The sequence below is a fragment of the Alsobacter soli genome, assembly GCF_003004785.1.
Classification (GTDB): domain Bacteria; phylum Pseudomonadota; class Alphaproteobacteria; order Rhizobiales; family Beijerinckiaceae; genus Alsobacter; species Alsobacter soli.
In genome coordinates, this window is record NZ_PVZS01000035.1 from 1 (window position 1) to 51,241 (window position 51,241).

A 51,241-nucleotide genomic window follows, 5' to 3' on the forward strand; every position below is an offset into this window, starting at 1 on the left:
GCCTGCGCGAGCATGGCCGCGATCGCGTCCTGCGCGGCCCGCCCGAGCCCGCGCGCGCCGGCGATGCGCCCGTCCTGCGCGGCCCTGCGCAGCTGCTCGCGCGTGCGCACGCCCAGGTCCCGCCACAGCGCCATCGCGCGCCTGGGCCCGATGCCGGGAATCTCCAGCAACTCAACCACGAAGTGGGGGACCCTGTGGCGGAGGTCGCGCAGCAGGGCGTGGCTGCCTGTGAGGGCGCATTCGGAGATCTTGCCGGCGAGGTCCTCGCCGATCCCGGGAAGGTCCGTGAGCGGCGGGCCCTTGGACATCATCTCGGCGACGGACACGCCGTGCCTGCGGATGGTGCGGGCGGCGTTGCGGTAGGCGCGGACCCGGAACGGGTTGGCGTCCTGCAAGTCCAGCAGGTCGGCCGTTTCATCCAGCCTGTCCGCCACATAGATGTTGTCCCGCGCCCGCTCCTGCGGCGGCACGGTCGCGGCGCCCGGCCCGACAGTGCTCGCAACGGGTGTTTGCATGACCCACCATGGAGGTTGGAACGGGAGCGTGTAGGCCGGCGGTCAGGCCCGCAGCCCACGCCTTCGCCCGACCCGTCCGGAAGTCCCGCATTCGGTTCAGATGCGCCACACTAGGCCGCAGCGCGCGAACGGGGTTGCTGAGGATCAGTTCTGGCCTGCGGCGCGGTCCAGACAAGGGCGGCGGATCCGGCTGTCACCCTTTCACGCAAGCGAAGGGGGAGAGCCGCGCCACGCGCCGGGCCAGGCCCGCCATCTCGGCGGCGAGCACGACCGCGTCGAGGTTCTTGTAGGCGTCGGGCGCTTCCTCGGCGATGCCGCGGGTGGAGGGGCTCTTCACCACGATTCCCTCGCTGGCGAGGTGGTCCTGGATCTGGCGTCCGCCGAAGCGCCGGAGCGCCTCGTGCCGGCTCATGGCGCGGCCTGCGCCGTGGCAGGCGGAGGCGAACGCCGCCCGCTCCGCCTCGGGCGTCCCCACGAGCACATAGGAGCCCACCGCCATGCTGCCTCCGATCAGCACGGGCTGGCCATAGGGCCGGAGGTCCTCGGGCAGATCCGGATGGCCGCCGGCCAGCGCCCGCGTGGCTCCCTTGCGGTGCACATGCAACCGCCTGCGCTCCCCCGCGACCACATGACTCTCGACCTTGCAGGTGTTGTGCGACACGTCGAACAGCAGTGACAGTCGTCCCCGCTCGAACATCCGGGCGAAGACCTGGCGCGTCAGGTGGGCCACGATCTCGCGGTTGGCCAAGGCGCAGTTCACGGCGGCGCGCATGGCTCCCAGGTAGCGCGTCCCGAGCTCGGACCTGATCGGGGCGCAGGCCAGCTCGCGGTCGGGAAGATGAAGGCCGAACCCAGGCGCCGCCAGCAGCATCTCCCGCATGAACTCTGTCCCGATCTGATGGCCGAGCCCGCGCGAGCCGCAGTGAATGCTGACGACGACGCGTCCGCGCTCCAGGCCGTAGCCGGCCGCGACGGCCTCGTCGAAGATCTCGGTCACTTCCTGGACCTCCAGGTAGTGGTTGCCTGAGCCAAGCGTGCCCATTTCCCGGCGCTGGCGTCGCCGGGCCTGCTCGGAGACGGCCTCCGGCATTGCGCCGCCCATGGCGCCGCCTTCCTCGATGCGGGGGAGGTCCTCCGGGCGACCCCAGCCCCGCTCCACGGCCCAGCGCGCCCCGCCGTTGAGCATGGCGGTCATGTCGATGTCGTCCAGCGTGATCGCACCTTCGCTGCCCAGGCCAGCCGGGACGCCGCGGAACAGGGCCTCCGCGAGTTCTCCCCGGCGCGGACGCGCGTGGGCGGCCGAGAGCTCGCTGACGAGAAGGCGGACACCGCAAGAGATGTCGAACCCCACGCCGCCGGCGCAGATCACCCCGCCGGCGTCCGCATCGAATGCGGCCACGCCGCCAATGGGGAAGCCGTAACCCCAGTGGGCGTCCGGCATCGCGACCGCGTCGCCGACGATGCCCGGCAGGCTCGCGACGTTCGACAACTGGACGCGGACCTTGTCGTCCATCCCCAGGATGAGGTCTCGATCGGCGTAGATCACGCCCCGGACGCGCATGGCGCCCGTTGGCGGGATCACCCAGCGGCAGCGATCTTCGCGCTTGAGCAGGGACGGATCCATCTCACACGTCCACCACGCATTGGGCGACCCAGCGGCCCTCCGGCTCGCGCGCGACCCGGGCCTCCGTGAAGGTGGCGCCCTTGGGCTCGGCGGCCGGGTGGTGCCGGACGATGTCGATGGGCTCGCCCCAGGCCTCGCCGTCGAGGCGACCATCCTGGATGGCGACCCGGAACCGCCCGAAGATCAGGCGACCGGCGCTGATCTCGACGATGATGGCGTTCAGCCAGTCCACCAGGAGGACGACGGGGTCGTCCGCCTGGCAGGCGATCTTGCGACCCTCTAGGCAGCGCACGCCCTCGGGATCCACGGCGACGCTCACGAGCGCCAAGGCCGCCATCGCGAAAGCTTCAGCGCAGGTGGCCCCATAGCCCCTCACGCCGATGTCGGCGTCGTGCGGAAAGGTCTCCCATCCGCTCTGGCCGACGGCGGGTTGAGACGCGTGCTGGGGCGAACATGGAAGCATGCTTCGGCCCCTTCCAATTCACAGCCGCCTAGGGCACGGCGATCGTCGGCCAGAGGCTTCGAACCTCCGAGGGCATGGACTGGATGACCTTGGCGGTCTCGCCCGGGTCCAACTCTTCCCAAAGCAGCTTCAGGACCGCTTCGGCTGTCGCTTCGGCCGAATAAGGAAACTGCGGCGGGAATTCGGAGGCGATCCGCGCCAGGAATTCCGGCAGGTGACGATCCGGGGCGGGCGAACGCGACGGTTTCCAGCCTTCGTAGTAGATGCCCCGAACCAGCATGGGAAATTGCGCGCCCAGGTGGATCGCCTGCTCCGGCGTGAGCCTGTCTCGGAGGGCGTGGAGCACGGCCCTGAGCCCGGAATAGGCCTGGTGGCGGTCCGCGAATGCGCCGGCCTCCAGCTTCTTCAGCCAGGCGTTGGTCTGTTCGATGGTGTGGTCCAGGGCGGAGACATGGGTGGTGTTCATGGCCGCGATTGCGGGCGAGCGCCCGCCTCCGTTCATGACAGGGGTTTCGCCGCGGGGCGCCGTTGCCGGGCTCCAGGGCCGGGACGCGCGGGCCGGGCGCCCGCGCGAGAGGGGCGGTCAGGCCGCCTTGACGGTGATCCTGGTCTCTTTCTAGGCCTCGGCCGTCTTCGGCAGCATGACCTTGAGCATGCCCTCGGACTGGACGGGAAGCTTCGTGAACTCGGACATGATGCTCTCCTGCCGGTGCGTGGGTCGCGAGCACCCTACGCGGTCACGCGGAAGCCGCCCTGTTCGGGATCAGTTCCGGGCCGAGGGCCGACGTGACTGCCTGGAATTGCGCGCCTCGCCTTGGCCGGTCGCCGCAAGGGCCAAGGATTGTGGCCTGTTCTGATTCACGGTTCAGGGGAAAGATGTTCTTCGAACCAATCGGCCGCGGCGAGAGACACGGCTTCAAGGGCCCCTGGTTCTTCGAACAGATGCGTCGCGCCTGGGATGATATGCAGTCGCGCTTCGCAGGACATCTGCGACATGGCGCTCCGATTGAGCGCGAGAACTTGGCTATCGTGACCGCCGACGATGAGGAGCGTCGGCGCCCGCACGCGCGCCAGATCCTGGCCCGCGAGATCGGGCCGTCCGCCGCGCGAGACGACCGCGAAGACCCTCTCGGGCCGTCTCGCCGCCGCGACGAGGGCCGCGGCTGCGCCCGTGCTCGCGCCGAACAGGCCCAGGGGCTGCTTCGCCATCCCGGTCAGCTTCGTCAGGTGAGTCATTGCGTCCTCGAGCCGCGACGCGAGGAGGGCGATATCGAAGACGTTTCCGCGGTCGCAAGCCTCGCTCTCGGTGAGCAGATCGAACAGCAAGGTCCCGAACCCGCGTTCCACGAGGATCTGCGCGACAGCCGCATTGCGCGGGCTGAGGCGACTCGATCCGCTGCCATGGGCGAAGAGGATGAGGCCGCGAGCCTGATCCGGGCCCGCCAAGGTCCCGTTTCGATCTCCGGACAAAGGAATCAAGCGATGCATCGCCCTGTCCTTCCCTCGGGACAGAGAATGGCCCGCCTCCAGCATCGCCCACGGCGCGGATTCGATACTGAGCGAACGCAGTCCACGCCAGATCAGGCCTCCTAGACTGACGCCCCTCGACACCGAGCCGCGAGAACCGGCGGTCGGACCGCGAGAGGTCGAAATGTCCCCATCAGCTTCGCAACCTCGGGCGCTCGAAGAGGCGCTGGCCGTAAGCGCCCGGTGGATCGAGGACCTTGGGGATCGCCTGGGATGGCGTGAGCGTCGCAACGTCCTGCCAGCCATGATCGCCGCCCTCCATGGGCTGCGGGACGCAATCGATCGCGAGGAGGCGATCGCGCTCGGCGCATGCCTGCCGACGCTGCTGCGTGGGTTCTACTACGAGGGTTGGCGCCCTTCGGCGCGGTTGTCGCCAACGCGGGCCCACCTCCTCGAACGGATCCATGAAGCCGTCCACAGGGAGCCGGGGATCGATCCGGAACAGGTCGCCCGCGCCGTCTTCGCCCTCCTGGCTGAGCGCCTGCCCGGCCCCGAACTGGAAGAAGCCAAGGCGTTCACGCCGGATGAACTGCGCTCGTTGTGGCCCGATTGATGGACGCCGTGGCTGCTCCTGCCGTCGATATCAAACCCCTGCGCCTGGCCCTGGCGGGAGACGTGATGCTCGGGCGAGGGATCGACCAGATCCTGGGCCATCCGTCCTCGCCCGCGCTGAAGGAGGGCTACCTCCATTCCGCGCTGCAGTATGTGGAACTCGCGGAAAGGCGGCTCGGGACGGGCATTCCGCGCAACGCCCCTCCTGAATACCCCTGGGGTTCGGCGCTTGCGACGCTCGGCAGCGCGGATGTGGACGCCAGGATCATCAATCTGGAAACGAGCGTCACAGAGCACGACGCGTTTGAGCCCAAGGGCATCAACTACCGCATGCACCCGCTCAATATCGGCGTGCTGGAAGCCGCCCGCATCGACTGCTGCGCGCTGGCGAACAACCACATCGGGGACTTCGGCATGGAGGGGCTTCTCGACACCCTCGACTGCCTCCGAAAAGCGGGGATCGCCTTTGCGGGCGCCGGCCGAAACTGGTCGGAAGCCACGGCGCCGGCCCCCATTCCAGTTCGGGGCGGGCGCGTTCTCGTTTTTTCCTGCGCGACGAGGTCGAGCGGGGTTCCTTCCCGATGGGCGGCCGGGGGCGCTGCGCCTGGCGTGTGGCTTCTGCCCGATCTGGGCGATGAAGCGGTGGCGGAGATAGGAGCCGTCCTTTCGGCCGCGCGCAGGCCGAATGACCTGGTGATCCTGTCCATTCACTGGGGTCCGAATTGGGGCTATGCGATCGAGCCATCGCAGCGGGCGTTCGCCCATGCGGTCATCGAGAGGGCTGGGGTCCAGATCGTCCACGGCCACTCATCGCACCACCCCAAGGCAGTGGAGCTTCATCAGGGCGGGCTCATCCTCTACGGGTGCGGAGACCTGATCAACGACTACGAGGGCATCGAAGGTTACGAAGACTTTCGTCCCGATCTGAGTCTGATTTACATGCCGGTCATGGACGTGCAGCGACGCAAACTGCTGCATCTGGAGGTTGCCCCATTCAAAATGCAGGGCTTCCGACTCATCGACGTCAACGGCGAGGAACGCGCCTGGCTTGAGCAAAGGCTGGCTACTCAGGCGCGAGGCTGCAGCGTGTCGCATGGGCGCAGTGGCGCTGTCCTTGAGGTGGCTGAGAGCGGGGGGCGACGCCGTGGCTCGTGACAACGAGGCCATGCCGACCAGAGGGAGGTCGACACGGGGGACGCCAAGCGGGAAAACCCTAGACCCAAGACCTCCGCTCCGAGGGGGAGCCATGAAAGCCGGCGGCCAGCCGCCGCCCCTGCCGGAGGTGTACAACTGCCCGATCTGCGGCGGTCCCGTCCGCCCGGAGCACGGCTCTTATCGCTGCGGGCGCTGCGGGCTCGTTGAGGCCTGCTGCGAGGGCGCCCCATCGAGCTGACCTTCCCTGCCTTCTCGGGATCGCAGGCCGGCCCCGAGGCTCAAGGCTCTGCGGCCCGGATGCTTTCACCGCCGGACAGTGGCGCTAGAAGCGACCATCAATATGAAGTCGCGTCCGAACTGATTCAGATCACGGCCACGGGGCGCGCCGGGGCGCACCCTTCGACTGGAAAAAGTCACCGGGGCAGACCGCCGTGACCTGGCCCACAATCCACAAAAGTGACGAAGAGCGCGCTGGAGCCAACCTGCCCGACTACGAAGCCGGGGCTCGAGCCTTCTCCTGGCGGCAGGCCCGCGCCATGCTCGACGGCCTGCCCGGGGGTGGGCTCAACATCGCCTACGAGGCGGTCGAGCGCCATGTCCGAGCGGGGCGGGGCGAGGCGCTCGCCTTGCGCTGGCTCGGACGGGACGGCTCCGTCAGGGACTTCAGCTATGCGGATCTCAACGCCCTAGTGAACCGCTTCGCCAACCTCCTGGCCTCAAGGGGAGTCGGCAAAGGCGATCGAGTCTTCTCCCTGCTCGGGCGCGTCCCTGAGCTTTATTTCACCGCGCTGGGGACGTTGAACAACGGCAGCGTCTTCTCGCCCCTCTTCTCCGCCTTCGGACCAGAGCCTGTGCGGGCGCGCATGACGATTGGCGGGGCGCGAGTCCTCGTCACGTCGGAAACCTTGTACCGCAGGAAGGTGGAGCCCTGGCGCGCGGATCTGCCCAGCCTCGAAACGGTGTTTCTCACCGACTGCTCCGCCACTCCTCCGACCGGAACGATCCCACTCGCGGGAGCCCTCGAAGAGATGCCGGTCACCTTCGAGACGGTTCGCACCGATCCCCAAGACATGGCCCTTTTGCATTTCACAAGCGGGACAACAGGCCGGCCAAAGGGCGCAGTCCACGTGCATGAGGCGGTTGTGGCGCATCATGTGACGGGACGCTTCGCCCTCGACCTACGGGAAGGGGACATCTTCTGGTGCACGGCCGATCCAGGATGGGTGACGGGCACGTCCTACGGACTGATCTCACCGCTGACCAATGGCGTGACGCTCGTCGTCGACCAGGCTGAGTTCGATGCCGCGCGTTGGTACGCCATCCTGCAGGATCAAAAAGTCAACGTCTGGTATACCGCGCCAACCGCCATCCGCATGCTGATGAAAGTCGGCGCCAGTGTCGCGAAGCGCTTCGATCTCTCGGCGCTCCGGCTGATGGCGAGCGTCGGCGAGCCGCTGAACCCCGAGGCAGTGGCCTGGGGACTCGAGGCATTCGGCAAGCCGTTCCACGACAATTGGTGGCAGACCGAGACCGGCGGCATCACGATCTCCAACTTCCTGTCCATGGACGTAAAGCCGGGCTCGATGGGCCGTCCGATCCCGGGCGTGGAGGCGGGCATTGTCGAGCGCCTCCCGGACGGCGGCGTCCGCGAGGTGGGGCGGTCCATGACGAGCGGAGAATTGGCGCTGCGACCGGGCTGGCCCTCCATGATGCGAGGCTACCTCAACGAGGAGGAGCGCTACCGCAAATGCTTCGCCGGCGGCTGGTATCTCACCGGCGACCTCGCGATGCGCGACGCCGAAGGATACTACTGGTTCATCGGCCGCGCCGATGACGTCATCAAGAGCGCCGGACACCTCATCGGTCCCTTCGAGGTCGAGAGCGCGCTCATGGAGCACCCTGCCATCGCCGAAGCCGGGGTGATCGGAATTCCGGATCCGACGGCAGGAGAGGCCATCAAGGCCTTCGTCGCGCTCAAGCCGGGTTTCGCGGCGGGGGAGGAACTCCGGAAGGAGCTGCTCGGCCATGCCCGCAAGCTTCTGGGGCCCGCGGTCGCGCCGAAGGACATCGCCTTCCGCGACAGCCTCCCGAGGACGCGCAGCGGGAAGATCATGCGCCGGCTGCTGAAGGCGCGCGAACTTGGACTTCCGGAGGGGGACACGTCGACGCTCGAAGGCGAGGAGCATTGACATGCTGCGTACCGACAAGCCCCACCTGACCCGCGACCATCTGCTCTGGCTGCTGCGCCAGATGGTCCGCATCCGCCGCTTCGAGGACAAGTGCGCGGAGCTCTACACGCAGGAGAAGATTCGCGGATTCCTGCATCTCTACGATGGCGAGGAAGCCATTGCGGTAGGGGTCATTCCTGTACTGGAGGAGCGGGACCGGGTCGTCGCGACCTATCGCGAGCACGGGCACGCCTTGGTGCGCGGCGTGCCGATGAACGCAGTCATGGCGGAGATGTACGGCAAGGTGGAGGGCTGCAGCCGGGGCCGGGGCGGCTCCATGCACCTCTTCGACCGCACGACGAATTTCTACGGCGGCAACGCCATCGTGGGCGGCGGACTGCCGCTTTCCGTCGGGCTCGCCCTTGCCGACCACATGCGGGGCGAACCGCACGTGACCGCCTGCTTCTTCGGGGAAGGCGCAGTCGCGGAGGGCGAGTTCCACGAGAGCCTCAACCTCGCGGCGCTGTGGCGCCTGCCGGTCCTGTTCGTGTGCGAGAACAATCTCTACGCGATGGGGACGGCGCTGGCGCTCTCTGAGTCCGAGACCGACATCCAGCGCAAGGCCGCCTGCTACAGGATCTCGTCCGAGGCTGTGGACGGCATGGACGTCGTCGCCGTCGAGGCCGCGGCGCGGCGGGCCGTCGCCGCCATCCGGGGCGGCGGAGGCCCGCGCTTTCTCGAGTGCCGGACCTACCGGCTTAGGGCTCATTCGATGTTCGACGCCCAGCTCTACCGGGAGAGGAAGGAGGTGGAGGAGTGGCGCAGCCGCGAGCCGATCGTCCGCTTTCAGGGCTGGCTGAAGGAGAACGACATCGTCCACGAGGCGGATCTTGCGTCGATCGAGGCGGAGGTGGCGGCCGAAATCGCGGAAGCGGTCGCCTTCGCCGAAGCTGGCGCGTGGGAGCGCGTCGAGGAGCTCACCCGCTTCACCTATGCGGAGAAGCCGGGCGAAGGGGCCGCCCACCATGCCGCCTGAGCCCATCCCACAGACCCTAGAGACGACCTACCGCGAAGCTGTCCGCGAGGCGATCCGCGACGCCATGCGGCGCGACCCGTCCGTCTTCCTGATGGGAGAGGACGTCGGTCGCTACGGCGGCTGCTATGCAGTGAGCAAGGGCCTTATCGCCGAGTTCGGACCCGAGCGCATCCGCGACGCCCCGCTCTCAGAATCCGGGTTCACCGGCGCGGGAATCGGCGCCGCCATGGCAGGGATGCGCCCGATCGTCGAACTCATGACGGTCAATTTCAGCCTCCTCGCGCTCGACCAGATCCTCAACACGGCCGCCACCGTCCGGCATATGTCCGGCAACCAGTTCGGCGCGCCTCTCGTGATCCGCATGGCGACAGGGGCCGGCAGACAGCTTGCGGCACAGCATTCGCACAGTCTCGAAGGCTGGTACGCGCACATTCCGGGCATCAGGGTCCTCGCCCCCGCCACCCTGGAGGATGCGCGGGGCATGCTCTGGACGGCGCTGCAGGAGCCGGACCCGGTGCTCATCTTCGAGAACGTGATGCTCTACAACATGGCCGGCCAACTGGCGGCAGGGGCCGGAGCCGTCGACATCGAGCGTGCGGCAGTTCGGCGGCAGGGCCGCGACCTGACACTGATCACGTATGGCGGCTCGCTCTGGAAGGCGCTGGACGCAGCGCAGGCGCTTGCCGCCGACGGCATCGAGGCGGACGTCATCGACCTGCGCACGCTCCGCCCCCTGGACGATGCGACGATCATGGCCTCCGTCCGGCGGACAAGGCGCGCGGTGATCGTCGACGAAGGCTGGCGCAGCGGCAGCATCTCCGCCGAGATCGGAATGCGCATCGTCGAGCAGGCCTTCTGGGAGCTCGATGCGCCTGTCGGGCGGGTCTGCAGCGCAGAGGCGCCGATCCCCTATGCCCGCCACCTCGAAATGGCGGCGCTGCCGCAGGTTCCGGCCATCGTACGGGCGGCGAAGGCCACGCTGGGGCCCACATAGGAGGCGTCGTTGGCCGAGTTCCGAATGCCCTCTCTAGGCGCCGACATGGAGGCCGGCACGCTCGTCGAATGGCTCGTGAAGCCGGGGGACCAGGTTCATCGGGGCGACGTTGTCGCCGTTGTCGAGACGCAGAAGGGCGCCATCGAGATCGAGATCTTCGAATCCGGAACCGTTGAGGAGATTCTCGTTCCTCTCGACGAGAGGGTGCCGGTCGGGACTCCCCTGGCGAGACTTCGGCTGGAAGGCGAGGGGGCCGAGCCTGCCCCTCGCCCTCCGCCGTCCTCGCCGGAAGCCACGGCGGCGCTTGGGGCGGCCCCGGAGGGCGGCGAGCCGAAGCCTTTCCTGCCCCTCGCGCGTCCCGGGCCGGCCGCGCCGGCCGAAGCGGAGCTTCGCCCTGCGGCCGAGCGCATTCTTGCCTCGCCGGCCGCGCGCAGGATCGCCAGCGAGCGCGGTCTCGACCTCGCGGCCTTGACCGGCAGCGGCCCTGGGGGCGCTGTTATCAGCCCGGACCTCGACCGAGCGCCCGCGGAAGAGCCCCGGGTGGCTGGCCCACGGGCAAGGCCCGGCCTCGATCTCGACGCCATGCGTTCCGCCATTGCGGGGGCCATGGCGCGGTCCAAGCGGGAAATACCCCACTACTACCTCCAGCACACCGTCGACATGGCCACGGCCCTGGATTGGCTCGCGGAGGCGAACGCCGGGCGAACACCGGAGCGCCGGCTGCTCGCGGGGGCCCTGTTCATCAAGGCCGTCGCGCTGGCCGCCCGGCGCTTTCCGGCCCTCAACGGATTTTTCGGCACGAAGAATTTCGAGCCTTCGCGTGCGGTCCATGTCGGAGTGGCCATCGCCATCCGTGGCGGCGGCCTAGCGGCGCCCGCCCTGCATGACGCCGATCGTCTGTCCCTCGGCGAGCTGATGGACGGGATGCGCGACCTCGTGCAGCGGACCCGCGCAGGGCGCATGCGCAGCTCGGAAATCGCCGACGCCACGATTACGGTGTCGAGCCTCGGCGAGCGCGGCGTGGAGGCCCTCTACGGCGTTATCTACCCGCCCCAGGTCGCCATCGTCGGTTTCGGCAAAATTGTCCAGCGGCCCTGGGTCATCGACGGCGCAGTCGGCCCCCGGCCGGTCGTGACGGCGACGCTGGGGGCCGATCACCGGGTCAGCGACGGCCACGCAGGCGCGCTCTTTCTCGCCCATATCGACAAGCTTCTCCAGGAGCCAGAACGCCTATGAGCACGCCGCCCATCGAGACGACCATTCTCGAGGAACTCGGAAACATTGCGCCGGAGGCCGACCTGTCCTCCCTAGACAGGCGGGCCGACCTGCGTGAGGCGCTCGACATCGACTCCATGGACTTCCTCAACCTCGTCGCCGCCCTGCACAAGCGCCTCGGCATCGACATTCCTGAACTCGACTATCCACAGATGTTTACGCTCGACGGGGCCCTCGCTTACTTGGGCAGGCGGATCGGGCGGCAGCTTGAGCCAGATCCTCGAGCGTGATGCAGGATCAGCGCTCAATAGCACATCTTCTGTAGCGCTATTTACAGCGTTCTCTTGGGTCAACGAATTCGAGGCCGAGTTTCCACGACTTCGCGCACGTCTGGCCTGCGCCGCAGCATTGACTGGGCGCTCTGGTCCTCTCGAGCCGGAGTGGTCGCCTGGGTTCGTTGTATGTCCCTCACGAGACCTGCAGCGTCGCCTTTTCCGCCTCGTCACTCCCATGCAGGCCTCGCTTGAGCGCCGGATCAGGGTTTGCCTTGGTCAAAGGCTCGCCGGTTGCCTCCAGCTTCGCGCCTGCAGCGGCCTCACGAGGCGGATCGGCAGGACGGCCGCTCCCGACCCAGCGCAGGTATTCTGGATCGACGAAGGGGGACGGCCAGGACTGCCCTTCGAAGCGGGCGCCTGCGCGCGTCACCGCAGGGCGTCTGTTAGGTGGACGCCCGTGGTTCACCGGTTCGAGGGCGTGTAATCTCACGGGGACGGACGGGCTTCGCTCCCGTTAGATGCGGAGACATGAAGACTGGAGCTAGGCCATGAACCTAGAGGATCTATATCGTCTTCTCCGGAGCAGCCATGTTCAGGCGCAGGGGATTGTCGATACCATCGACGAGCCCCTCGTCGTCCTGGACGAACACGGCTGCGTGCTCGACGCCAACCGAGCTTTCTTCAGCACCTTCCTGGTCGAACGAGACGACACCATCGGTGGCCGCCTGCGTGACCTCGGCAATGGTCAGTGGGACATTCCCGAGCTTACGACGCTGATCTCGGAGGTGATCCCGAAGGCTACAGCCGTGATCGACTACGAGGTCACGCACACGTTTCCTCATATCGGCATGCGCACATTCCTCGTGACGGCACGACGGTTGTGGAAGCCTGACGACAACAGCACCAACGTCCTGGTCGTGTTCAGCGATGTGACGGAGAGCCAGGAGAAAGAGCGAGAAAGCTCGCTCCTTTTCTCCGAACTGCGCCATAGGATGTCGAACCTGCTCGGAGTGGTGCGCGCCATCGCGAACCAGACGGAAACGAAGGGCAAGACGGCAGACGAGTACAAGGCCGCCTTCCTGGGCCGTTTCGAGACTTTGTTGATAGCCCAATCGCTCATGGAGGGCGGCGGCCATCCTGTTCAGCTTGCCGACCTGATCACCAAGGTGGTCGCCGGTCTCGGCGGGGACAGGCTCCATCTCTCGGGAGGACCAGGCGTCCTCATTGCTGAGAAGCAGATCGTACCACTGACCATGATTGTCCATGAACTGGGAACGAATGCGCTCAAATACGGCGCGTTCTCGGAGAACACCGGCGCCGTGGACATAAGCTGGGAGATTGTCTCCGAAAACACATCGCGCTCTCTCCGTCTGGTTTGGCGCGAGAGGTGCGCGGCTCCCGTATCTCGTCCTGAACGAACGGGCGTTGGAACGGGTGTGATCCAGAACAGCGCCAAAATCGGCCTACACGGATCAGCGGAGCTAAAGTTCGAGAGGGAAGGTTTGGTCGCAACCCTCCTCGTGCCGCTGATCGAACCGGATTGATGAAGACACGCGCGAGCGCCTAGCCCACGAAGCCGCCGATCTGGGCGCGCTCGGCCGGCTGGACACGATTGCTGGCGGCCCAACAGTGGCAGTTCCCCATGGATGAACGATATGTCTTCGGCTGGCGTCACAACGTGCTTGGGGACAACGCCAATGCGGCGACCCTTCGTGTCCTCGTCTACATCGCGGTTGCCGACCTCGCTCTGGTGCTGATCTCGTACCTGCTTTGGTGACGCTGCTAAGAGGCTCAACCGCTTTGCAGGTTGAGGCGTTGCCCCAGGCCAGCCGGAACATGTGTAATGGGAGCGCGCCTATGCCTGCAGCAATCTCCTCGGACCTGCTTGCCCGGCTCCTCGCCAATGGACGGAAACGTGGCCGCCTGACCGTGGACGATCTGGCGCAGGTCCTGCCCATCGACTCGATGGCGCCCGACGAAATCGCGCTCGTGGTCGCCCATCTGGAAGAAGCAGGAGTCCCCGTGGAGGTGGATGAGGCATTGCTTCGAGGGCGGCCCGCGTCAGGGGCAGCGCGTCCGGCCCCGGGTGGCTTCACCTTGCCCGAGGAACCAAGGCGGGATGGACCACGGGCTACATCACCACAGCAGCTGGGAGGCGCACCGACCGGGCCCTCCGTGTCTCGAGCGGAATCAAGGGCTGTCGGCTGGTCGCAGTGGAGAATGCCGGTCCTCCTTGCAGCCGTCGTGTTCGCGATTGTGCTGGTGTGGACTCTCATCCGCTGGGTCGGGGTAGCTGGATGAGGATCGGACCCAGCTTGCGACCCAGAGCCGAGATCTTCCCGTAGAAGGCGTCCAGTGGCGCGGAGAGGGCGGGCCAGTCTGAATGCGTGACGGTCTTCGAGCCCTCAACGAGAACCGGACCTCCCGCAATGCTTGAATCGGTTGGCCGGGAACTCCCGAAGGCGTGACCCATTATGCATAGCTCACGGTTCGTACGTGCGTGACGCTTGGGAGATCGGCCTCGAGAGAACCAGGAGGATTCAATGGAACGGCTCGGAGGCGAGGCCGAGACTGGCATCGCCGGGTTGGACGACGTTCTCAACGGGGGCCTGGAGAGAGGCCGTGTTTTTCTGTTTGAGGGCAGCCCCGGGACTGGCAAAACCACGGTGGCGCTGCAGTTCCTCTTGCAGGGCGCCGCGCAGGGCGAGCGGTGCCTCTACGTTACCCTTTCCGAGACTGAAGACGAGTTGCGCGCCTCCGCCGCCTCGCACGGATGGTCGCTCGAGGGGATGGAGGTCTACGAACTCGTCCCCCCGGAGAGCCTGCTCGATGAGGACCAGCAGCAGAGCCTGCTTTATTCGTCAGATCTTGAGCTTGGCGAAACCACGAAGCGCATTTTCGAGGCTTTTGATCGCCTGACACCGGACAGAGTGGTGCTCGACAGCCTTTCCGAGATCCGCTTGCTGGCGCAGAGTTCCCTGCGCTACCGGCGCCAGATCTTGGCCCTGAAGCACTTTTTCGCCCGCCAGAATGCGACGGTGATGATGCTGGATGACCTCACGAGCGATACTGGCGACAAGACGGTGCACTCGATTGCGCATGGCGTGGTCCGACTTGAGGAGTTGTCGCCCGAATACGGCGCGGAGCGTAGGCGGCTCAGAGTTCTCAAATACCGAGGTCGCCGCATCCGTGGCGGTTTCCATGACTTCGCAATCAAAACGGGCGGCGCCAAGGTATTCCCGAGGCTCATCTCGGCCGAACACAGAGGAACCTTCACGCGCGACGTGCTTTCGACGAACTCGGCGGAGTTCAATGCGCTGCTCGGCGGGGGCGTCGAGCGAGGATCGAGCGTCCTGATCCTCGGCCCGGCCGGAACAGGCAAGACCATCATCACCCTGACGTTCGTAAAGAGCGCGATAGAGCGCGGCGAACATGCCGCCATGTTCGTGTTTGACGAGGAGCTCGGGCTGCTGATTGAGCGCGCCGCCGCGCTCGGCATCGACCTGCAATCCATGATCGACTCCAGGGCTCTCGTGCTTGAGCAGGTGGATGCGGCCGAGTTGACGCCGGGCGAATTCGCTGAACGCGTTCGCGTGTGCGTGGAGACGCATGGCGCGCGTACTGTCGTGATTGACAGTCTCAATGGTTATCAGGCCGCGATGCCGGGGGAGCACGCGCTAGTCCTCCACATGCACGAGCTGCTGCAGTATCTGAACCGACGGGGCGTGACGACTTTCCTGACCGTCGCCCAGCACGGCCTCGTGGGCGACATGAAAGCGCCAGTCGATATCACTTATCTAGCCGATACTGTGGTCCTGCTGCGCTACTTCGAGGCGTTGGGTCGCGTCCGAAGGGCGATCTCGGTAATGAAGAAACGCACCGGAACGCACGAGGACACGATCCGCGAGTATCAGATCGACCGGGCGGGGGTGACGCTCGGACCGCCGCTCTCCAACTTTCAGGGCGTGTTGCGCGGCGTTCCGGTTCTCATCGGGAACGAAGGGCTGATGGAGCGCAATCCATCATGAAGCGCGCCACCGTCTCGGAGCGAGGCCTAGTCCTAGCCCCGCTGGGTCGGGACGCGGCCATTGCGTCGGCGATGCTGTCCGAGGGCGGGATCGTCGCAACGGTCTGCCCAACGCTCTCTTACCTGCTGCAAGAGCTCGATGCTGGCGCGGGCTTTGTCGTCGTCACGGAGGAGGCGATCGATACCGCGGATCTCCACGGTCTCTCAACATGGATCAAAGAACAGGAGGAGTGGTCGGACCTCCCATTCGTCCTCCTGACGAGCCGCGGCGGAGGCCTGGAACGCAATCCCGCGGCCGTGCGGCATCTCGACGTCTTGGGCAATGTCACGTTCCTGGAACGTCCGTTTCATCCTACCACCCTCATCAGCCTTGCTCGTTCGGCGTTGCGGGGGCGGAGGCGGCAATATGAGGCGCGCAGCAGACTCGTCGCCCTGAGGGAAAGTGAAGCGCGCTATCGAATGCTCTTCGACACCATGGACGAGGGTTTCTGCATCATCGAGTTCCTCGATGGGCCGCACGGACCATTGAGCGACTATGTGCACGTCCAGGCAAACCCCGCCTATGAACGCCACGCCGGCATCACCAATGTGGTCGGGAAAAGAGTGCGCGATATGGTTCCAGATGAGGCGGAGGGCTGGGTGGAGCTTTACCGCCGCGTCCTGCTGACCGGCGAGCCCGTCCGGTTCCAGCGGAAGCTCGAGGCGACTGGCCGTCATTTGGAGCTGGCGTCCTTCCGCGTCGACCCGCCCAGCCGGCGCGAAGTCGCGGTCGTGTTCCAGGACGTGACCGATCGCCAGCGTGCGGAGCAAGATCTTCGTGACCTCAACGAGACACTGGAGCGAAGGGTCGAGGAGGCTGTCGCGGAGCGCGGCACGGCTTTGGCTCAGCTCCATGAAGCGCAGAAGCTGGACACGCTGGGGCAGCTGACAGGCGGGGTCGCGCACGACATCAACAACCTGCTCACGCCAATCACGGGCGCTCTCGACGTCCTGAACCGCCGCTACGCCGGCAGTGACGCGCGTGCGGCTCGCCTGCTCGACGGGGCTCTCCAATCCGCCGAACGGGCCAAGACTCTCGTGAATCGGCTGTTGGGGTTTGCTCGCCGGCAGGCGCTGGAGACCCACGCAGTCGATATCAGCGGCCTGCTAAAGGGGATGCGCGATCTCGTCGCGAGCTCGATCGGATCCGCCGTGGAGCTCCGGATGGTGCCCGACCGTGACCTCCCGGCGGCGCTCGCCGATCCGAACCAGTTGGAGCTCGCAGTCCTCAATCTTTGCGTCAACGCGCGCGACGCCATGGAAAACGGCGGCGTCCTGACGATCGCGGCGGAACGGGCGGTGATTGGCCCGCGCAGCCCAGCGAACTTGAAGCCTGGCGCCTATGTGAAGCTGTCCGTGATCGATACCGGATCGGGCATGGACGAAGCGACCCTGGCCAAGGCCGTGGAGCCGTTCTTCTCAACGAAAGGTGTGGGGCGGGGCACCGGCCTGGGGCTCTCGATGGTGCACGGGCTCGCGGGCCAGCTCGGAGGCGCGTTCGTCCTTACGAGCGCCCTCGGCGAGGGAACGCGTGCGGACCTTTACCTGCCTGTCGCGCAGTCTCCCGCGAAGCCAAGCACGCGAGGCCATACGCCTCTGGCGCCGAGCGTGCGCGCGCTTTCTGTGCTGCTCGTTGACGATGAGGATCTCGTCCGCCGAGGCACCGCAGAGATGCTCCGGGAAATGGGCCACAACGTGCACGAGGCGTCCGGCGCAGCGCAGGCCCTCGCGGTCCTGGGCGCGGGCGCCTCAGTCGACGTATTGGTGACGGACTACATGATGCCCCACATGAATGGCGCCGAACTCGCCCGATGCGTGTGGCGCGCCCAACCTAATCTTCCGGTGCTCGTGATAACGGGCTACGCCGGCCGGGAGCTAGATTCTGGGCTGGCGCAGTTGGCGAAGCCGTTCAGACAGTCGGAACTGGCCGCCGCACTCGACGTGTTGGTGCGCCCTCGAGAAGGAAACGTCGTGCCCCTTATTCGACCCTAGAGCAAAGCGGCCCTTCGAAGCTGCCGCTGCGAGGTGCGGCTTGCGCCAACTCGGGATTTGGTTCGTTCGGAAAGTGTGTGTGCGCCCCGCAGCCACTGATCAAAGAGCCCGCCTTGCCGCCCACGTTGCGCCCCTTGGATCCGCACCACTGGGCTCCGGAAGGCGAGCCGCCTATTGCAGCGCGGAGGTCAGGCGGGCGAGGTTCTCGACCGCTCGCGCGCCGAGCGGGCGCTTGCGCCAGTGCGCGAGATCGAGGGGCCGGGCACAGGCCGCATAGGCGTCGAGCGCGTGCTTCAGCGGCGCCACGGCCACTTCCCCATAGAGCAGAAGCGTGACCTCCATGTTGAGGGTGAAGGAGCGGATGTCGAGGTTGCTCGAGCCGATCGCCGCGAGGTCGCCGTCCACCACCATGGCTTTGGCGTGCAGGAGCGCGGGGGCGGGATAGAGCCGCACATCGATGCCCGCCTGCATCAACTGCTCGTAGAAGGAGCGCTGGGCATAGACCACGAACGTCTGGTCCACGGCCTCGGAATTGATGAGCGTGACCGCGACGCCGCGTTCGGCGGCGCTGGTGATGGCGAGCATCAGGGCGTCGTCCGGAACGAAGTAGGGCGTCGCCACGACCAGGCTGCGCCGGGCCGCATGCATGAGCCCCGTGAAGAGCCGGAGGTTGTTCTCGTCGTCGAAGCCCGAGCCGCTAGGAAGGACCTGGGCCGTGACACCCTGTCCGGATTCGCGGGAGCCTGTCTCCACGGCAGGGTGGAAGGACGCGTCCAGCAGTTCGCCGGTCTCGGAGTACCAGTCTGTCACGAACACGGCCTCGAGTTCGAAAACGGCCGGCCCAGTCAGGCGAACGCAGAGTTCCTCGTAGGAGATGTCGTCCTTGCGGTGGTAGCCCGGGGCGATGAGGTTCAGCGACCCTGTGAGAGCCTCGAGGCTGTCGACCACCAGGATCTTGCGGTGGTTGCGCAGATCGATGCGCAGGAGCTCCCTGGGATTGAGGACCGGCAGCATGTAGCGCCACTGGACGCCCGCTCCCGTGAGCCGGGCCTCCATGGCCTTGCGCCGCGGGAACTTGCGCGACCCCATCTGGTCCAGCAGCAGGCGAACGGTGACGCCGCGGGCGACCGCCGCCTCCATGGCGGCGAAGAGCGGCTCCGTGGTCGCGTCCATGGCGATCACATAGAATTCCACGTGCGCGTAGTGGCGCGCCCGGCCAATTGCCTCCGCCATGCGGACGATGATGTCTTCGTACCCGTGCAGGATCTCGATGCCATTGCCCGTCATGGGCGGCATTCCGCCGAGTCGTTCAGCGAGCTGCGCGTGAGGCGCCATGCGCTCGCCAAGGCTTTCCGGCGGCGCCGGCCCGGACTCCGCAGCGCTGCCCGTCTCCGCCAGCGCGGCGGCGATCATGCGCGTCATCTGCCGCTGCAGCTTGCGCCGGCGCTTGGGCAGCTTGGGGCTTCCGATGGCGAGAAACAGGAGAACGCCGAAGAAGGGCGCGGACACGATGAGGAGGAGCCAGGCGGTCGCCGACGAAGGCTTGCGGTCGATCGGCACGGTCAGGAATGCTGCGATCACGACCGCGCCATGCAGGGCCAGAGGCAGCACGCTCCAGAAGCTATCCCTCATGCGATCCAGCTCGTCTTGAAAAAGCATTCTGACGAGCGCGGCGCAGGGCTGCAACCCGAGCGCAAGCGAGCGGCCGTCCGAGCAGTCCTTTGTAGAACCTCGGCGGCGTCGTGGTGTTGAGCCGGATGTCCGCGTCTGACTATCTCGGCTACGTCGCCGCCCTCTGCTCCACATCGGCCTACGCGCCCCAGGTCATCAAGGCCTGGCGAACGCGCCGGACCAAGGACATCTCCCTCAAGGCTTTTTCGGTTCTCGTCACCGGCCAGTGCCTGTGGCTGACCTACGGCTACTTGAAAGGCGAGTGGCCGCTGGTCGCCTCCAACATGGTGACGCTCTGCTTCACGGGCACGATCTTGTACCTGAAATGGTGCGAACCCCCGGATTGCAAACCTGAAGGCCGCCGATCTGCGCCGGCGCTCGGCGAGTGACCAAGGAAGCAGCTGCTCACGAAAATTGCTAAGCCTTGAGCTGATCCAAGCTCCCCAGAACAGGCTGAAGCCGGCCCGCCGAGCAGAGCGTAGACCTCATCGTCCATCGTCCGAAGCGAGCGGCTCGGCGGCCTCCAGGATCCTCCCGAGCCGAGCCTTCACCGCGTCCTGCTGCTCCCCGAACATGCGCCATCGCTCGCCCCAAGCCCTGAACAGGGCGGCTGATCCAGCGGGCGCGATTACCTGCCGCAATGAACGGAGCGCCCGTTTTTAACCAGCTTGGCGATCCGGGCGAGCCACTTCGAAGATGAAGAGCGCGCCAAAGGGAGCAAACGCGTCATCACTTCGGGCGGCTACTCCTACACGCTCGAAAAGGACGCCGGGCTGGCCTTGCTGCCCGTTGAGCACGGCGCCCCCGGGACCGACCTACAGCTCTCGATCCTCGGCGAGATGCGAAGCGCTCGGGTCATCTGCGAGTCTCCGTATGATCCGGCGGCGTTACGGAGCCGCCTCTGAAGAGCGTGGTTGGCCACCGTTGCGGACCTTCGCGGTGTCGAGGCGAAGGGTCTATCGGTGATGGTGGCGCACGACTCTGTGGCGATGAACCCGGTGGCGGCTTCCGTAGCGGGAGCCGACCACCGCTCCGCCCACGCCGCCCACGGCAGCCCCGACCGGCCCGCCGACGACAGCGCCGCCCACGGCGCCCACTCCGGCTCCGACCAGCGTCGAGCGCGACTGCGCCTGCGCCAACATAGGTGCAGTGACGACGAGCCCCGCCACCCCGATCGCGAAGAGGATCTTACGCATGCTGCTTCTCCATTCCCGTCTCCGTCCCTGAACGCAGATTGCCCGGTGCGGTTTCGGGAAGAGGCGCGCTCGGTCGATGAGCCCCACGGGCCGAAAGGCACGCGTCGGCGCTTCGTGATTGATCGCGCCCGCAATCCGTTGCTGTGGCGGTCAGCACCCCCAGCCGCGGGCTCAAGAATGTCAATGGCGGCATCGTAGGCGCCCGTCTTACCCAGGGGTCGTGAGCAGTGGCCTAGGGCAACGCCCCGCACTGCAGAGGAGCCGCGATCTGCAATCGGTCGCGGTGAAGCGGAATTGAGCCGCGTCATCTCGGTCTCGGGCGGGCGCGCTAGCCTTGGCCGGAAAGGAGGGCGGCCCGATCGCTCAGGCCAACCGTCAAGCAAGGAGATTGGCATGAACCGACTGTTCGCCGCTGCACTGGCGGGAGCAGCTGGCGTGATCGCATGGAACCTATCGCGGCCAGCGCGCCACCGCCCGGGCGCGCCAGGCTGGATGGCAAGGCACATGCTCAGTCACATGGAGCGCATGCTGGCGAGCTTGCCTGACAACGCGCCGCCCAAGCTGGTCATGTCGGTCCTGCCCAAGCTGCAAGCGCAAAACGAGACCATCATTGCGCTTCTCCGCGAGCAGAACGAACTCCTGCGCGGGCAGCGGCCCATCCCGTAGCCGCGAGCGGCTCCGCCGGAAGCGCTGTCCGACCGCCGATATGTCGTACAGGCCGGAATAAACATAGGCCAAGAGCCCGCCTGTCGCCGACACCGTCGCGATAAAGCCCCAGAACAACAGGACGAGCGGCGATCGCGTGGCCCGACAGGCGGTTAGGCTTTTACCGCGGCAACGCGGCCCATGAGGGCGTCTGAAAGACGGACGATGGGAAAGCCCATTTCGCGCCGCCTGCGGTCCTGTCCGCCGTCGGGTATGCGGACGAGGAGGGACGTCTGCGGCTGATCACGTTGCGGAGCAATGATCAGTTCACATGCGCCAGGGCGGAGGGTGGCGTCATCGACAGGCGTTGTGCCAATGGCGAAGCTTCAGTCAGCTCAGCACATCAGGCGCCTTTACGGCGCCGCCGCCCACAACAGTACTTGAGGACCGTTCGGGGTCCGCTGGCGCCTCGTCCCGCCGCTCCGCCGCGGTGAGGTCGGCAACGTCATCGGACACCAGGCCCAGGGCGGACGCGTGCCGGGCCATGGCGATGCTGTCGGCCGCGAGCAGCAGGCTGGAGCCCGCTTCTGTGACTCTGGTCGCGAGCTCCTCAATCGCATGCGTGCGCGCTGGGTGGCGGCTGACGTCTCGGATCAAGACCGTCAGGACCCGGCCGGGATGCCTCGCGACGATGCGCGCGTAGATCTCGGGGTCGTGCTGGCCGCTGTCTCCGATCAGCACGAACGGCAGGGACCCATAGAGCGCCAACATGTGATTGATGAGTTCCTCCTTGTGCGTCTCGGCCTTCCTCGGCACAGGCGAGGTCCAGGTCACGCCCCACTCGCGCAGGAAGAGAATTGGGCCGACGGGAATTGCATGCAGGTGGAAGAATTCGTCGAGCACCTCATACGTGCCCCACGGCGCCCTGGACACGTAGAGCATCGGATTGAGCTCCTTGCCCGACCTGCCCGCGTGCAATCCCCGGTACAGGGCGGCCACGCCAGGAAAGGCCGTCCGGCTTTTGGCGTCAGCCACGAACAGTCGCCAGAGCATCAGGACCTTGTTGGCGACCCCGGTCTCGACGACGGTGTCGTCGATGTCGCTGATCACCACGAAGCGACATTGTGGGGGCGGAACGAAGACCTGGGCGGTCGCGGTGAGTTGAGCCTCCTCAAGCGTCAGGGCCACGTCGTGCCAGCAGGTGTGTTCTGGCGGAGGCGCGGCGAGACGCAAATGGATGCGGAAATAGCCGTCAGCGTCAGTGATCGCGCGTTCGGTCGCGCTCCCGAAGCGGGCTGCAACGGCCATGCCCGGGAATGGGTGTCGCGTGATCCGCCTAAGCAGGTTGCGCAGGAGCCCCGGGAAGCCTCGCGTTCGGTCCCGCCGTGCTCCCTGGCGTTGCCGGAATACGCGGCCAATCAGGAACATCTCCTCGCGCGAGCCGTAGCCCCGGTAGGGCAGGAGCGCGATCCCAGCCCCGGTTCGAGACCGGGACACCGGCCGCGCCGCGGCGGCAAGCAATCCCCTGCCGAACTGGCGAATGGCGTCAAGCATTCTCGTACTCCCGGGCACCAACGTATGCGGGGGCGCGCGGTTCTGATCGGTCAGGGACGTGTCGGGCCCTGTGCGTTCGGCGCGACGTCTGATTGGCTGGTCCGGAGCCGCCCCGCTTTGGGCTCAATCGGCTGTTCGGCTTGGCTTCCTCCCTGGAGGACTGCGGCATGCCGGCGACCAGCACCCTTCTCGTCCCGCCCCGTCCCGATCCGGCGCGCGCGCCGCTGTCCACGTTGGAACTGGGACTGAAGCTCGGACGCAACATCCTGTCGATATGGACCGAGGACGCCTACCGCCAGGACCTGCTCGTGGCGCCGTTCTTCGGGGTCAACAGCTTCACCCTGAACGGCTCCGACGCCATCCGGCACGTCTTCGTGGACAACCCCGAGGCCTACGGCCGCTCGCTGGTGACCAGGCGCATGCTGCAGCCTATCCTCGGACGTGGCCTGTTCCTGGCCGAGGGCGAGGAATGGCGCCGCCAGCGCCGGGCCCTCGCGCCTGCTTTCACGCCACGGTCCATAGACCCGCTGCGCGGCATCATGACGGCCGTCGCCCGGGAGAAGCTGGATCAGCTGGCTTCCCGGGTGGGGCGGCCTATCGACCTCTTCGCCTTCACCCAGCGGCTCGCCCTTGAAGTCGCCGGGCGGACCATGTTCTCGCTCGAAATGTCGGACCGGGCCGAGGAAATGCGTCGCCACGTCGACGCTTACGCGGAGGCGATCGGACCCTCGCTGTTCGATCTCGTTCTTCCCGAAGCCTGGCCGAACCCGACGGACCTGAGGCGGCGCCGGATCGCCCGACGCTGGCGGCGCTTCATCGAGGACCTCATCGACGAGCGACGCACACAGGGAGCGGCGCCCGAGGCGCCGCGTGATCTGTTCGACCTGCTGACGACAGCCTCAGACGCCGGTGATGGCGCCGAGGAGCGCGCTTATTTGCGGGACCAAGTTGCGACCATGATCTTGGCCGGCCATGAAACCACGGCCATCGGGCTCTTTTGGTCCTTTCTCCTGCTCGCCCTCGATCCGGCTGTCCAGGACCGGGCGGCGGCGGAAGCTTGCGCTTGGCCGGGCGACAACGGCGCCGCCATCCCGACGCAGCTGCCTTTCCTCCATGCCGTCGCGAGCGAAGCGCTGCGGCTCTACCCGCCCGCGTTCCTCGTCACCCGGGTGGCCCTGAAGCCGGATCGCATCGGCGCGCGGCGCGTGAACCCGGGCGACATCGTCTCGGTCTCGCCATGGCTGCTGCATCGCAGCGCGCGCCGATGGCGCGATCCACACGCGTTCGATCCCAGCCGCTTTCTCCCGGACGCGCCGGCCGTCGACCGGTTCGCCTATCTGCCATTCGGGATCGGACCGCGCGTGTGCATCGGCGCCCACTTCGCCATGACGGAGCTCGTCCTGGTCCTCGCCGAGGCGCTGAAGCGCTATCGCTTCGAGCGCACCGATTCCGAGCCCGTTCTGCCGGTCGCGGTGGTGACGCTGGGTCCCGACCACAAGGCGCGCTTCCGCCTCCGTCCGCGATGATGCCGGCGGCTCCGCATGGGGCCGCATTCCGTCCACGAGAGGATTTTCGGCGGCCCGATCTGGGCGGGCCTATTCCTCAGGTCAAGCCGTCGGAAATCGCGATCCTCCGGCGAGACCGCCGGCCCGGTGGGGCGGCGGCATCGTCTCGAACGCCGGCAGCGTCGGTCCGGGCTATCACAGGCCACCCTGCGAATGTCCCGGCCTGGTCCGCAGCTCCCCCTCGTAGTCGCGCTTCCCGAGCGGCACGCCGCGCATGCGCAGGATGTCGTAGGCGGTCACGGCGTGGAAATGGAAGTTCGGCAGCGAAAACGAGAGAATGAGGGTTTCCGGCGTGAACAGGAGCCTGCGGGGACCGATCTGGAGGTCCAACTCCTTGCCTGACCAGCCGTTGACCTCGTCAGGAGTGAACGCCTCCAGCGCCGCTTGCGCCCTGGCCATCATGGCGCGCAGGTCGGAGAAGGGTGCGGGACCCACCAGGGCAGGCGGGGCGAATACGCCGGTTCTCGCGGCCTCGAGCCCCCACACGGCATGGTGCCACGTGGCTTCGATCTGGAAGTGGAAAGGCGCCATGTCTTCGCAGAGCCGGACGTTCACGAAATCGTCCGGATCAGCGCCTGTCTCGGCGCAGTGCCGCACCGCACGGTCGAGATAGCCCCGGACGGCCCGCACGGTCTGCAGGAAGGTCGGAACGCTGAGCTCGTAGAGCGTCGTCGATATCGCCCGTTCCTCCGAAGACGCCCACGAATGGGGGCGATCGGATGCGATCAGCCGCATCCTTCTATCACATCCCGATCGGTCACGCGGTCAAGCCAGCTTTCGTCAGCTTGATCACTGCTTCCATGAAACTCTCGATGTCGGCCTCGGTCATGGGAGTCGAGAGGAATCCCTTCCCCGTACCCGCTATATGAAAACCTTCTTCGGTCAGCCCTCGTTGCAGGGCTTTGATGCACTTGGCTTCCGCTGGCGAGGCGTAAGCCGACCGATAGTCGACGATCGGCCGCTTGTGGCCGAAGATCATGAACATCGACGCGAACCCGGTCACCTGGCCCGGGAAACTCGACCGCTCGAATGCTGAGTTGAGCGAGCGCACAAGGCGCTCGTTCAGGTGGTTGATGCGGTCGATGGCTGCATCGTCGAGCAACTCGAGGGTGACCTGTCCGGCAGTCATCGTCACAGGGTTAGCGGTGAACGTGCCGCTCCATGGGAGTGCGGGCTTGCCAGCGCGGTGGTCGTATACGCTCATGAACGCGCGCCGGCCGGCCACCGCCCCGACCGGGAAGCCACCGCCAATGATCTTGCCGAGCGTCGTGATGTCCGGGTCGATTCCGAGGAGGGTCTGCGCGCCCCCCCTGTGGGCCCGGAAGGTGATGACCTCGTCAAGAATGAAAACGGCGCCAATCTCCCGCGTCACGCGCTCGATCATGTCGATGAAGGCCTGCGACATGGGAGTGAAGCCGAGATAGCTGGGCGCTGGATCCATCAACACCGCCGCGATTTGCGGCGCGTTCGCACGGATGATGCGTTCGGCGGCTTCGACATCGTTGAAGGGAACGACGACGACGTCGTCGGCGACGCCCTTCGGCACGCCCTTGGAATACCCGATCGAAATGGGGTCGTTGCCCCAGTTCGAGGGATTGGAATCCAAGCTGACCTCGGCGTAATCGTAGGAACCGTGGTACACCCCCTCGGCCTTCACGATCTTGGGGCGACCCGTCAGCGCACGCGCGGCCTTGATGGCGCTCATGACGGCTTCCGAACCGGAGTTGCAGAAGCGTATCTGCTCGAAGCTTTCGGCGCGCGCGCAGATGACCTCGGCGAGCGCCACCTCACGCTCTGTCGGGAGCGCGAACGCCGTCCCGTCGCCCACCTGCCTGCGCACTGCCTCGACCACGGCCGGGTGCGCATGGCCGTGCACGAGAGTGGCGAAGTTGTTCAGCAGGTCGAGCCGCCTCGTCCCGTCCACGTCGACGACATAGGCTCCTTCGCCCTTCGCGGCGTAGACCGGGAACGGTTCCTGCCATGGCAGTGTTCGCGTGATCCCGCCCGGAAAAACTTCCAGCCCTCGTTCATAGAGCTGCTTGGACCTGCTGGTCGGTTCGGGCCATCGAGCCATATCGGTACTCAGCCTCGTCAGATGGATATCTCGCGAAAGGAGCCCGCTCACAGTTCGAGCGAGTAACGCACGCGCGCGTCTCTCTCCTCAAGAGCTCCGGACCGAGAAGATCATCTGAATCGGGGCGATCGTTCCCGATCGGATCCCGGCGATCATATTGGCCATCTTCTGCTGAACCGTCGGCCCCATCAGGTGGTGCAGCCCGAGCGGCGGGGGCGCGGCGCTCCCGGCTTGAGCCTGAACGCGGGAGAAGAACTCAATGGCGATGTCGCGTCGGTTCTCCTCGGAATCGAGGGTGAACCCAGCATTGTCGGCGGACTCGCGATAGGTCTCGGGCGGGGCCAACGCGGACACGTCTGGCGTTTCCGCCCATGGAACCGGGAAAGAGAGTTCACCGTCGCCGGTTCGCATCACCTCATAGATTGCGAACTTCCCGCCATCGCGGAGCACCCGGCGCGCCTCACGAAACAAGGCAGCCTTGTCCGGCACATTCATGCCGACGTGGAGGAGCAACGCGAGGTCGAAGCTAGAGGCCTCACATGGCAACGCGACAGCGCTCCCGGCTTCGAACCGCACGCGATCAGCCATGCCGCACATGGCCGACAGCGCGCGAGCGGTTTCGACGAATTGCGGAGTGAGGTCCACACCTGTCACTTGGCACCCGTACCGCTCGGCGATCATTCGAGCCGGGCCGCCGATGCCCGACCCAATGTCGAGAACCTCGAGGCCGGGGCGAATACCTGATTTTTCGAGAAGGGCTGCAGTGGCCTCGGCGCCGCCGATGTGAAACTCATCGACTGCTTTCAGGGCCTCGGGTGTGATCTTGTCAGGATCAAGCCCCATCGCGACGAGTCCGTCGCGAATTCGGGGGAGCACATCGTAGGACGAGTAGTGCTTCGATACTCCGAGTTCATGTTCACGCACGGATGTTCTCCCTGACGTGGGGCCAATCCAGCGACGCCGGCACAGAATGCCATTCATCTTTGTCCCAAGCTAGACAAGCAAAGCTGGGGTCAACCAACTTTTATGCGCAAGAGTTGGGAACGCAGCGCCGGGAAGCACGCGGTCCGACCTCGCTGCAGCGCAGGCCGATGTTGCCTTGGCGGTGGCGCTCCCCTTGAGGCTCCGAGTCAGCAGACCCGCCACGCAAACGCCAACCCGGCGTTGCGTCTTCAGTCCGCTCACGCGTGGTTGGCAGGCATCACCGCAGCTGATGAAACGCATTCAACCGCTGCGCTGGACCTACCCCGCAAACCTCGCCACGCTGGTCATTCAACGATGAGAGCCAGCGATGCCGCGTTTCGCTTATCAGACCGTCGACGTGTTCACCGACCGCCCATTCGGCGGCAATCCGCTGGCGGTCTTCACCGACGCGCGTGGGATGACCGACGCGCAGATGCAGGCCCTTGCGGCGGAGATGAACTACAGCGAGACCACATTCGTGCTGCCCCCGGATGAACCGGCCCACGACGCTCGCGTCCGGATTTTCCATCGTACGGCCGAGATGCCGTTCGCAGGCCATCCCAACGTGGGGACCGCTTGGGTTCTGGCGCGCCAGGGCCGGGACCGGGGCGGCATTCTCCGATTCGAGCAGATGGCGGGCCTCGTCGAGATCGCCATCGACCGCGATGAAACCGGCGAGGTCAGCGGCGCTGTAATCGCCGCGCCCCAGCCGCTGTCGCGGGGGCTGGAGTTGACGGTCGAGGAGGTCGCGCCCTGCGCCGGGCTGGAGGCCGCGGATCTTGTCACGGCGGCGCACCCGCCCGTGCAAGCCTCGGTGGGCGTTTCCTTCGTCCTTGCGCAGGTCGCCCCCGCAGCGCTGGCCAGGGCCACCCCAGACCTGGCGGCCTTCCGCGCGCTTTCGGCCAGACATCCCGGTCTCGCCGGCCGGGTTTCCCTGTTTCTCTACGTCCGCGACGGCTCCGCGATCAGGGCTCGCATGTTCGCCCCTCTCGCGGGCACCTGGGAAGACCCGGCGACCGGCAGCGCCAGCGCCACACTCGGGGCATTGCTGCTTTCGCTGGATGGCGGCGAAGCAGCCGCCTTCTCGATCACGCAAGGCGTGGAGATGGGCCGCCCCAGCCAGCTTCGCGTCTCGGCGCATCGAGACCAGGACGGCGTCCGCGCCCGCGTCGGGGGCTCATGCGCGCCCATGTTCCACGGCGAGGCGGTCCTGTAAGCACGCGTGCTCGCCAGCATGGGCGCGTACGCCTCAGGCCCGCGATGCGGCTCCCGGCGTGAGAACCGGGATGCCGTGGTGCTTCGCCTTGCCCTCGGGCTCGACGTGGATGGTGACCACGGCCCCGTGAACCGCCTCCTTCAGGGCGGCCTCGATCCGGTCGCAGATGGCGTGCGAGGCGTCCACGGTCATGGAGCCCGGCACCACCAGGTGAAGGTCGACGAAGGTCGCCTTGCCCGCGTGGCGGGTGCGCAGGTCGTGCGCCTCGATGGCGCCTTGGGCGTTCGCGGAGATCGCCGCCATGATGGTGGCGCGCTCCTGCGGCGTCACGGCTGCGTCCATCAGGCCGGCGGTCGAGTCCCGGACGAGGCCCCAGCCGGACCACAAGATGTTGACGGCGACGAGGGCCGCCAGCAGCGGGTCGAGCACAGACCACCCCGTCAGGGCCGCCAGCGCCACGCCCAGCACGACGCCTCCGGAAGACAGCACGTCGCTGAGCAGGTGCTTGCCGTCGGCTACCAGCGCCGGCGAGCGCATCCGCTTGCCGCGCGAGATCAAAACCCAGCACCAAGCCCCGTTGATCGCGCTGGCGAACCCGTTGACGAGCAGGCCCTTCAGCGGCGCCTCGATGGCCCGCGGATTGAGGTACGCCGCGTAAGCCTCATGCAGGATCGCCACGGCCGCCACGATGATGAGCGCGCCTTCGAGCACCGCTGAAAAGTACTCGGCCTTGTGGTGGCCATAGGGGTGGTTCTCGTCCGCGGGCTGGGCGCTGTACCAGACCGCGATCAGCGCCGCGACGGCCGCCGCGACATTGATCACGCTCTCCACCGCGTCGGAGTAGAGCGCCACGCTGCCGGTCCACACGAAGGCCAGGTACTTCAGGCCGAGAACCAGCACCCCTACGGCGATGCTGCCGAAGGCCAGTTTCAGACCGGTCTCCATCTCGTCCTCTCGTCCAGGTGCTGCTTCGCGTCTTTCGGCAGGCAGACAGCACAGGGACCAGGGTTCGTCCAACGTTATGTTTGCTCCTGCGAACCAGTTGCACGAGCGGAAGCTGTCCGCGATCTCTGCCCGCCGGGGTCGCGGACATCTCCCTCAGGCTTCGGCTTCGGCCCTGGCGACGTTCAGGACGGTGAGCTCGCGCTGCTCGCCGGTGTGCGTGTGGAACGTGATGGCCCTGCCGGCCGCCACCCCGAGCAGGGCTGCGCCGATCGGCGTCAGCACCGAGACCCTCTTCTTCTCGATGTCGGCGTCCTGCGGGTAGACGAGAACGACCTCCTGGGTACGCCCGGTGCATTCGTCGCGGAAGCGGACCAGGCTGCCCAGCCCCACGACGTTGCGTGGAAGTCGCTCGACGACGCTGGCGCGCTCCAGCTCGCCGGCCAGGAACTCGGAGACCTCGGGATGGGTGGCGCTCGCGGCGGCCGCAAGGGCGGAGAGCCGGCGGTAATGCTCCGCCTCGATCGAGACGGGCGGGGTTCGAACCGCCTGACGGCGGACTCTGGCTGATGCTGGCATGGCTAAGGTCTCACTGGGCTGTGTGGGGCGCGGTCGGGGGGCGGATCCGTTCTGGGGCGATGTCGGTTGGACGCCAAGCCGCTGGGGACGGGGCGGCTCCCCAGCGAGGCGACCTTGGAATCCGGATCTGAGACGGTCGGACGGCGACCGCGTGTGCTTGAAGGGTTGTCGCCGGCATCGCGCGCTCCCGCGCACCCGGCAGCGACGAGCGCGGGAGTGGTTCGACGTGACGGATTGTTTCGGACGCACGTGGCGGCTGGCGCACGTTGCGGACCCGGCGCCCCGAACCAGACCGGGCGCAACCGGACGGCTCGGGGCTAGAGGCCCGCGATCAGCACCCCTGTAAAGCGCTGGAAGCGCGAGATGATCGTCCGGTTCTTCATGACGGCGGAACGTTACTATACAAAATCCCAATGTCAAATTGAGCCGCTCGGCGGCCTGGCGCCAGGGCAGCCCGGAGCCCGACGGGGGACTTAGCACGGGGCAGCTCGGCGCCCTCGCAGGCTTGGCGGGCCTCCCTGCGCTCAGCGGCCACCCCGTCGACCCAAGGCGGTCGTCCCGGCCGGGAGCGAACGGCTCCAGCTATCCGACTTGCCACTTCCAGAAGGCGTCGCCTTCCTTCTGCATGGCGTTGTGCAGCACCATGCGGTGCACCTCGTCGGCGCCATCCACCAGACGCGCCTGGCGGGCGTAACGGTAGATCCACTCCAGCACGGTGTCCTTGGAGTAGCCGCGGGCTCCGTTGATCTGGATCGCCACGTCGGCCGCCTGGTGCAGCACGTTGGCGACCTGGACCTTGGCCATCGAGATCTCCTTGCGGGCGAACCCGCCGCGGTCGAGCTCCCAGGCGGCCTTCATGACCAGCATCCGGCCGATCTCGATGTCCATCCCGAGGCGCCCGAGCATGAGCTGGACGCTCTCGCGCTCCGCCAGCTTCACGCCGAAGCCCGAGCGCTCCGCCGCATAGGCCTTGGCGATCTCGACGCAGCGCTTCGAGAGGCCGAGCCAGCGCATGCAGTGGGTGAGGCGCGCGGGCCCGAGCCGCATCTGGGTGAGCTTGAGCCCCTGGCCCTCGCCCAGCAGGACGTTCTCGGCCGGGATCTCCAGGCCCTCGAAGGCGAGCTCGCAGTGGCCTCCGTGCTCCTCCGGGCCCATGATGCCGATGCGGCGCAGGATGCGCCAGCCGGGCTGGTCGCGGTGGAACAGGAAGGCGGTGAGCCCGTGCCGCGGGTCGTCAGAGGTGCGGGCGATCAGGATGAAGTGCGCCGCGTCCTCCGCGCCGGTGATGAACCACTTGCGACCGGTGACCACGTAGACGTCGCCGCGCCGCTCGGCCCGCGTGGTCATCATGGATGGGTCGGAGCCCCCGCCGGGATGCGGCTCCGTCATGGCGAAGGCGGAGCGCAGCTCGCCGCGCACGATGGGCTGGAGCCAGCGCTCCTGCTGGGCAGGCGTGGCCGACTTCTCCAGCACCATCATGTTGCCGTCGTCCGGCGCGGCCGAGTTGAACGCGACAGGTCCGAAGATGGAGCGGTTCATGGCCTCGTAGCAGACCGCCATGCCGACCTTGCCGAGGCCGAGGCCGCCGGTCTCGGGCTTCAGCTGGAGGCACCACAGGCCTTCCGCCTTCGCCTTGGCGCGAAGCGCGGCCAGCGGGGCGGGCGCGATGTTTTCGTGGGCGTCATAGGCGGTCGGGTCGGACTCAAGCGGCAGGATTTCGCGCTCGACGAAGGCGGCGATGCGGGCGCGGGTGTCCTCGACGGTGGCCGGGATGGTGAAGTCCATGGGTCGATCCTGTTCAGCGCAGCGGGTTCAGAGAGACGACACGAGGTGTCCGCCATCGACGGCCAGGGCCGAGCCGGTCATCCAGCCCGAGGCGTCGGAGGCGAGCAGCAGCACCGCGGCGTCCAGGTCCTCCGGGCGGCCCAGGCGGCGCATGGGAATGCGATCGATCATGCGCTTGCCGGCGTCCGTGGCGAAGTACTCGGCGTTGATGTCCGTGCCGATGTAGCCCGGGCAGAGCGCGTTCACCCGGATGCCGAAGCGCGCCCACTCCAGGGCGAGCGACTTGGTCATCTGGATCAGGCCCGCCTTGGAGATCGAATAGGGCGCCACGCCTGTCCCGGGCCGCAGGCCAAGGATGGAGGCGACATTCACGATGGCGCCCGGCCGCTTCGCCGCGCGCCAGGCCCTGGCCGCCTCCACGGACAGGAGCCATGCGCCCCTGAGATTGGTGTCGAGGATGCGGTCGAACTCGGCCGCGCCGACGTCCATGGCGAGCCGGGTGTCGGCCACCCCGGCGTTGTTGACGAGCACGTCGAGGGGAGGGGCCCCCGCCGCCTCCAACTCTGGGAAGACTCGGGCCACGGACCCTTCGTCCGCCACGTCGAGAGCGATGGCGCGGGCCTGCGCGGCGCCGGCGGCCCGGAGTTCGTCGACCAGCCTGTCCAGGCGCTCCTTGCGCCTCGCCGCGACCGTGACCACGGCCCCGTGGCGGGCGAAGAGCCGGGCGAAGTGCTCGCCCAGCCCGCCCGATGCGCCGGTGACGAGGAGGTGGCGACCGGCGATGAGGGCTCCGAGATCCATGGCGAGATTCCCTTGAGGCGGGTGGCGAGGCGTTCAGGCGCCCTGCGCCACGGCGAGGGCGCGGCGGGCGAAGTTGACGGCGAGGCGCCCGGTCGCGGCTGCGTCGGCGTCCGCCGCCGTTCCCGCCCGGGCGCGGTCGGCGATGCCTACGAAGATGACCGCGAAACGGAACAGCGCAAAGGCCAAGTGGAACGGCTGCAGCCGGCCGGACGGGTGCGGCCTGCCCTCGTAGCGCGCCACGAAGTCCTCCATGGTCGGGATGCCGAGCGCCGGAAGGTCGAGGCCGCGGATTCCGGCGTATTCCTCCGGCCCGATCAGCCAGGTCATGCAGCAGAACCCGAGGTCCGCGAGCGGATCGCCGACGGTGGCGAGCTCCCAGTCGAGGATGCCGATCACCCGGGGTTCCGTCGGGTGGAAGATCAGGTTGCCGATGCGGTAGTCGCCGTGCGCGACCGAGAGCGCGCCGTCGTCCGGCGGCAGCCGCTCCTCGAGCCAGGCGATCACCGCGTCGAGCTCGGGAATGTCTCGCGTCGGGGATTCGGCCCATTGCCTGCCCCAGCGCCTGAGCTGGCGCGCGAAGTAGTTGCCGGCGCGGCCGAAGTCAGCGAGGCCGACGCTGGCCGGATCGACGGCGTGCAGCGCCGCCAGGGCGTCCGCCGCCGAGAGGTACATCGCACGCCGCTCGTCTGGCGACACACCCGGCAGGGCGCTGTCGTGGAACACGCGGCCGTCGAGCCGCTCCATGAGGTAGAACGGCGTGCCCACAACGTCGTCCTCGGCGTGGAACAGCACCGGGCGCGGGGTCGGCGCCGGGGTGTCGGCGAGCGCCTGCAGCACACGGAACTCGCGGTCCACCGCGTGGGCCGAGGCCAGCGTGGCCCCGTTCGGCCGCTTCCGCAGCACGAGGTCGCGCCCGGTCGCCGAGACGAAATAGGTCGGGTTCGACTGGCCGCCCCCGACGCGGGCGATGTCGATCTCGCCCGAGACGCCGAGCTGGCGGCTCAGGAAGGCGGCGAGTCTCGCCGGATCGAAATCGACCGGCCCTTCCACGCGGCCGACACGAACGGCGCCTGGGCCGCTCATGACGGGGAGCCGCCAGCCGCGCGCTGACGCAGAATGTCCTTGCGGACCTTCCCGGTCGGCGTCTTCGGCAATTCCTCGACAACCTCCAGGCGGATCGGGATCTTCTGCTTGGCCAGATGCCGCTCGACGAGGAAGCGGGCCGCCTCCGCCTGGTCGATGCGACCCTCGGGCCGGCACGTCACGTAGGCGCAGACGGCCTCGCCCAGGCGTTCGTCCGGCATGCCCACCACGGCGGCTTCCTGCACGGCCGGATGCTCCAGAAGCTTGTCCTCGATTTCGCGCGGGCTGAGGTTCTCGCCCCCGCGGATGATCAGGTCCTTGGAGCGACCGGTCGTGACGATGTAGCCGGGCGGGTCGATCTTGCCGAGATCGCCGGTGCGGAAGAAGTCGCGCCCGTCGAAAGCCGCCTCGTCGTCGCGCGGGTCGAGGTAGCCCACGAAGGTCTGTGGGCCCCGCAGCAGGATTTCGCCTTCCTGGCCGGGCGCGACGTCCTGCCCGGTTCGCGGGTCGACGATCCGGACATCGGCGTTGAAGATCTCGCCGTCCGTCTCGGCCGCGAGGCGGGCGTCGCCGTTGCGCGCCCCGAAAGCGATGGGCCCGGAAACCTCGGTGGCGCCGTAGATCCGGCACACGACGCACGGCGCGAGCGCCCGCTGGGCCCGGTAGGCGACCTCCGGCGGGACAGGAGCCCCGCCGCATGGAAACAGCCGCAGGCTCGGGAGCGGGCGTCCGCTGCGCTCCACCGAGGCGGCGAGCTCATTCAGAAAGGGCGTCGCCCCAAAGGCGATGGTGCAGCCGTGCGTCCGGATGAGTTCCGCCGCCGTGTCCGGCTGCCAGACGTCCATCAGCACGGCGGGCGTCGACAGCACGAAGGGCTGCTCCAGCGCGTAGAGGTAGCCCGTGATGTGGCTGACCGGCGAGGCCATGAACACGCAGTCTTGCGGCGTCACGCTCCAGAAATCGCCGAAGGTGCGCATGGCGGCCATGATGGTCGCGTGCGTGTGCAGGACGCCCTTGGCGCGCCCGGTGGTGCCGCTTGTATACAGGATCAGCTTGATTGCATTCGCGTCGGAGGCGAAGCTCTCGGGCGGCATCGGCGGCCCGGCGACCGCCGTCTCGAAGGCGTCGAACTCGCCGGCTTCGCCTCGCACGACGACGACCCGCAGCAGGTCGGGGAGGGTTGGCCGCAGGCGCCGCACCATGTCGAGATAATCGTAGCTGCGGAAGCGCTGCGGCGTGAACAGCGCCTTGCTGCGGCAGTCGGCGAGCATGTAGCCCACCTCCGCGTCGCGGTAGATGGGCACCAGCGGGTTCACGACCAGGCCCGCCATGGCGGCCGCCAGGTTGAGCACCGCGGCCTCGTACCAGTTGGGCAACTGGTAGGACACCACGTCGCCCGGCCGCAGGCCGGCCTTCTCCAGCCAGGCGGCGAGGCGGGCCGCCTCGTCCACGAGCCGGCCGAAAGTGACCCGCCGGTCCCCGTCGATCAGCGCCACCCGGTCCGGCCCTTCGGCGCAGCGCCGGAGGGCGAGGCGCGCGATGGTGTCGCCGGACCAGGCGTCCGAGGCGCGGTATTCGGCCCGGCGCGACTCCAGGCGGCGGCGCCAGGCCGGCGGCGGGGAGGCGTCGGGAGCGAGCGACGTCGTCATGGCTGGGCGTTCCTCGTGCGGCCGGCCTCTGCGAGCCGGAGCGCCGTCCCCGAGCAGGGCGGTGCGCGGGCCGAATCTATCGAATTCAAATTCGAAATCAACTTTCTTGACCGCGCGGCCGGCCGGCTGTACCGAAGAAAAAGGGGACCGGCGACCAGCTGGGAGCGGGTGCCCATGGCCGCTGCGGAACCAGCATGACCCTCGCGCCCACGCTCCTCGAAAGCCTGCCGATTTCGCGCGCCATCGTCGCTCCGGAATGGATCGACGGCAACGACCATATGAACGCCTGCTACTACCTGGCCATCATCAAGGAGCCGGCGATCGAGGCCCATAACGCGTGGGACTACGGCGTGGACTTCAGGGTGCGCACCGGAGAATCCAATTTCGTTCTGGAATCGCACGTGCGCCACTTCCGGGAGCTCAAGCTCGGCGATCCTTTGCTGGTGTCGACGCGCATTGTCGATCTCGACGACAAGCGCCTGCATCTGGCGTTCGAGATCCACAACGAGCGCGAAGCCTATCTTGCGGCTGTCGCGGAATATGTGACGATCCATGTGCGCATGGCGCCGCCCGCCGCCAGGCCCTTCCCGGCGGAGCTCCGGGATCGCCTGGAGCGGATCAAGGCGGCGCACGAGCGCGTTCCCATGGCGTCCGAGGCGCGCGGACGCCTCAGGCTGAGCATCCACACGCGGCCGGGCCAGTAGTCATGTCCAGCACCGACGAGCCCCGCCGCTCCCCCATCGCAACGGAATTCCGCCCATGAGCATCGACAGCGCCTCGGCGCGGGAGGCGAGGCCGCGCGCGGCCAAGCCCAAGAAGCCGCCGATCAAGAAATCGGAAGCGACGCGGGCCCGCATCCTGGACGCCGCCGCCTATGTGTTCCGTCGCAAGGGCTACGCCCACGCGCGCCTGAGCGACATCGCCAAGAAGGCCCGTACCCAGACGAGCAGCATCTACTACTACTTCGAATCACGGGAGGCGATCGTCTCCGAGGTGCTGCGCATCGCGAACGAGAAGACGGCGAGCTACGTCAACGCCGCCATCTCGGAGCAACCCGTGGGAGCGACGGCGCGGGAGCGCATCACGGCGGCCATCCACGGTCATTTCCGGATCGTGCTGTCGGACAACGACTACACCTCCGCCCACATGCGCATCTTCGACCAGATTCCCGAGAAATTGCAGGAGCACTTCCTCAAGGTGCTCGACCAGAACGCCGGCATCTGGCGCGACCTGTTCGACGCCGCCCGCGCCGAGGGCGCCATCGCGCCCGACGTGGACCTTTCCGTGCTGCGCCTGCTGCTGCTGGGCATGATGAACTGGTCCATCGAGTGGTTCAAACCGGGCCGCATGTCCGTGGATCAGATCGCCGACCAGGCGGCCCGCCTGTTCTTCGACGGGGCCGGTCCGCCTCGCGCGCCCGCGCCCTGACAGCCGGCTCGCGCCGGCTCGCCTGACCAGGGACCCTTCCCAGACTCGTGCTGCTCGGCGCGCCGGGCCGCAAGCCTCTCCACGCGCAGGGTCACGTCATTTTCAAAGTCGAATACGAATTCAAAAATGGTTGACGGTCCTGCCGGGCTGTGATCCCTTTTCGGCATCGTCGCACCGGCGCCACGAGCGCCGCGGCGCCCGGCCCGCCCCGGATGATGAGGGCGCCGGGCGCACGCCATGCGGCGCCGGGGAGGACATCATGACCATCAGCCGCAGAGGCATTCTCAAGACGGTCGCGGCCGGCGCCGGCTTCGCCGCCACGGGCGGGCTCGGCCGGGCCTGGGCGCAGGGAACGGGGCCAATCCGGATCGGCTACCTGCTGCCGCTCACGGGATCGCAGGCGACCTACGCGCCGGATTGCCAGCTCTCCGCCCAGATCGCCGTGGACCAGATCAACCAGGCGGGCGGCGTGCTGGGCCGCACGCTCGAGCTGGTCGTGCGCGACGACAAGGCCAACGCGAACGCCGCCATCTCGGCCGCCCGCGAGCTGATCGGCGACGGCGTGAACCTGTTCGTCGGCGGCCTGAACACCGTGTCCGGCCTCGCCGTGTCCGGCATCATGCCCGAGGCGAACGGCGTCTTCATGAGCTGCGGCGCCATCGCCGATACGCTGACGCACGAGGCGTTCAACAGGAACTACTTCCGCATCACGGACAGCAGCTATGTGCGCTGCCACGCCCAGGCGCGGCTTGCGGCCGAGCGCTATCCGGACGTGACCCGCTGGGGCGCGATGATCCCCGACGCGGAATTCGGCCACGCGGTCTGGAAGGCCTTCTCCCACGGGCTGCGGCAGGACTACCCGCAGATCGCCAAGAAGCAGCCGGAGATCTCCGATCCCATCCTGTTCAAGTACGGCGCGATCGACTTCAAGAACCAGGTGGCGAGCCTGATGCAACTGCCCGTGGAGGCCGTCTACCAGAGCCTCACGGGCGAAGACTTCCTCACCCTGCTGACGCAGGCGCGGCCGCTCGGCCTGACGCGCAAGATCAAGCTGTTCATGGACCTCAGCGGCGAGCTGATCTACGCTAAGACGCTGAAGAAGAACCTGCCCGAGACCTTCTGGTCGGCGAGCCACTGGTACTACGGATCCTACCTCGACAATCCGATCGGCAAGGCGCTCTACGACGAGTACGTGGCGCGCACCAAGGACACGCACCCGACGGGCTACATGGGCCCGCCCCACATGTGCCTCTACGCCTACGCCAACGCCATCAAGGCTGCGGGATCGACCGAGACCGCGGCCGTGATCGGCGCGCTCGAAGGCATGAGCTTCGAGAGCTGCAAGGGCCGCATCACCTTCCGCAAGGAGGACCACCAGGCGATCGGGGACGTGAACCTGATCAAGCTGGGACCGAAGGCCGAGGAGCCGGGCTGGGCCGTGTCCGACCAGGTGAAGCTCAACAGCGCCGCCATTGCGGAACCTCCGTCGCCCGGCCAGCCGATCCGCTACGCGTAAGGCGGGTCGCGGCGTCGCGCGAAGGAGGAGAGATCGATGGCGTTCCGAGGACTGGACGGCAAGGGCGCGATCGTGACCGGCGGCGCCGGCGCGATCGGGGTGGAGATCTGCAGGACGCTGGCCGCCAACGGCGCCCGCGTCCTGGCGGTCGACCTCGACCGCGAGGGACTGGCGCGGCTCGAGCGCGAGATCCCGGGCGTGGTGGGCCTCATCGCGGACGTGTCCAGCATCGAGGGGGCGGACGCCGCCGTGTCGCGCGCCGTCGAGGCGTTCGGCGGCCTCGACCTGCTGGTCAACGCCGTGGGCATCCTCGGCCGGTCGGGCCCCATCGCCGAGATGGATCCGGACGAGTTCGACCGCGTCCACCGCGTCAACGTCCGCGGCGTGTTCCTGCCGCTGCGGGCGGGCCTGCGCCAGATGATCCGGCAGGGCCGGGGCGGGGCCGTCGTCAACTTCGCCTCCGTGGCTGCGCTCCGGGCGCGGGCGGACCGGGCGCTCTACGGCAGCTCCAAGCGGGCCGTGGTGGCGCTGAGCTCCTCGGCGGCGCTGGAGAACGGCCGCCATGGCATCAGGGTGAACGCCGTGTGCCCCGGGGCGATCGACTCCCCCATGCTGCAGCAGCTGGCCGTCGGCGCCGGGCTCGGCCCGTGGGCCGGCGGCGGCCGCGCCATCGACCGCAACGGCCGGCCGGAGGAGGTCGCGAACTTCGTGGCCTTCCTGCTCAGCGACGAGGCCAGCTACTGCACCGGCGGCGTCTACACCGTCGACGGCGGCCTGATCACCTGACCCCTTCCGCTCCCTCCACGGAGAACGACGTGACCTACGATCTCAACGGCAAGTTCGCCGTCGTCACCGGCGCGGCCAACGGCATCGGCCAGGCCTGCGCCATCACGCTCGCCCGTCACGGCGCGGACGTGGCCATCATCGATATCGAGAAGAACGCGCTGGAGGAGACGGCCCAGGCCATCGCCGAGCTCGGCCGCCGCCCGCTGCCGCTCGTCGTGGACTGCACCGACCGCTTCAAGGTCGCGGAGGCGTTCGGGACCATCGAGAAGGAGTTCGGCCAGGTCGACATCCTGCTCAACAACGTCGGCCAGAGCGCCCGCGAGCGGGCGTCGGAGTTCTACTGCTCCGAGTTCGAGACCTGGGACTTCGTGATCCGGCTGAACCTCTACACGGCCCTGACCTGCTCGCGCCTCGTCGTCCCCGCCATGCGCGAGCGCCGCTCGGGCAAGATCATCAGCATCTCGTCCGAGGCCGCGTACATGGGCTCGATCGGGGTGGCGGACTACGCGGCCGCGAAGGCGGGCGTGATCGGGATGACGCGCGCGCTCGCGCGCGAGCTCGCGCCCTTCCAGGTGAACGTGAACGCGGTGTGCCCGGGCCCGATCCGCACCCGCGCGGCCGACCGCCTGCCCATCTGGAAGGAATACCTCAAGGAAACGCCGCTCGGCTTCGCCGGCGAGCCCAAGGACATCGCCAACGCCGTGGCGTTCTTCGCGGCGGAGGAGAGCCGCTTCATCACCGGCCAGTCGCTGATCGTGAACGGCGGGCGGTGGTGGAGCTGACGGACCGACATTCGTCGCAGCAAGCGCCCGGAAGCGGCGCGGGGGAGGGAGGACACCATGACCACAGGATTGACCAGGCGTTCGGTGCTGGCCGGCGGATCGGCCCTCGGCGCGCTCGCGGCGGCGGGCGCGGGCCCGGCTTTCGCGCAAGGCGGCGCGCCCATCCGCCTCGGCTACGTGGCGCCGCTCAGCGGCGCCCAGGAGGTGCTCGGCGCGCCCATGCTGCTGGGCGCCAAGATCGCCGTCGCGCAGATCAACAAGGCGGGCGGCGTCAATGGCCGCATGCTCGAGATCGTGGCGCGCGACGACAAGGCGAGCGGCGCCGAGGCCGTGACCCAGGCGCGCGACCTCTTCGGCCAGGACGTGAAGCTCCTGTTCGGAGCCATCCAGACCGCGTCCGCCATGGGCATGATGCCGCTGCTGGGCGAGGCCAACGCCACGCTGATCTCCTGCGCGGCGATCTCGGACGGGCTCACGCACGAGAGCTACGTGCCGAACTACTTCCGCATCAGCGACAACTCCTACATGCGCTACCGCGCCCTGGCGCGCGTGATGGCCGAGCGGTACCCGAACGTCACCACCTGGGCCGGCGTGTTCCCTGACGCGGCCTACGGCTTCTCCGCCTGGGACGCCTTCAAGGACGGGCTCAAGACCTACTACCCGTCCCTGGCCAAGAAGGACGTGAAGATCCTCGAGCCGGTGCTGACGAAGTTCGGCGCGACCGACTTCAAGCAGCAGCTCACGACGCTCATGCAGACGCCGGCGGAAGGGCTGTACAACAACACCAACGGCGCGGACGCCGTGACCCTGCTGGCGCAGGGCGCGAGCTTCGGGCTGAGCCGCAAGTTCAAGGCGGTGGCCGACGGCGCCAACGAGTTCAACGTTCCCAAGGCGCTGGGCAAGCGCATGATCCCGAACTTCTGGACGGCCATGCACTGGTACTTCGGCGGCTACGCCGACCAGCCCATGGGCAAGCAGCTCTACGATGACTACGTGGCGGCGACCGGGGACAAGTTCCCGCTGGGCTACGTCGAGCAGGGCCACGCGGCCGTCTACGCCTACGCCAACGCCATCCGCAAGGCGGGCAGCACGGACGCGAAGGCCGTGGTCGCGGCCATGGAAGGCATGTCCTTCGATACGGCCAAGGGAAAGCGGACCTTCCGCAAGGAGGACCACCAGGCGATCCTCGACATCAACTTCATCGAGATCAACCCCAAGGACAACGAGCTCGGGTGGGAGGTGTCCAACTTCGTCCGGGTGCCAGGGGCCGACGTCATCGAGCCGCCGACGCCGGGCCAGGCGGTGAAGTTCCAGAACCTCTGAGGAGTTGGCGGCCGTGAACATGCGACGCGACATCAGCGGGTGGTCCATCCGCTGGGACGACGACCAGGCGGAGCGCCTCCGCGGCGAGGGCTGGTGGACCGGCAAGACGATCGCGGACTACGCCCGCGAGCGCGTCGCCGCGACGCCCGACAAGGTCCTCGTGGTCGAGCGCGAGCGCGCGTTCACGGTCGGGCAGCTCTGGGACGAGGCCAACACGCTGGCCCGCGCGCTGGTGGCGCGCGGGCTGCGTCCGGGGGACACGATCACCTTCCAGCTGCCCAACTGGGCGGAGGCGGTCGTGATCAACCTGGCGGCGGCGCTCGCCGGCCTGGTGGTCCATCCGATCATCCCGATCTACCGGGACGCCGAGACCGCCTTCATGCTGCGCGACTGCCGCAGCAAGCTGATCTTCCTCCCGCGGGAGTTCAGGGGCTTCGACTATGTCGAGATGATCGACCGGGTCTCCGACAAGCTCGAGGCGCCGGTCGAGGTGGTCGTGGTGCGTGGCGACCCGGGCCGCCACCGCTCTTACGCCGACCTCCTGGCGTCGGCCCCGGCCGACGCGGGGGAGCTGCCCGGCGCCGACCCGGACGCGGTCAAGCTCATCATGTACACCTCGGGCACCACCGGCCGGGCGAAGGGCGTGCTGCACACCCACAACTCCCTTCAGGCGGAGAACGTGGCGCGCATCAGGCATCTGGGGCTCGGGCCGGACGACGTGATGTTCAACCCGACGCCGGTGACCCACGTCACGGGCTACCTGTATTCCCTCGTCCTGCCCTGGATGGCGGGTCTGCAGACCGTGATGCTGGACGTCTGGGAGGCCGAGCTCGGCCTCGGCATGATGCGACGGCGCGGCTGTACCGGCACGGTGGCGGCGACCATCTTCCTGCAGCAACTCGTCGCGGCGGCGAAGAGCCAGGGGGAGAGCCTTCCGGCTCTCCGCTTCTTCCTTTGCGGCGGCGCGCAGGTGCCCCCGGACCTGATCCGCGAAGCCGCCGCCACATTCCCGAACTGCGCTCCGGCGCGCATCTACGGCTCCACCGAGGTGCCGTGCATCACTGCCGGCGTCAACGCGCGGGCCATGCTGGAGCAAGGCGCAGAGACCGACGGCGAGCTCTGCTTCGGGGAGGCGCGCATCGTCGATGCGGCGACCGGCGCGCCCGTAGCCCCGGGAGGGGAGGGCGAGATCATCGCGCGCGCCCCCCAGATGTTCGTGGGCTACGCCCGGGACGAAGACAACGCCGGCGCCTTCGACCCTGACGGGTTCTTCCACATGGGCGACCTCGGGCGTTTCGTCGAGGGCCGCTTCATCGTGGTCACCGGGCGGAAGAAGGACATCATCATCCGCGCCGGGGAGAACATCAGCCCCAAGGAGGTCGAGGACATTCTGCTCGGCCATCCCGACATCGACGACATCGCCATCGTGGCCATGCCGGACGAGCGCACGGGCGAGGCGGCCTGCGCCTTCGTGATCCCCAAGCCCGGCCGACGCGTCGAGCTTCCCGAGATCCGCCGCTACCTCGTCGGCGCGGGCCTGGCCATGCAGAAGATCCCCGAGCGCGTGGAGCTCGTGACCGAGTTCCCCCGCACGGCCGTCGGCAAGGTTCGCAAGGACATCCTGCGCGACCGGGCCAAGGGCCTGCGCCGCGCCCCAACCCAGACCCAGGCCTGATCCCATGCCCATGTCCCCTTCGTCCAACGGCCGCCTCGCCGGCCGCCGCATCATCGTCACCGGCGCGGCCTCGGGCATCGGCCGGGAGACCGCCGAACTGTTCGCCAGGGAAGGCGCGGCCCTCGCGTTGTTCGACGTGGGGGAAGGCGCCCGGGAGCTTGCAGGGCGCATCGGCGCACACGCGTTTTCGGTCGACGTCTCGGACGAGCAGGCGGTCGAGTCCGCCGTGTCGCAGGCCGCCGAGCGGATGGGCGGCTTGGATGGTCTCGTCAACGCGGCGGGTATCTTCCCGGTGCGCAAGCTGGAGGAGACCAGCCTGGAGCTCTGGCGCAAGACGCTGGACGTGAACCTGACGGGTCCCTTCCTGGTCTCACGCGCCGCTGCTCGGCATCTAAGGGCCGCGGGCGCGGCCACGATCGTCAATGTCGGATCAGGCTCGGCCCTGCTGCCCTATCCGGAGCTGTCGGCCTACGGCGCCTCCAAGGGCGGCCTCGCCATGCTGAGCAAAGTGCTCGCCGCGGAGCTCGCGCCGCAGGTGCGCGTCAACGTGGTGTGCCCGGGCATGACGCGCACCGGCATGGTGACGTCCTGGTTCCCGGACCCGGAGGCGCTCGCGGAGCGCGCCAAGTCCGTCTACGCGCTCGGCCGCATCGGCGAGCCGATCGAGGTGGCGCAGGCCATCCTTTTCCTGACGAGCGCGGAATCCAGCTTCGTGACGGGTGTGACCCTGGCCGTGGACGGCGGGCGCACCTACCACTGACGTAAATAGAAACAGAATTCAAATTCGAAAAACGTTGACGCGCTGCGGCGGGGCCCATAGGCTTCGAGGAGCGCGAATGAGCAGCCGGCTTCGAGCCGGCCGCCGCGGAAGCGTCGCCAGGGAGGACGCGCATGGACCTGAAGCTCACGGCCGAGGACGAGGCCTTCCGGCGCGAGGTTCGCGACTTCGTGCGGTCGGCCGTGCCGGCCGACATGGCCCGGCGCACCCGGCGCGGCGGCCACACCCCGAAGGCCGATCTGCAGGCGTGGAATCGGATCCTGTACGACAAGGGCTGGGTCGCGCCGCACTGGCCGCGGGAGTACGGCGGGACCGGCTGGTCGGCCCTGCGCATCCACATCTTCGAGGAGGAGTGCGCGGCCGCCGACGCCCCGTTCCTCAGCTATTTCGGCCTGCGGCTGATCGGGCCGCTGCTCTACACCTTCGGTTCGCCGCGCCAGAAGGAACTGCACCTTGGGCCCATCCTGCGCGGCGACGTGTTCTGGTGCCAGGGCTTCTCCGAGCCGGGCTCCGGGTCCGATCTCGCGTCCGTGCGCACCACCGCGGCGCGCGACGGGGACGACTACGTGATCAACGGACAGAAGATCTGGACCACGGAGGCGCACTACGCCGACAAGATGTTCTGCCTTGCCCGCACCAACCCCGACGTGCCGCCCCAGAAGGGCGGTCTCTCGATCCTGATGTTCGACATGAACCAGCCCGGCGTCACGGTTCGGCCCATCGTGACCATCGACGAAGGGCACTCGGTGAACGAGGTGTTCCTCGACAACGTCCGCGTGCCGGCGGTGGATCTCCTCGGCGAGGCGGGGCAGGGCTGGACCTACGCCAAGTTCCTCCTCGGCAACGAGCGGGTTTCCAACGCCCAGGTGCCGCGCTCCAGGCGCGACCTGCAGCTCCTGCGCGCCCGCGCCGAGGCGCCGGACGCGAGCGGCGCTCGTCTGGTCGACAATCCCGACATCCGCCAGCGCCTGGCCCAGCTCGAGATCGACCTCGCGGCCCTCGAATGGTCCGTGCTGCGCGTCCTGGCGAGTCCCGAGGGGGAGCGCACGCAGGCTTCGGCGTCCGGACTCAAGATCACCGGCAGCGAGATCCAGCAGCGCATCAGCGAACTCGCCTATGACCTGCTGGGGCCGCTGGGCGTCCCCTTCTATGGCGAGGACGACGTGGCCGGCGACTTGCCGGGTTTCGCCTCGCCCGACGTCCCCGGCGTCGCCGCCCGGCAGCTCTTCCTGCGGGCCGCGTCCATCTACGCCGGATCCAACGAGATCCAGCGCACCATCATCGCCAAGCAAGTGTTCAGCCTCTGAGGTCGCCGTCTTGGATTTCTCCCTGACTGAAGAGCAGGCCCTGCTGCGCGACAGCGCGCGGCGCTTCGTGGCCGAGGCCGCCCCCGTCGAGCAGCGTCTGGCCGCCGCCCGGCAGGGGGATGGCTTCTCGCGGGACCATTGGTCCGCCTTCGCCGAGCTCGGCTGGCTCGGCGCGGCGCTGCCCGAGGAAGCAGGCGGGTTCGGCGGCGGCATGCTCGAAGCCGCCATCATTCTCGAAGAGCTCGGCCGCGGCCTTGTCGGCGCGCCCCTGCTGAGCACCGCCGTGGTGTGCGCCGGGCTGCTCGCCCGTTGCGAAGGCTACGCGGAACGCCTCGCGACCCTGGAGCTGGTGGTCGCCGGCGAGAGCCTGCTGGCGCTCGCCACGGAAGAGCCGGGGAGCCGGTACGACCTGGCCCACGTGGAGACCGCCGCTCGCGAAACGGCAGAAGGCTATCGCCTGTCCGGCCGCAAGATCGTCGTGCTGGACGGCGCTTCGGCGGACGCCTTCATGGTTTCCGCCCGCCTGTTCGGCGAAGCCCGCGACCGGCGGGGCATTGGCGTGTTCATGGTCCCGTTTGGAACACCCGGGCTGACCGTCCGTCCCTACCGGACGCTCGACGGCCGAGGCGCGGCGGATCTCGTCCTGGCTGATGTGGAGATCCCCTCCGGGGCGATGGTCGCCGGCCCCGACGAGGGCTGGGATCGCCTCGCCGAAGCCGCCGACCGCGCCGCCATGGGCGCCGCCGCTGACTGTCTGGGCGCCATGGAGGCCGCCATCGAGATGACGGCGGACTACCTCAAGACGCGCCGCCAGTTCGGAAGGCCCATCGGCGAGTTCCAGACGCTCGCCCATCGGCTCGCCGACATGTTCGTGGCGGCGGAGAACGCCCGCTCCATGCTCTACCGCGGCCTGAGCTTCCTGGACGCGCCTCCTGCGGAGCGCGCCCGGGCCGTGTCCGCCAGCAAGGTGGCGATCACGCAGGCCGCCGCCTTCGTGGGGCAGCAGGCGATCCAGCTTCATGGCGGAATCGGCATGAGCGAGGAGCACCCCGTGGGCCACTTTTACAAGCGCCTGCAGGTCGCGGGGAAATCCTACGGCGACCTCACCTTCCACATGGCGCGCTACGTCGATGGCGACGCCGCGCGCGAGCAGGGGGCCTGACCATGTCCGAGCATCCCGAACTGATCATCGAGCGCCGCGACCGGGTCCTGACCCTGACGCTGAACCGGCCCGACCAGATGAACGCCGTCAACGGCGCCCTGCACACCCGGCTGGCGCGGGTCTTCCGGGACATCGCCGAGGACCCGGACAGCGATGTCGTCGTGCTTACGGGCGCCGGCCCGGCCTTCTGCGCCGGAGGCGACCTGGAGTGGCTGCAATCGCTGATCGATGAGCCGCAGGCCTTCAATTATCTGGTGGAGGAGGCCAAGCAGATCGTCTTTTCGCTTCTGGAGCTGCCCAAGCCGGTGATCTGCCGCATGAACGGCGACGCCATCGGCTTCGGGGCCACGCTGGCCCTGTGCTCCGACGTGGTCGTGGCTGCCGACACGGCCCGCTGGGGCGACCCCCATGTGCGCGTCGGCCTGGTCGCCGGCGACGGCGCGGCGGTGATCCTGCCCCACGTGGTCGGGTACCTGAGGGCCAAGGAGCTTCTGCTGACCGGCGACCTCCTGGGCGCCGCCGAAGCCGAGCGGATCGGCCTCGTGAACCACGTTGTCCCGGCGGCGGAGCTCGACGCCAAGGTGGCGGCGATCGCGGGCAAGCTGGCGCGCGGCGCCACGCAGGCGATCCGCTGGACCAAGGTCGCGGTCAACCGCGGCCTGCGCAACTTCGCGGCCGAGCACATGGACGCGCTGATGGCGTACGAGGCTCTTTCCGCTCGCACGGACGACCACGCGGAGGCGGTCGCGGCCTTCCGCGAGCGCCGCAAGCCGGTCTTCAGGGGGCGCTGACATGGCGAACGAACGCATCCGCCTGCGCCAGGTCTGCGTGGCCGCCCGCGACCTCTACGCCACGGTGGACGACCTGCGCGCCGTGCTCGGCGCGGAGCCCGTGCACGGCAAGGCCGACCTCGGCCGCTATGGCGTGCCCTATGAGCCGCCTGCGCCGCACTCGGCGGCCTTTTTCGCCAAGCACGGGCTGGTGAACGCCATGCTGCCGGTGGGCGACGATTTCATCGAGGTGGTCGCAGCGACGCGCCCGGACGCGCCCGTGGTGCGCTTCCTTCAGCGGAAGGGCGGCGACGCCGGGTACATGTTCATCGTGGAGGTGGACGCCCTCGATCCCTACGAGGAGCGCGCCCGGGCCGCGGGCTTCCGGGTCGCCGGCGGGGCCGACTACCCGCAGTACCGGGACCTGCACCTGGACCCGCGGGACACCGGCGGGACCATGCTGGCCTTTTCCCTGCAGCGGGAAGGGCGGCCCTTCGACGGCGGCTGGTATCCGGCCGGGCCGCATTGGAAGCCCTCGGGCAGATCCGCGCCCGCGCTCGCCGGCGCCGAACTCGCCTGCCGCGACCCAGAGGCCGTGGCCCGGCGCTGGAGCGCCGCGATCGGCCGGCCCGTGGAGGGCGCGCGCATCCGGCTCGACGGCGGCGAAGTGCGCTTCACGACCGCCGGCGAGGGAACGGGCGACAGCCTCGCAGCCGTGGACGTCGCCGGCCTCGACAGGGCTAGAATGCTGCAGGCCGCGAAGCAACGCGGGCTGGAGACGCGGGCGGACGCGGCGCGGGTCGGCGGCGTCTGGTTCCGGGCGGTCTAGGGAGGGGGAATGCTGTTCACCATCATCAACGGCCTCGCGACCGGCATGGCGGTGTTCCTCGTCGCCGCGGGCCTGACGCTGATCTTCGGCATCCTGAAGATCCTGAACTTCGCCCACGGCGCCTTCTTCATGATCGGCGCCTACGTGGCCTTCATGATCGTGGGCAGCAACCCGCCCTCGCTGTGGCTGTTCCTCCTGGCGAGCGTGGCCGCCGGGCTGGTCGTGGGCGCGCTCGGCTTCATCACCGACCGGACCGTGCTGCGCCGCCTGCGCGACGTGGACGAGGCCTACATGCTGATCGCCACCTTCGCGGTGCTGCTGATCTGCGAGGGGGCGGTGAAGCTGATCTGGGGCGTCAACTACGCCTCCATCAATCCGCCGCCGCTGCTGGACGACGCCATCATCGTGGGCTCGCTGTTCATCCCCACCTACTCGGCCTTTCTGATCGGCTTCGGCGTCCTCGTGTACGTCGCGCTGGACCTCGCGATCCACCGCACCTGGCTGGGCAAGCTGCTGCAGGCTATCTCCAACGACAGCTGGATGACGGGCTTGCTGGGCGTCAACGTCCCGGTGGCGCTGACCTTGAGCGTCGTCGCCAGCTTCATGCTGGCGGGGCTCGCGGGCGGCATCCTGCTGCCGAACCAGACGCTCTCGCCCGTGCTGGGCGGGTCCTACCTGCTGCTGGCCTTCATTGCGGTGATCATCGGCGGCCTCGGCGACATCCGCGGCGCCTTCATCGCCTCGGCCCTGCTTGGGGTGATCGAGAGCGCGAGCTCCGTGCTGCTGCCCAACATCCCGGGGCTCGCGACCTACGTGTTCGTCGTCGTCTTCCTGCTGGTGAAGCCGCAGGGCCTGTTCGGGAGCGCCAGCACGTGAAGCCGATCCACTTCCTCGCGATCGCCGCAGCTCTCGTCGTCCTCGCGTCCCTGCCGGTCTGGGCCAACCAGGGGGTGACCTTCATCGTCGGACTCGCCCTGGTCGAGGCGGTGTTCGCCCTGTCCTGGAACCTGCTGTTCGGCTTCACCGGCATGGCGAGCTTCGGCCACGCCGCCTTCTTCGCCATCGGCGGATACCTCTGCGGCGCCGGCCTGCGCTATGCGACAGGCGTTCCCTTCCTGGCGCTGCTGGGTGGGGCAGGGGCGCTGGGGGCGCTTACGGCCTTCCTGGTCGGCCTGGTCGCGCTGCGCCGCTCAAGCGGCATCCATTTCGCGATCCTCACCCTGGCGCTCAGCGAGGTGCTGCGCGTGCTGATCGCCTACAGCACGGCGCTGGGGCGCGAGGACGGCCTGTCCGCGATCCCGCGCCCGGCTGTCAACCTGGGCGTTGCGCGGCTCGACCTGACCAGCGGCCAGTCCTACTACTGGTTCCTGCTCGTCGCCTCCGCGCTGCTCGCCTGGGTCCTGTGGCTGGTCGCCAAGGGGCCGCTCGGACGCGTGCTGCAGACTATCCGCCAGGACCCCGAGCGCGCCGCCTTCATGGGCGTCGACGTGTGGCGCTACCGCCTCGGCGCCTTCACCCTGTCGGGCGCGGTGGCGGCGGTTTCCGGCGCCCTCTACGCGCCCTGGGCGCAGATCATCACCCCGGATTCGGCTCACTGGATCCACTCCACCCAGCCCATGCTGGCCTCCCTGCTGGGCGGCGCCCAGTCGTTCTGGGGCCCGGTGATCGGCACTATCCTGTTCACGGCGATCAACTACGCGACGCGCACCCTGATCGGCCTGTCCGAAATCGTCATCGGCGTGGTTCTGCTCGTCATCGTGCTTTCGGCTCCGAGCGGCGTCATGGGCCTCCTCCGCCGGTTCGAGTCGAGGCGCAATCGTCCAGCCGCCGCAGCAGGCGGCGGCGCCCGAGTCCGCGCCGCGACGGTCCCGACCCCTGCCGGAGAGGCCTGATGAGCACGCTCCTGTCCATCGCCGACATCCGCAAGAGTTACGGCGCGCTCGAAGTGCTCAAGGGCGTCACCCTCGATGTCGCGGAGGGAGAGACCTTCGCGATCATCGGCCCCAACGGGGCCGGCAAGACGACCCTGTTCCGGGTGATGACCGGGGAAGCGCCCTGCAACGCCGGGACGGTCCGCTACGCCGGCCGGGACGTCACGCGGGCACCCGCCTTCGAGCGCGTGCGGCTCGGCATGGGCCGCACCTTCCAGGTCGCGCGCATCTTCCCGGACTTCACCGTCGAGGAGAACGTGATCGTGGCCGTCGAGGCCCGGCGAAGCTCTCGCGGCGACGCTGCCGCCCCACGCTGGTTCCAGACCCGGCCGCGCGCCGACGTCCGGGCCGAGGCCATGGAGCAGCTCGAGCGCGTGGGCCTCGCCGATAAAGCGGCCTCGGACGCGCGCTTCCTGTCGCACGGAGACAAGAAGCGGCTCGAGTTCGCCATCGCCCTGGCGGGCCGGCCGAAGATCCTGATGCTCGACGAGCCCACCGCGGGCATGTCGCCCGCCGACCGCATGGCGACGGCCGAACTGATCCGCCGCCTGCGGGGGGAAAGCGGGCTGACGGTGGTGATGACCGAGCACGACATGGACGTGATCTTCGGCCTGGCCAACCGCATCTTCGTGATGAACCACGGCGAGCCGATCGCGTGCGGGACGCTGGACGAGATCCGCGCCAACCCGACCGTCCAGGAAGTCTATCTCGGCAAGGAGATGTACGGTGCTGAAGGTTGAGCGGCTCGACGCCTTCTACGGCGACAGCCAGGTGCTGCACGGGGTCGGCATCACCGTGGGGGATGGCGAGCGGGTCGCCATCGTGGGGCGAAACGGCGCGGGCAAGTCCACCCTTCTCAAGAGCCTCATGAACGCCGGCCCGCGCGTCAGCGGGCTTGTGGAGTGGCAGGGCGAGAACCTGCGCGACATGCCGAGCTTCCGCCGCGTGCGCCTGGGGCTCTCGCTGGTGCCCGAGGACCGACGCATCTTCGGCCACGTCACCGTGGCGGAAAACATCGAGATGGCGCGCTACGCGGCGGGGGGCAACGCGCTACCGGCCGCAGTGGTCATCGAGCGCTTCCCCATGCTCGTCCCCATCAAGGACCGCCCGGGCGGGCGCCTGAGCGGCGGGCAGCAGCAGATGGTCGCCGTGGCGCGCGCCATCGCCGCGCGGCCGAAGTTGATGATGCTGGACGAACCGACGGAGGGACTCGCTCCCGTGATCGTCGAGCAGCTCGCGCGGGATGTGAAAGCCGCCTGCGTGGAGACGGGCGCCGCCCTGCTGCTCAGCGAGCAGAACCTGTGGTTCGCCCGGCAATGCACCGATCGTCTCTACATCATCGACAGCGGCCAGATCGTCTTCAGCGGGGACTGGCCGGCGCTGGACCGCGCCCCGGACGTGAAGCAACGTTACCTGGCCGTCTGACCCGAAACCCAAGCACCCGAACAGGTCCGTCATGTCCGCATCCCGGAACGATCCCACGTTCGACTACATCGTCGTGGGGGCCGGCTCCGCCGGCTGCGTGCTGGCGAACCGGCTGTCCGCCGACGGGCGCAACCGCGTGCTGGTGCTGGAAGCGGGCGGGATGGACAACTGGATCTGGTACCACATCCCGGTCGGCTACCTGTTCGCCATCGGCAACCCGCGCT

General features: G+C 68.1%; 51 protein-coding genes. 34 read left to right on the plus strand and 17 right to left on the minus strand.

Annotated elements, in window-relative coordinates:
- From SLNSH_RS24710 to SLNSH_RS25180, 5 genes are all read right to left on the minus strand, one after another.
- On the minus strand, positions 1–515 hold a 515-nt coding region (locus SLNSH_RS24710; RefSeq protein WP_245422448.1), incomplete at its 3' end, for a helix-hairpin-helix domain-containing protein.
- A gap of 193 nt (positions 516–708) precedes the next feature.
- Positions 709–2,139, minus strand: a complete 1,431-nt coding sequence (locus SLNSH_RS21560; protein WP_106339861.1) for an RtcB family protein — start codon at positions 2,137–2,139, stop codon at positions 709–711.
- Position 2,140: 1 nt separating this feature from the next.
- Positions 2,141–2,602, minus strand: coding sequence for an archease (locus SLNSH_RS21565; RefSeq protein ID WP_106339863.1), 462 nt, complete (start codon positions 2,600–2,602; stop codon positions 2,141–2,143).
- A 28-nt stretch (positions 2,603–2,630) separates the two neighbouring features.
- Entirely contained in the window at positions 2,631–3,068 is a 438-nt protein-coding gene (locus SLNSH_RS21570; RefSeq protein WP_106339865.1) for a DUF2267 domain-containing protein, read from the minus strand.
- A 392-nt stretch (positions 3,069–3,460) separates the two neighbouring features.
- Entirely contained in the window at positions 3,461–4,135 is a 675-nt protein-coding gene (locus SLNSH_RS25180) for a dienelactone hydrolase family protein (protein ID WP_342587872.1), read from the minus strand.
- A gap of 118 nt (positions 4,136–4,253) precedes the next feature.
- Here SLNSH_RS25180 and SLNSH_RS21580 point away from each other — a divergent pair, with 118 nt between their 5' ends.
- The 12 genes from SLNSH_RS21580 (at position 4,254) to SLNSH_RS21630 (ending at position 17,582) form a co-directional block, all read left to right on the plus strand.
- Positions 4,254–4,682: a DUF2267 domain-containing protein gene (locus SLNSH_RS21580; protein ID WP_106339869.1), complete on the plus strand. Its 429-nt coding sequence runs from the start codon at positions 4,254–4,256 to the stop codon at positions 4,680–4,682.
- Entirely contained in the window at positions 4,682–5,836 is a 1,155-nt protein-coding gene (locus tag SLNSH_RS21585) for a CapA family protein (protein WP_106339871.1), read from the plus strand. The genes SLNSH_RS21580 and SLNSH_RS21585 overlap by 1 nt, the downstream gene beginning before the upstream one ends.
- 431 nt (positions 5,837–6,267) lie before the next feature.
- Positions 6,268–8,025 (plus strand): acetate--CoA ligase, encoded by a 1,758-nt coding sequence (gene acsA / locus SLNSH_RS21590; RefSeq protein ID WP_106339873.1) that lies wholly within the window; start codon positions 6,268–6,270, stop codon positions 8,023–8,025.
- 1 nt (position 8,026) lies between these two features.
- On the plus strand, positions 8,027–9,040 hold the full coding sequence (gene pdhA / locus SLNSH_RS21595; protein ID WP_106339875.1) for a pyruvate dehydrogenase (acetyl-transferring) E1 component subunit alpha: 1,014 nt from the start codon (positions 8,027–8,029) through the stop codon (positions 9,038–9,040).
- On the plus strand, positions 9,030–10,034 hold the full coding sequence (locus tag SLNSH_RS21600; RefSeq protein ID WP_106339877.1) for an alpha-ketoacid dehydrogenase subunit beta: 1,005 nt from the start codon (positions 9,030–9,032) through the stop codon (positions 10,032–10,034). Before pdhA ends, SLNSH_RS21600 begins: the two co-directional genes overlap by 11 nt.
- 9 nt (positions 10,035–10,043) lie before the next feature.
- Positions 10,044–11,270, plus strand: a complete 1,227-nt coding sequence (locus tag SLNSH_RS21605; protein ID WP_106339879.1) for a dihydrolipoamide acetyltransferase family protein — start codon at positions 10,044–10,046, stop codon at positions 11,268–11,270.
- Positions 11,267–11,539 carry an acyl carrier protein gene (locus SLNSH_RS21610; RefSeq protein WP_106339881.1) on the plus strand — a complete coding sequence of 91 codons (273 nt, stop codon included), beginning with the start codon at positions 11,267–11,269 and terminating at the stop codon, positions 11,537–11,539. Before SLNSH_RS21605 ends, SLNSH_RS21610 begins: the two co-directional genes overlap by 4 nt.
- A gap of 533 nt (positions 11,540–12,072) precedes the next feature.
- Positions 12,073–13,068, plus strand: coding sequence for a sensor histidine kinase (locus SLNSH_RS21615; RefSeq protein WP_106339883.1), 996 nt, complete (start codon positions 12,073–12,075; stop codon positions 13,066–13,068).
- A gap of 98 nt (positions 13,069–13,166) precedes the next feature.
- Positions 13,167–13,301, plus strand: a complete 135-nt coding sequence (locus SLNSH_RS25610; protein ID WP_280954493.1) for a hypothetical protein — start codon at positions 13,167–13,169, stop codon at positions 13,299–13,301.
- An 80-nt stretch (positions 13,302–13,381) separates the two neighbouring features.
- On the plus strand, positions 13,382–13,825 hold the full coding sequence (locus tag SLNSH_RS21620; RefSeq protein WP_106339885.1) for an RNA polymerase sigma factor region1.1 domain-containing protein: 444 nt from the start codon (positions 13,382–13,384) through the stop codon (positions 13,823–13,825).
- A gap of 242 nt (positions 13,826–14,067) precedes the next feature.
- Positions 14,068–15,552: an ATPase domain-containing protein gene (locus SLNSH_RS21625; protein WP_106339887.1), complete on the plus strand. Its 1,485-nt coding sequence runs from the start codon at positions 14,068–14,070 to the stop codon at positions 15,550–15,552.
- Positions 15,549–17,582, plus strand: coding sequence for a response regulator (locus SLNSH_RS21630; protein ID WP_106339889.1), 2,034 nt, complete (start codon positions 15,549–15,551; stop codon positions 17,580–17,582). The genes SLNSH_RS21625 and SLNSH_RS21630 overlap by 4 nt, the downstream gene beginning before the upstream one ends.
- Positions 17,583–17,753: 171 nt before the next feature.
- Here the strand turns inward: SLNSH_RS21630 and cls are convergent, their stop codons facing one another.
- Positions 17,754–19,214 carry a cardiolipin synthase gene (gene cls, locus SLNSH_RS21635; RefSeq protein ID WP_158266847.1) on the minus strand — a complete coding sequence of 487 codons (1,461 nt, stop codon included), beginning with the start codon at positions 19,212–19,214 and terminating at the stop codon, positions 17,754–17,756.
- Positions 19,215–19,339: 125 nt separating this feature from the next.
- Here cls and SLNSH_RS21640 point away from each other — a divergent pair, with 125 nt between their 5' ends.
- Positions 19,340–19,642: a SemiSWEET family sugar transporter gene (locus tag SLNSH_RS21640; RefSeq protein ID WP_106339893.1), complete on the plus strand. Its 303-nt coding sequence runs from the start codon at positions 19,340–19,342 to the stop codon at positions 19,640–19,642.
- A 279-nt stretch (positions 19,643–19,921) separates the two neighbouring features.
- Positions 19,922–20,158: a glycine cleavage T C-terminal barrel domain-containing protein gene (locus tag SLNSH_RS25615; protein ID WP_106339895.1), complete on the plus strand. Its 237-nt coding sequence runs from the start codon at positions 19,922–19,924 to the stop codon at positions 20,156–20,158.
- A 51-nt stretch (positions 20,159–20,209) separates the two neighbouring features.
- Here the strand turns inward: SLNSH_RS25615 and SLNSH_RS21650 are convergent, their stop codons facing one another.
- A complete protein-coding gene (locus tag SLNSH_RS21650) occupies positions 20,210–20,449 on the minus strand; it encodes a YMGG-like glycine zipper-containing protein (RefSeq protein WP_106339897.1) in 240 nt (79 codons plus the stop codon).
- 504 nt (positions 20,450–20,953) lie between these two features.
- Here SLNSH_RS21650 and SLNSH_RS25010 point away from each other — a divergent pair.
- Positions 20,954–21,115, plus strand: coding sequence for a hypothetical protein (locus tag SLNSH_RS25010; RefSeq protein ID WP_158266848.1), 162 nt, complete (start codon positions 20,954–20,956; stop codon positions 21,113–21,115).
- Between the two features lie 369 nt (positions 21,116–21,484).
- Here SLNSH_RS25010 and SLNSH_RS21655 read toward each other — a convergent pair whose 3' ends face one another.
- Positions 21,485–22,648, minus strand: coding sequence for an App1 family protein phosphatidate phosphatase (locus SLNSH_RS21655; protein WP_106339899.1), 1,164 nt, complete (start codon positions 22,646–22,648; stop codon positions 21,485–21,487).
- Between the two features lie 167 nt (positions 22,649–22,815).
- Here SLNSH_RS21655 and SLNSH_RS21660 point away from each other — a divergent pair, with 167 nt between their 5' ends.
- Positions 22,816–24,174: a cytochrome P450 gene (locus tag SLNSH_RS21660; RefSeq protein ID WP_106339901.1), complete on the plus strand. Its 1,359-nt coding sequence runs from the start codon at positions 22,816–22,818 to the stop codon at positions 24,172–24,174.
- A gap of 174 nt (positions 24,175–24,348) precedes the next feature.
- Here SLNSH_RS21660 and SLNSH_RS21665 read toward each other — a convergent pair whose 3' ends face one another.
- The 3 genes from SLNSH_RS21665 to SLNSH_RS21675 form a co-directional block, all read right to left on the minus strand.
- Positions 24,349–24,948, minus strand: coding sequence for a DUF1993 domain-containing protein (locus SLNSH_RS21665; RefSeq protein ID WP_245422449.1), 600 nt, complete (start codon positions 24,946–24,948; stop codon positions 24,349–24,351).
- A gap of 22 nt (positions 24,949–24,970) precedes the next feature.
- Entirely contained in the window at positions 24,971–26,287 is a 1,317-nt protein-coding gene (locus tag SLNSH_RS21670; protein ID WP_106339903.1) for an aspartate aminotransferase family protein, read from the minus strand.
- Positions 26,288–26,374: 87 nt separating this feature from the next.
- Positions 26,375–27,211: a class I SAM-dependent methyltransferase gene (locus tag SLNSH_RS21675; protein WP_158266849.1), complete on the minus strand. Its 837-nt coding sequence runs from the start codon at positions 27,209–27,211 to the stop codon at positions 26,375–26,377.
- A 367-nt stretch (positions 27,212–27,578) separates the two neighbouring features.
- On the opposite strand from SLNSH_RS21675, the gene SLNSH_RS21680 reads away from it, so the two are divergent.
- Positions 27,579–28,466: a PhzF family phenazine biosynthesis protein gene (locus SLNSH_RS21680; RefSeq protein WP_106339907.1), complete on the plus strand. Its 888-nt coding sequence runs from the start codon at positions 27,579–27,581 to the stop codon at positions 28,464–28,466.
- Positions 28,467–28,499: 33 nt separating this feature from the next.
- Here the strand turns inward: SLNSH_RS21680 and SLNSH_RS21685 are convergent, their stop codons facing one another.
- The 6 genes from SLNSH_RS21685 to SLNSH_RS21710 form a co-directional block, all read right to left on the minus strand.
- Positions 28,500–29,411, minus strand: coding sequence for a cation diffusion facilitator family transporter (locus SLNSH_RS21685; protein ID WP_106339910.1), 912 nt, complete (start codon positions 29,409–29,411; stop codon positions 28,500–28,502).
- A 153-nt stretch (positions 29,412–29,564) separates the two neighbouring features.
- Positions 29,565–29,987 carry a nucleoside diphosphate kinase regulator gene (gene rnk / locus SLNSH_RS21690; protein WP_106339912.1) on the minus strand — a complete coding sequence of 141 codons (423 nt, stop codon included), beginning with the start codon at positions 29,985–29,987 and terminating at the stop codon, positions 29,565–29,567.
- 582 nt (positions 29,988–30,569) lie between these two features.
- Positions 30,570–31,772 carry an acyl-CoA dehydrogenase family protein gene (locus SLNSH_RS21695; protein WP_106339914.1) on the minus strand — a complete coding sequence of 401 codons (1,203 nt, stop codon included), beginning with the start codon at positions 31,770–31,772 and terminating at the stop codon, positions 30,570–30,572.
- A 27-nt stretch (positions 31,773–31,799) separates the two neighbouring features.
- Positions 31,800–32,573 (minus strand): SDR family NAD(P)-dependent oxidoreductase, encoded by a 774-nt coding sequence (locus SLNSH_RS21700; protein WP_106339916.1) that lies wholly within the window; start codon positions 32,571–32,573, stop codon positions 31,800–31,802.
- 33 nt (positions 32,574–32,606) lie between these two features.
- Positions 32,607–33,656, minus strand: a complete 1,050-nt coding sequence (locus SLNSH_RS21705; RefSeq protein WP_106339918.1) for a phosphotransferase family protein — start codon at positions 33,654–33,656, stop codon at positions 32,607–32,609.
- Positions 33,653–35,305: an AMP-binding protein gene (locus SLNSH_RS21710; RefSeq protein ID WP_106339920.1), complete on the minus strand. Its 1,653-nt coding sequence runs from the start codon at positions 35,303–35,305 to the stop codon at positions 33,653–33,655. Before SLNSH_RS21710 ends, SLNSH_RS21705 begins: the two co-directional genes overlap by 4 nt.
- Before the next feature lie 194 nt (positions 35,306–35,499).
- Here SLNSH_RS21710 and SLNSH_RS21715 point away from each other — a divergent pair, with 194 nt between their 5' ends.
- The 17 genes from SLNSH_RS21715 to SLNSH_RS21795 form a co-directional block, all read left to right on the plus strand.
- Positions 35,500–36,009, plus strand: a complete 510-nt coding sequence (locus SLNSH_RS21715) for a thioesterase family protein (protein WP_106339922.1) — start codon at positions 35,500–35,502, stop codon at positions 36,007–36,009.
- 55 nt (positions 36,010–36,064) lie between these two features.
- Positions 36,065–36,733 (plus strand): TetR/AcrR family transcriptional regulator, encoded by a 669-nt coding sequence (locus SLNSH_RS21720; protein WP_106339924.1) that lies wholly within the window; start codon positions 36,065–36,067, stop codon positions 36,731–36,733.
- 259 nt (positions 36,734–36,992) lie between these two features.
- A complete protein-coding gene (locus SLNSH_RS21725; RefSeq protein WP_106339926.1) occupies positions 36,993–38,249 on the plus strand; it encodes an ABC transporter substrate-binding protein in 1,257 nt (418 codons plus the stop codon).
- A gap of 36 nt (positions 38,250–38,285) precedes the next feature.
- Positions 38,286–39,035: an SDR family NAD(P)-dependent oxidoreductase gene (locus tag SLNSH_RS21730; RefSeq protein WP_106339928.1), complete on the plus strand. Its 750-nt coding sequence runs from the start codon at positions 38,286–38,288 to the stop codon at positions 39,033–39,035.
- A 29-nt stretch (positions 39,036–39,064) separates the two neighbouring features.
- Positions 39,065–39,817 (plus strand): SDR family NAD(P)-dependent oxidoreductase, encoded by a 753-nt coding sequence (locus SLNSH_RS21735; RefSeq protein WP_106339930.1) that lies wholly within the window; start codon positions 39,065–39,067, stop codon positions 39,815–39,817.
- 57 nt (positions 39,818–39,874) lie between these two features.
- Complete coding sequence (locus SLNSH_RS21740) at positions 39,875–41,140, plus strand: ABC transporter substrate-binding protein (protein WP_106339932.1); 1,266 nt, start codon at positions 39,875–39,877, stop codon at positions 41,138–41,140.
- A gap of 19 nt (positions 41,141–41,159) precedes the next feature.
- Complete coding sequence (locus SLNSH_RS21745; RefSeq protein ID WP_245422451.1) at positions 41,160–42,815, plus strand: AMP-binding protein; 1,656 nt, start codon at positions 41,160–41,162, stop codon at positions 42,813–42,815.
- A 10-nt stretch (positions 42,816–42,825) separates the two neighbouring features.
- Positions 42,826–43,575, plus strand: coding sequence for an SDR family NAD(P)-dependent oxidoreductase (locus tag SLNSH_RS21750; RefSeq protein WP_106339936.1), 750 nt, complete (start codon positions 42,826–42,828; stop codon positions 43,573–43,575).
- A gap of 131 nt (positions 43,576–43,706) precedes the next feature.
- Positions 43,707–44,900: an acyl-CoA dehydrogenase family protein gene (locus SLNSH_RS21755; RefSeq protein WP_106339938.1), complete on the plus strand. Its 1,194-nt coding sequence runs from the start codon at positions 43,707–43,709 to the stop codon at positions 44,898–44,900.
- 10 nt (positions 44,901–44,910) lie between these two features.
- Positions 44,911–46,062, plus strand: a complete 1,152-nt coding sequence (locus SLNSH_RS21760; RefSeq protein ID WP_106339940.1) for an acyl-CoA dehydrogenase family protein — start codon at positions 44,911–44,913, stop codon at positions 46,060–46,062.
- Between the two features lie 2 nt (positions 46,063–46,064).
- The gene (locus SLNSH_RS21765; RefSeq protein WP_106339942.1) at positions 46,065–46,853 is read left to right on the plus strand and encodes an enoyl-CoA hydratase/isomerase family protein; all 789 of its coding nucleotides are present in this window, start codon (positions 46,065–46,067) and stop codon (positions 46,851–46,853) included.
- 1 nt (position 46,854) lies between these two features.
- Positions 46,855–47,661 carry a VOC family protein gene (locus tag SLNSH_RS21770; RefSeq protein WP_106339944.1) on the plus strand — a complete coding sequence of 269 codons (807 nt, stop codon included), beginning with the start codon at positions 46,855–46,857 and terminating at the stop codon, positions 47,659–47,661.
- A gap of 9 nt (positions 47,662–47,670) precedes the next feature.
- Positions 47,671–48,537: a branched-chain amino acid ABC transporter permease gene (locus SLNSH_RS21775; protein ID WP_106339946.1), complete on the plus strand. Its 867-nt coding sequence runs from the start codon at positions 47,671–47,673 to the stop codon at positions 48,535–48,537.
- Positions 48,534–49,553 (plus strand): branched-chain amino acid ABC transporter permease, encoded by a 1,020-nt coding sequence (locus SLNSH_RS21780; RefSeq protein ID WP_106339948.1) that lies wholly within the window; start codon positions 48,534–48,536, stop codon positions 49,551–49,553. Before SLNSH_RS21775 ends, SLNSH_RS21780 begins: the two co-directional genes overlap by 4 nt.
- On the plus strand, positions 49,553–50,332 hold the full coding sequence (locus tag SLNSH_RS21785) for an ABC transporter ATP-binding protein (protein ID WP_210202557.1): 780 nt from the start codon (positions 49,553–49,555) through the stop codon (positions 50,330–50,332). The genes SLNSH_RS21780 and SLNSH_RS21785 overlap by 1 nt, the downstream gene beginning before the upstream one ends.
- Positions 50,319–51,017, plus strand: coding sequence for an ABC transporter ATP-binding protein (locus SLNSH_RS21790; protein ID WP_106339950.1), 699 nt, complete (start codon positions 50,319–50,321; stop codon positions 51,015–51,017). The genes SLNSH_RS21785 and SLNSH_RS21790 overlap by 14 nt, the downstream gene beginning before the upstream one ends.
- Before the next feature lie 31 nt (positions 51,018–51,048).
- A partial coding sequence (locus SLNSH_RS21795) for an NAD(P)-binding protein (protein WP_146140346.1) occupies positions 51,049–51,241 on the plus strand: 193 nt, incomplete at its 3' end.

Excerpts from the sequence above, each read along its gene's own strand:
- SLNSH_RS21585 (WP_106339871.1), top strand. The coding sequence starts at position 4,682 with ATGGACGCCGTGGCTGCTCCTGCCGTCGATATCAAACCCCTGCGCCTG.
- SLNSH_RS21700 (WP_106339916.1), bottom strand. The coding sequence starts at position 32,573 with ATGGATCTCGGAGCCCTCATCGCCGGTCGCCACCTCCTCGTCACCGGC.
- cls (WP_158266847.1), bottom strand. The coding sequence starts at position 19,214 with ATGAGGGATAGCTTCTGGAGCGTGCTGCCTCTGGCCCTGCATGGCGCG.
- SLNSH_RS21730 (WP_106339928.1), top strand. The coding sequence starts at position 38,286 with ATGGCGTTCCGAGGACTGGACGGCAAGGGCGCGATCGTGACCGGCGGC.
- SLNSH_RS21620 (WP_106339885.1), top strand. The coding sequence starts at position 13,382 with ATGCCTGCAGCAATCTCCTCGGACCTGCTTGCCCGGCTCCTCGCCAAT.
- SLNSH_RS21670 (WP_106339903.1), bottom strand. The coding sequence starts at position 26,287 with ATGGCTCGATGGCCCGAACCGACCAGCAGGTCCAAGCAGCTCTATGAA.
- SLNSH_RS21755 (WP_106339938.1), top strand. The coding sequence starts at position 43,707 with ATGGACCTGAAGCTCACGGCCGAGGACGAGGCCTTCCGGCGCGAGGTT.
- SLNSH_RS21665 (WP_245422449.1), bottom strand. The coding sequence starts at position 24,948 with ATGCGGCTGATCGCATCCGATCGCCCCCATTCGTGGGCGTCTTCGGAG.
- SLNSH_RS21740 (WP_106339932.1), top strand. The coding sequence starts at position 39,875 with ATGACCACAGGATTGACCAGGCGTTCGGTGCTGGCCGGCGGATCGGCC.
- SLNSH_RS21750 (WP_106339936.1), top strand. The coding sequence starts at position 42,826 with ATGTCCCCTTCGTCCAACGGCCGCCTCGCCGGCCGCCGCATCATCGTC.
- SLNSH_RS21725 (WP_106339926.1), top strand. The coding sequence starts at position 36,993 with ATGACCATCAGCCGCAGAGGCATTCTCAAGACGGTCGCGGCCGGCGCC.
- SLNSH_RS21695 (WP_106339914.1), bottom strand. The coding sequence starts at position 31,772 with ATGGACTTCACCATCCCGGCCACCGTCGAGGACACCCGCGCCCGCATC.
- SLNSH_RS21560 (WP_106339861.1), bottom strand. The coding sequence starts at position 2,139 with ATGGATCCGTCCCTGCTCAAGCGCGAAGATCGCTGCCGCTGGGTGATC.
- SLNSH_RS21630 (WP_106339889.1), top strand. The coding sequence starts at position 15,549 with ATGAAGCGCGCCACCGTCTCGGAGCGAGGCCTAGTCCTAGCCCCGCTG.
- SLNSH_RS21580 (WP_106339869.1), top strand. The coding sequence starts at position 4,254 with ATGTCCCCATCAGCTTCGCAACCTCGGGCGCTCGAAGAGGCGCTGGCC.
- SLNSH_RS25610 (WP_280954493.1), top strand. The coding sequence starts at position 13,167 with ATGGATGAACGATATGTCTTCGGCTGGCGTCACAACGTGCTTGGGGAC.
- SLNSH_RS21685 (WP_106339910.1), bottom strand. The coding sequence starts at position 29,411 with ATGGAGACCGGTCTGAAACTGGCCTTCGGCAGCATCGCCGTAGGGGTG.
- SLNSH_RS21705 (WP_106339918.1), bottom strand. The coding sequence starts at position 33,656 with ATGAGCGGCCCAGGCGCCGTTCGTGTCGGCCGCGTGGAAGGGCCGGTC.
- SLNSH_RS21720 (WP_106339924.1), top strand. The coding sequence starts at position 36,065 with ATGAGCATCGACAGCGCCTCGGCGCGGGAGGCGAGGCCGCGCGCGGCC.
- rnk (WP_106339912.1), bottom strand. The coding sequence starts at position 29,987 with ATGCCAGCATCAGCCAGAGTCCGCCGTCAGGCGGTTCGAACCCCGCCC.
- SLNSH_RS21600 (WP_106339877.1), top strand. The coding sequence starts at position 9,030 with ATGCCGCCTGAGCCCATCCCACAGACCCTAGAGACGACCTACCGCGAA.
- SLNSH_RS21785 (WP_210202557.1), top strand. The coding sequence starts at position 49,553 with ATGAGCACGCTCCTGTCCATCGCCGACATCCGCAAGAGTTACGGCGCG.
- SLNSH_RS21565 (WP_106339863.1), bottom strand. The coding sequence starts at position 2,602 with ATGCTTCCATGTTCGCCCCAGCACGCGTCTCAACCCGCCGTCGGCCAG.
- SLNSH_RS21570 (WP_106339865.1), bottom strand. The coding sequence starts at position 3,068 with ATGAACACCACCCATGTCTCCGCCCTGGACCACACCATCGAACAGACC.
- SLNSH_RS21625 (WP_106339887.1), top strand. The coding sequence starts at position 14,068 with ATGGAACGGCTCGGAGGCGAGGCCGAGACTGGCATCGCCGGGTTGGAC.
- SLNSH_RS25010 (WP_158266848.1), top strand. The coding sequence starts at position 20,954 with ATGCTCAGTCACATGGAGCGCATGCTGGCGAGCTTGCCTGACAACGCG.
- SLNSH_RS21655 (WP_106339899.1), bottom strand. The coding sequence starts at position 22,648 with ATGCTTGACGCCATTCGCCAGTTCGGCAGGGGATTGCTTGCCGCCGCG.
- SLNSH_RS21765 (WP_106339942.1), top strand. The coding sequence starts at position 46,065 with ATGTCCGAGCATCCCGAACTGATCATCGAGCGCCGCGACCGGGTCCTG.
- SLNSH_RS21640 (WP_106339893.1), top strand. The coding sequence starts at position 19,340 with ATGTCCGCGTCTGACTATCTCGGCTACGTCGCCGCCCTCTGCTCCACA.
- SLNSH_RS21680 (WP_106339907.1), top strand. The coding sequence starts at position 27,579 with ATGCCGCGTTTCGCTTATCAGACCGTCGACGTGTTCACCGACCGCCCA.
- SLNSH_RS21610 (WP_106339881.1), top strand. The coding sequence starts at position 11,267 with ATGAGCACGCCGCCCATCGAGACGACCATTCTCGAGGAACTCGGAAAC.
- SLNSH_RS21745 (WP_245422451.1), top strand. The coding sequence starts at position 41,160 with ATGCGACGCGACATCAGCGGGTGGTCCATCCGCTGGGACGACGACCAG.
- SLNSH_RS21775 (WP_106339946.1), top strand. The coding sequence starts at position 47,671 with ATGCTGTTCACCATCATCAACGGCCTCGCGACCGGCATGGCGGTGTTC.
- SLNSH_RS21650 (WP_106339897.1), bottom strand. The coding sequence starts at position 20,449 with ATGCGTAAGATCCTCTTCGCGATCGGGGTGGCGGGGCTCGTCGTCACT.
- pdhA (WP_106339875.1), top strand. The coding sequence starts at position 8,027 with ATGCTGCGTACCGACAAGCCCCACCTGACCCGCGACCATCTGCTCTGG.
- SLNSH_RS21615 (WP_106339883.1), top strand. The coding sequence starts at position 12,073 with ATGAACCTAGAGGATCTATATCGTCTTCTCCGGAGCAGCCATGTTCAG.
- SLNSH_RS25180 (WP_342587872.1), bottom strand. The coding sequence starts at position 4,135 with ATGCTGGAGGCGGGCCATTCTCTGTCCCGAGGGAAGGACAGGGCGATG.
- SLNSH_RS21660 (WP_106339901.1), top strand. The coding sequence starts at position 22,816 with ATGCCGGCGACCAGCACCCTTCTCGTCCCGCCCCGTCCCGATCCGGCG.
- SLNSH_RS21715 (WP_106339922.1), top strand. The coding sequence starts at position 35,500 with ATGACCCTCGCGCCCACGCTCCTCGAAAGCCTGCCGATTTCGCGCGCC.
- SLNSH_RS21770 (WP_106339944.1), top strand. The coding sequence starts at position 46,855 with ATGGCGAACGAACGCATCCGCCTGCGCCAGGTCTGCGTGGCCGCCCGC.
- SLNSH_RS21710 (WP_106339920.1), bottom strand. The coding sequence starts at position 35,305 with ATGACGACGTCGCTCGCTCCCGACGCCTCCCCGCCGCCGGCCTGGCGC.